At 72.7% G+C, this 55,448-nt stretch carries 58 protein-coding genes, 1 tRNA gene and 1 riboswitch (1 of these 60 running past the window's edge); of the genes, 36 read left to right on the plus strand and 23 right to left on the minus strand.

Annotated features, from left to right (window positions below; translation table 11 throughout):
- The first annotated feature begins 218 nt into the window (after positions 1-218).
- Positions 219-1,649: an HNH endonuclease signature motif containing protein gene (locus IE200_RS17970; RefSeq protein WP_191280869.1), complete on the plus strand. Its 1,431-nt coding sequence runs from the start codon at positions 219-221 to the stop codon at positions 1,647-1,649.
- A gap of 55 nt (positions 1,650-1,704) precedes the next feature.
- On the opposite strand, the gene IE200_RS17975 is transcribed toward IE200_RS17970, so the two are convergent.
- The 3 genes from IE200_RS17975 to IE200_RS17985 all read right to left on the minus strand — a co-directional run bounded on the left by IE200_RS17975 (position 1,705) and on the right by IE200_RS17985 (position 3,606).
- Positions 1,705-1,986: a hypothetical protein gene (locus IE200_RS17975; RefSeq protein ID WP_191280870.1), complete on the minus strand. Its 282-nt coding sequence runs from the start codon at positions 1,984-1,986 to the stop codon at positions 1,705-1,707.
- 76 nt (positions 1,987-2,062) lie between these two features.
- Positions 2,063-2,629 carry an NUDIX hydrolase gene (locus IE200_RS17980; protein ID WP_191280871.1) on the minus strand — a complete coding sequence of 189 codons (567 nt, stop codon included), beginning with the start codon at positions 2,627-2,629 and terminating at the stop codon, positions 2,063-2,065.
- The gene (locus IE200_RS17985; RefSeq protein WP_229856775.1) at positions 2,626-3,606 is read right to left on the minus strand and encodes an alpha/beta hydrolase; all 981 of its coding nucleotides are present in this window, start codon (positions 3,604-3,606) and stop codon (positions 2,626-2,628) included. The genes IE200_RS17980 and IE200_RS17985 overlap by 4 nt, the downstream gene beginning before the upstream one ends.
- A gap of 76 nt (positions 3,607-3,682) precedes the next feature.
- Here IE200_RS17985 and IE200_RS17990 point away from each other — a divergent pair, with 76 nt between their 5' ends.
- The gene (locus IE200_RS17990; RefSeq protein WP_191280872.1) at positions 3,683-4,834 is read left to right on the plus strand and encodes a PP2C family protein-serine/threonine phosphatase; all 1,152 of its coding nucleotides are present in this window, start codon (positions 3,683-3,685) and stop codon (positions 4,832-4,834) included.
- Positions 4,835-4,865: 31 nt separating this feature from the next.
- On the opposite strand, the gene IE200_RS17995 is transcribed toward IE200_RS17990, so the two are convergent.
- The 5 genes from IE200_RS17995 to IE200_RS18015 all read right to left on the minus strand — a co-directional run bounded on the left by IE200_RS17995 (position 4,866) and on the right by IE200_RS18015 (position 8,891).
- Entirely contained in the window at positions 4,866-5,828 is a 963-nt protein-coding gene (locus IE200_RS17995) for an ABC transporter ATP-binding protein (RefSeq protein ID WP_191280873.1), read from the minus strand.
- 1 nt (position 5,829) lies between these two features.
- Positions 5,830-6,642: an ABC transporter permease gene (locus tag IE200_RS18000; protein WP_191280874.1), complete on the minus strand. Its 813-nt coding sequence runs from the start codon at positions 6,640-6,642 to the stop codon at positions 5,830-5,832.
- The gene (locus tag IE200_RS18005; RefSeq protein ID WP_229856776.1) at positions 6,635-7,447 is read right to left on the minus strand and encodes an ABC transporter permease; all 813 of its coding nucleotides are present in this window, start codon (positions 7,445-7,447) and stop codon (positions 6,635-6,637) included. Before IE200_RS18005 ends, IE200_RS18000 begins: the two co-directional genes overlap by 8 nt.
- An 86-nt stretch (positions 7,448-7,533) precedes the next feature.
- Entirely contained in the window at positions 7,534-8,049 is a 516-nt protein-coding gene (locus tag IE200_RS18010) for a CAP domain-containing protein (RefSeq protein ID WP_191280875.1), read from the minus strand.
- Between the two features lie 320 nt (positions 8,050-8,369).
- A complete protein-coding gene (locus IE200_RS18015; protein WP_191280876.1) occupies positions 8,370-8,891 on the minus strand; it encodes a YbhB/YbcL family Raf kinase inhibitor-like protein in 522 nt (173 codons plus the stop codon).
- Between the two features lie 50 nt (positions 8,892-8,941).
- Between IE200_RS18015 and cobA the strand changes: the two genes are divergently transcribed.
- Entirely contained in the window at positions 8,942-10,192 is a 1,251-nt protein-coding gene (gene cobA / locus IE200_RS18020; RefSeq protein WP_191280877.1) for a uroporphyrinogen-III C-methyltransferase, read from the plus strand.
- Positions 10,185-11,006, plus strand: a complete 822-nt coding sequence (locus IE200_RS18025) for a TrmH family RNA methyltransferase (RefSeq protein WP_229856779.1) — start codon at positions 10,185-10,187, stop codon at positions 11,004-11,006. Before cobA ends, IE200_RS18025 begins: the two co-directional genes overlap by 8 nt.
- Positions 11,007-11,031: 25 nt before the next feature.
- Here IE200_RS18025 and IE200_RS18030 read toward each other — a convergent pair whose 3' ends face one another.
- Positions 11,032-11,826, minus strand: coding sequence for a TrmH family RNA methyltransferase (locus IE200_RS18030; RefSeq protein WP_191280878.1), 795 nt, complete (start codon positions 11,824-11,826; stop codon positions 11,032-11,034).
- Between the two features lie 3 nt (positions 11,827-11,829).
- Positions 11,830-12,432 (minus strand): peptide deformylase, encoded by a 603-nt coding sequence (gene def / locus IE200_RS18035; protein WP_191280879.1) that lies wholly within the window; start codon positions 12,430-12,432, stop codon positions 11,830-11,832.
- Positions 12,433-12,520: 88 nt separating this feature from the next.
- Here def and IE200_RS18040 point away from each other — a divergent pair, with 88 nt between their 5' ends.
- Positions 12,521-13,882 (plus strand): acyl-CoA dehydrogenase family protein, encoded by a 1,362-nt coding sequence (locus IE200_RS18040; RefSeq protein ID WP_191280880.1) that lies wholly within the window; start codon positions 12,521-12,523, stop codon positions 13,880-13,882.
- Positions 13,882-15,096, plus strand: coding sequence for an acyl-CoA dehydrogenase family protein (locus IE200_RS18045; protein ID WP_191280881.1), 1,215 nt, complete (start codon positions 13,882-13,884; stop codon positions 15,094-15,096). The genes IE200_RS18040 and IE200_RS18045 overlap by 1 nt, the downstream gene beginning before the upstream one ends.
- Before the next feature lie 5 nt (positions 15,097-15,101).
- Here the strand turns inward: IE200_RS18045 and IE200_RS18050 are convergent, their stop codons facing one another.
- On the minus strand, positions 15,102-15,389 hold the full coding sequence (locus IE200_RS18050) for a YiaA/YiaB family inner membrane protein (RefSeq protein ID WP_129454357.1): 288 nt from the start codon (positions 15,387-15,389) through the stop codon (positions 15,102-15,104).
- Between the two features lie 97 nt (positions 15,390-15,486).
- Between IE200_RS18050 and IE200_RS18055 the strand changes: the two genes are divergently transcribed.
- The 4 genes from IE200_RS18055 to IE200_RS18070 are packed head-to-tail and all read left to right on the plus strand — an operon-like array spanning position 15,487 to position 19,680.
- Positions 15,487-16,920 carry a pyridoxal phosphate-dependent decarboxylase family protein gene (locus IE200_RS18055; protein WP_229856780.1) on the plus strand — a complete coding sequence of 478 codons (1,434 nt, stop codon included), beginning with the start codon at positions 15,487-15,489 and terminating at the stop codon, positions 16,918-16,920.
- A 22-nt stretch (positions 16,921-16,942) separates the two neighbouring features.
- Positions 16,943-17,566, plus strand: a complete 624-nt coding sequence (locus tag IE200_RS18060) for a hypothetical protein (RefSeq protein ID WP_191280882.1) — start codon at positions 16,943-16,945, stop codon at positions 17,564-17,566.
- 10 nt (positions 17,567-17,576) lie between these two features.
- Positions 17,577-19,010: a GuaB1 family IMP dehydrogenase-related protein gene (locus IE200_RS18065; protein ID WP_191280883.1), complete on the plus strand. Its 1,434-nt coding sequence runs from the start codon at positions 17,577-17,579 to the stop codon at positions 19,008-19,010.
- 4 nt (positions 19,011-19,014) lie between these two features.
- Positions 19,015-19,680, plus strand: a complete 666-nt coding sequence (locus IE200_RS18070) for a sulfotransferase family protein (RefSeq protein ID WP_191280884.1) — start codon at positions 19,015-19,017, stop codon at positions 19,678-19,680.
- Between the two features lie 135 nt (positions 19,681-19,815).
- Here IE200_RS18070 and IE200_RS18075 read toward each other — a convergent pair whose 3' ends face one another.
- From IE200_RS18075 to IE200_RS18105, 7 genes are all read right to left on the minus strand, one after another.
- Complete coding sequence (locus tag IE200_RS18075) at positions 19,816-20,877, minus strand: NAD-dependent epimerase/dehydratase family protein (RefSeq protein WP_191280885.1); 1,062 nt, start codon at positions 20,875-20,877, stop codon at positions 19,816-19,818.
- Between the two features lie 96 nt (positions 20,878-20,973).
- Positions 20,974-21,555 carry a LysR substrate-binding domain-containing protein gene (locus IE200_RS18080; RefSeq protein WP_191280886.1) on the minus strand — a complete coding sequence of 194 codons (582 nt, stop codon included), beginning with the start codon at positions 21,553-21,555 and terminating at the stop codon, positions 20,974-20,976.
- A 9-nt stretch (positions 21,556-21,564) separates the two neighbouring features.
- Positions 21,565-23,277: a BCCT family transporter gene (locus tag IE200_RS18085; protein ID WP_191280887.1), complete on the minus strand. Its 1,713-nt coding sequence runs from the start codon at positions 23,275-23,277 to the stop codon at positions 21,565-21,567.
- Positions 23,278-23,360: 83 nt separating this feature from the next.
- Complete coding sequence (locus IE200_RS18090; RefSeq protein WP_191280888.1) at positions 23,361-23,879, minus strand: flavodoxin/nitric oxide synthase; 519 nt, start codon at positions 23,877-23,879, stop codon at positions 23,361-23,363.
- A complete protein-coding gene (locus IE200_RS18095) occupies positions 23,876-24,340 on the minus strand; it encodes a hypothetical protein (RefSeq protein WP_191280889.1) in 465 nt (154 codons plus the stop codon). Before IE200_RS18095 ends, IE200_RS18090 begins: the two co-directional genes overlap by 4 nt.
- Before the next feature lie 75 nt (positions 24,341-24,415).
- Positions 24,416-26,053: a bifunctional 3'-5' exonuclease/DNA polymerase gene (locus IE200_RS18100; protein ID WP_191280890.1), complete on the minus strand. Its 1,638-nt coding sequence runs from the start codon at positions 26,051-26,053 to the stop codon at positions 24,416-24,418.
- 50 nt (positions 26,054-26,103) lie between these two features.
- A complete protein-coding gene (locus IE200_RS18105; RefSeq protein WP_191280891.1) occupies positions 26,104-27,084 on the minus strand; it encodes an Acg family FMN-binding oxidoreductase in 981 nt (326 codons plus the stop codon).
- Between the two features lie 133 nt (positions 27,085-27,217).
- On the opposite strand from IE200_RS18105, the gene IE200_RS18110 reads away from it, so the two are divergent.
- Genes IE200_RS18110 through IE200_RS18125 form a run of 4 tightly spaced genes read left to right on the plus strand, consistent with a single transcriptional unit; the run spans position 27,218 to position 30,754 of the window.
- Positions 27,218-28,633, plus strand: coding sequence for an MBL fold metallo-hydrolase RNA specificity domain-containing protein (locus IE200_RS18110; RefSeq protein ID WP_191280892.1), 1,416 nt, complete (start codon positions 27,218-27,220; stop codon positions 28,631-28,633).
- Complete coding sequence (locus IE200_RS18115) at positions 28,633-29,319, plus strand: hypothetical protein (RefSeq protein WP_191280893.1); 687 nt, start codon at positions 28,633-28,635, stop codon at positions 29,317-29,319. Before IE200_RS18110 ends, IE200_RS18115 begins: the two co-directional genes overlap by 1 nt.
- A gap of 13 nt (positions 29,320-29,332) precedes the next feature.
- Positions 29,333-30,274 (plus strand): universal stress protein, encoded by a 942-nt coding sequence (locus IE200_RS18120; RefSeq protein WP_191280894.1) that lies wholly within the window; start codon positions 29,333-29,335, stop codon positions 30,272-30,274.
- Positions 30,275-30,304: 30 nt separating this feature from the next.
- On the plus strand, positions 30,305-30,754 hold the full coding sequence (locus tag IE200_RS18125) for a VanZ family protein (RefSeq protein WP_191280895.1): 450 nt from the start codon (positions 30,305-30,307) through the stop codon (positions 30,752-30,754).
- A 62-nt stretch (positions 30,755-30,816) separates the two neighbouring features.
- On the opposite strand, the gene IE200_RS18130 is transcribed toward IE200_RS18125, so the two are convergent.
- Positions 30,817-30,902, minus strand: a tRNA-Leu gene (locus tag IE200_RS18130).
- An 81-nt stretch (positions 30,903-30,983) separates the two neighbouring features.
- Here IE200_RS18130 and IE200_RS18135 point away from each other — a divergent pair.
- The 9 genes from IE200_RS18135 (at position 30,984) to IE200_RS18175 (ending at position 42,719) form a co-directional block, all read left to right on the plus strand.
- Entirely contained in the window at positions 30,984-32,315 is a 1,332-nt protein-coding gene (locus IE200_RS18135; protein ID WP_191280896.1) for a M20/M25/M40 family metallo-hydrolase, read from the plus strand.
- A 103-nt stretch (positions 32,316-32,418) separates the two neighbouring features.
- A riboswitch (FMN riboswitch) is annotated at positions 32,419-32,548 on the plus strand.
- 88 nt (positions 32,549-32,636) lie between these two features.
- Positions 32,637-33,683 carry a bifunctional diaminohydroxyphosphoribosylaminopyrimidine deaminase/5-amino-6-(5-phosphoribosylamino)uracil reductase RibD gene (ribD, locus tag IE200_RS18140; protein ID WP_229856782.1) on the plus strand — a complete coding sequence of 349 codons (1,047 nt, stop codon included), beginning with the start codon at positions 32,637-32,639 and terminating at the stop codon, positions 33,681-33,683.
- Positions 33,683-34,315 (plus strand): riboflavin synthase, encoded by a 633-nt coding sequence (locus IE200_RS18145; RefSeq protein ID WP_191280897.1) that lies wholly within the window; start codon positions 33,683-33,685, stop codon positions 34,313-34,315. The genes ribD and IE200_RS18145 overlap by 1 nt, the downstream gene beginning before the upstream one ends.
- Positions 34,312-35,001 (plus strand): nicotinamide mononucleotide transporter family protein, encoded by a 690-nt coding sequence (locus IE200_RS18150; protein ID WP_407941030.1) that lies wholly within the window; start codon positions 34,312-34,314, stop codon positions 34,999-35,001. The genes IE200_RS18145 and IE200_RS18150 overlap by 4 nt, the downstream gene beginning before the upstream one ends.
- Complete coding sequence (locus IE200_RS18155; protein WP_191280899.1) at positions 34,998-36,269, plus strand: bifunctional 3,4-dihydroxy-2-butanone-4-phosphate synthase/GTP cyclohydrolase II; 1,272 nt, start codon at positions 34,998-35,000, stop codon at positions 36,267-36,269. The genes IE200_RS18150 and IE200_RS18155 overlap by 4 nt, the downstream gene beginning before the upstream one ends.
- The gene (gene ribH, locus IE200_RS18160; RefSeq protein ID WP_191280900.1) at positions 36,266-36,742 is read left to right on the plus strand and encodes a 6,7-dimethyl-8-ribityllumazine synthase; all 477 of its coding nucleotides are present in this window, start codon (positions 36,266-36,268) and stop codon (positions 36,740-36,742) included. The genes IE200_RS18155 and ribH overlap by 4 nt, the downstream gene beginning before the upstream one ends.
- A 210-nt stretch (positions 36,743-36,952) precedes the next feature.
- Complete coding sequence (locus IE200_RS18165) at positions 36,953-37,537, plus strand: hypothetical protein (RefSeq protein ID WP_191280901.1); 585 nt, start codon at positions 36,953-36,955, stop codon at positions 37,535-37,537.
- Between the two features lie 48 nt (positions 37,538-37,585).
- Complete coding sequence (locus tag IE200_RS18170; protein ID WP_191280902.1) at positions 37,586-42,106, plus strand: nSTAND1 domain-containing NTPase; 4,521 nt, start codon at positions 37,586-37,588, stop codon at positions 42,104-42,106.
- A gap of 109 nt (positions 42,107-42,215) precedes the next feature.
- Positions 42,216-42,719 (plus strand): hypothetical protein, encoded by a 504-nt coding sequence (locus IE200_RS18175; RefSeq protein ID WP_191280903.1) that lies wholly within the window; start codon positions 42,216-42,218, stop codon positions 42,717-42,719.
- A 21-nt stretch (positions 42,720-42,740) separates the two neighbouring features.
- Here IE200_RS18175 and IE200_RS18180 read toward each other — a convergent pair whose 3' ends face one another.
- Positions 42,741-42,995: a DUF3072 domain-containing protein gene (locus tag IE200_RS18180; protein WP_191280904.1), complete on the minus strand. Its 255-nt coding sequence runs from the start codon at positions 42,993-42,995 to the stop codon at positions 42,741-42,743.
- Between the two features lie 107 nt (positions 42,996-43,102).
- Here IE200_RS18180 and IE200_RS18185 point away from each other — a divergent pair, with 107 nt between their 5' ends.
- The 4 genes from IE200_RS18185 to IE200_RS18200 all read left to right on the plus strand — a co-directional run bounded on the left by IE200_RS18185 (position 43,103) and on the right by IE200_RS18200 (position 46,055).
- Positions 43,103-43,366 (plus strand): phosphoribosyl-ATP diphosphatase, encoded by a 264-nt coding sequence (locus IE200_RS18185; protein WP_129454324.1) that lies wholly within the window; start codon positions 43,103-43,105, stop codon positions 43,364-43,366.
- Between the two features lie 31 nt (positions 43,367-43,397).
- Entirely contained in the window at positions 43,398-44,243 is an 846-nt protein-coding gene (gene hisG / locus IE200_RS18190) for an ATP phosphoribosyltransferase (RefSeq protein WP_191280905.1), read from the plus strand.
- Entirely contained in the window at positions 44,227-44,706 is a 480-nt protein-coding gene (locus IE200_RS18195; RefSeq protein WP_191280906.1) for a PH domain-containing protein, read from the plus strand. Before hisG ends, IE200_RS18195 begins: the two co-directional genes overlap by 17 nt.
- Positions 44,707-44,771: 65 nt before the next feature.
- Positions 44,772-46,055 carry an esterase-like activity of phytase family protein gene (locus IE200_RS18200; protein WP_191280907.1) on the plus strand — a complete coding sequence of 428 codons (1,284 nt, stop codon included), beginning with the start codon at positions 44,772-44,774 and terminating at the stop codon, positions 46,053-46,055.
- 27 nt (positions 46,056-46,082) lie between these two features.
- On the opposite strand, the gene IE200_RS18205 is transcribed toward IE200_RS18200, so the two are convergent.
- Genes IE200_RS18205 through IE200_RS18215 form a run of 3 tightly spaced genes read right to left on the minus strand, consistent with a single transcriptional unit; the run spans position 46,083 to position 48,315 of the window.
- Positions 46,083-46,637, minus strand: a complete 555-nt coding sequence (locus IE200_RS18205) for a uridine kinase family protein (protein ID WP_191280908.1) — start codon at positions 46,635-46,637, stop codon at positions 46,083-46,085.
- Entirely contained in the window at positions 46,637-47,854 is a 1,218-nt protein-coding gene (locus IE200_RS18210) for an amino acid deaminase/aldolase (RefSeq protein ID WP_191280909.1), read from the minus strand. The genes IE200_RS18205 and IE200_RS18210 overlap by 1 nt, the downstream gene beginning before the upstream one ends.
- Positions 47,851-48,315 carry a cellulose synthase gene (locus IE200_RS18215; RefSeq protein ID WP_191280935.1) on the minus strand — a complete coding sequence of 155 codons (465 nt, stop codon included), beginning with the start codon at positions 48,313-48,315 and terminating at the stop codon, positions 47,851-47,853. The genes IE200_RS18210 and IE200_RS18215 overlap by 4 nt, the downstream gene beginning before the upstream one ends.
- 46 nt (positions 48,316-48,361) lie before the next feature.
- On the opposite strand from IE200_RS18215, the gene IE200_RS18220 reads away from it, so the two are divergent.
- From IE200_RS18220 to IE200_RS18260, 9 genes are all read left to right on the plus strand, one after another.
- On the plus strand, positions 48,362-48,907 hold the full coding sequence (locus IE200_RS18220) for an SseB family protein (protein WP_229856784.1): 546 nt from the start codon (positions 48,362-48,364) through the stop codon (positions 48,905-48,907).
- 328 nt (positions 48,908-49,235) lie between these two features.
- Positions 49,236-49,889, plus strand: a complete 654-nt coding sequence (gene infC, locus IE200_RS18225) for a translation initiation factor IF-3 (protein ID WP_407941031.1) — start codon at positions 49,236-49,238, stop codon at positions 49,887-49,889.
- 124 nt (positions 49,890-50,013) lie between these two features.
- Positions 50,014-50,226 carry a large ribosomal subunit protein bL35 gene (locus tag IE200_RS18230; RefSeq protein WP_191280911.1) on the plus strand — a complete coding sequence of 71 codons (213 nt, stop codon included), beginning with the start codon at positions 50,014-50,016 and terminating at the stop codon, positions 50,224-50,226.
- Positions 50,227-50,300: 74 nt separating this feature from the next.
- Positions 50,301-50,687 (plus strand): 50S ribosomal protein L20, encoded by a 387-nt coding sequence (rplT, locus tag IE200_RS18235; protein ID WP_090971165.1) that lies wholly within the window; start codon positions 50,301-50,303, stop codon positions 50,685-50,687.
- 5 nt (positions 50,688-50,692) lie between these two features.
- Complete coding sequence (locus tag IE200_RS18240; RefSeq protein WP_191280912.1) at positions 50,693-51,469, plus strand: TrmH family RNA methyltransferase; 777 nt, start codon at positions 50,693-50,695, stop codon at positions 51,467-51,469.
- Positions 51,466-51,732, plus strand: coding sequence for a DUF4031 domain-containing protein (locus IE200_RS18245; RefSeq protein WP_191280913.1), 267 nt, complete (start codon positions 51,466-51,468; stop codon positions 51,730-51,732). Before IE200_RS18240 ends, IE200_RS18245 begins: the two co-directional genes overlap by 4 nt.
- A 21-nt stretch (positions 51,733-51,753) precedes the next feature.
- Entirely contained in the window at positions 51,754-52,839 is a 1,086-nt protein-coding gene (locus IE200_RS18250; protein WP_229856786.1) for a sensor histidine kinase, read from the plus strand.
- A gap of 70 nt (positions 52,840-52,909) precedes the next feature.
- Positions 52,910-53,620 carry a response regulator transcription factor gene (locus tag IE200_RS18255; RefSeq protein WP_191280914.1) on the plus strand — a complete coding sequence of 237 codons (711 nt, stop codon included), beginning with the start codon at positions 52,910-52,912 and terminating at the stop codon, positions 53,618-53,620.
- Positions 53,617-55,448, plus strand: partial view of a DUF4153 domain-containing protein gene (locus IE200_RS18260; protein WP_191280915.1) — the 5' portion only. 754 nt of this gene lie beyond the right edge of the window; 1,832 of the gene's 2,586 nt are visible here — the first part of the coding sequence; the start codon lies at positions 53,617-53,619; the stop codon falls past the right edge of the window. The genes IE200_RS18255 and IE200_RS18260 overlap by 4 nt, the downstream gene beginning before the upstream one ends.

Consider the following 55,448-nt stretch of genomic DNA (forward strand, 5'->3'; position numbering starts at 1 on the left):
GAGACAGCCCCGCGAGGCGCGTTATCGGGCCACTGCGAGATCGCAAGACGGACACGGGGATCGATGGGTTCATGGACTGCCACCGCCGCAGCCTGAGGGCAGAAGTGTCACCACCAAGACCACCAGAGGTGTCACCGATGTCCTGAGGCAGAACTGTCACCGATGTCCTGAGACATGACACATGGTCAGTGTCGGTGGGCTCGCGTAGGGTCGAACACATGATCGAAGTCGCGGCAGGGCCCGGAGCAAGTGAGACAGACGCCCTCACCGCCGCCGGCCTGCTCGCCTCGATCCGGTCCGCCCGCGACGTCGAGAACCAGGCAGCAGCAGAGCAGCTGGACCTGGCCGCGCGGTGGGCCGACCTGCACCCGCCCGAGTCCACCCACTCCGCCGCCACGTTCGCCGTACCGGGATGCGAGCACGAGGAACCCATCGCCGGCGAGGGAACTCCGCTGGTGGCGGAGTTCTGCGTCGCCGAGCTCGGCACCGTCCTCGGCATCTCCACGGTCGCGGCGAAGAAGCTCATCGGGCACGCCCTCGAGCTGCGCCACCGCCTCCCCCGGCTCTGGGACCAGGTCCACGCAGGGCGGGTGCCTGCGTGGCGGGCTCGGTCGGTCGCCGAGACCACCATCCACACCAACCCCGCCCTCACTCGTGAGGCGGCGGGGTTCGTCGACGCGCAGGTCGCCGCCGTCGCCGGCAGGATCGGGCCAGCGCAGCTCGACCGCCTCGTCGCCGAGACGATCAAGCGATACGACCTCGCGGTCGCCGACCCGACAGCCGATCCCGAGGACGGGTACCTGTCGGTGGACCCGCGGCACGTGACCGTGCATGACGACGACGTCCACTTCGCGGGGACGATGCGGATCGAGGCCGAGGTAGATCTGGCGGACGCCCTCGACTTCGACCGTGCCGTGGCCCACGGCGCCGCCACCCAGAAGGCACTCGGGTCGACCGAGTCCCTCGACGCGCGACGGGCCAAGGCCCTCGGCGACCTCGCCCGCACCCAGACCGCCCTCGACCTCCTGACAAGTGGTGATGGTTTCGAGGCTCGCTCCGCTCGCACCTCAACCACCGATGCGGACCTCCCGCCCGCGCGGGAGATGGTGATCCACGCCCACTTCGACGCCACCCTCTCCGGCGACACCACCGTGTTCGGCCCCACCGGGCGCATGGAGAACGGCCAGCGGCTCGTCCTCCTCGACCAGATCCAAGCCTGGTGCGGCAACACCCGCACCCAGGTGACCGTCAAGCCGGTCATCGACCTCAACACCCCACTCACCGCGCAGGGCTACGACATTCCGGACCGCATCCGCGAACAAGTGATCCTGCGCGACCGCACCTGCGTGTTCCCCGATTGCACCCGCCCCGCACGGGGCTGCGACATCGACCATGTCGTCCCGTGGGACGAGGACGCCGACGCCGAGGGCAGACCCCAACCCGGGCCCACCACCACGAGCAACCTCGCCGCCCTGTGTCGGTTCCACCACCGGCTCAAGACCCACTCACCCTGGCGCTACGCCATGGTCGCACCCGGCGTGTTCGAGTGGACGGCTCCCCACGGATATCGCTACCGACGCGACCGGCACGGCACCACCGAGCTCGACCCACCCGATCCACCCGGCATCCCACGACCCCGCCGACGATGACCCCGCCCCACACCCCGCCGGTCCCCACGATGGCGGGGGCACAGGCATGCGCGGGTCAATGCTCCCGACGATGTGCGTAGACGTTGCTCATGGGCGTGCGCAGGGCCTCGCCGCACACCTGGCACGTGTAGTCGTTGACGCCGACCCGTGTGACACCAGGCACGACATGGTTGGAAGGGCAGTCCATGTTCGTGCACCACTGGCTTCCAACCTCGAAATGTCCTGCAGCCGTCAGCTCGGGGTCATCGACAGCCGTGACCGGCTCGAGTCCGGCGATGACCACTCCGCCGCAGTCCTCGCACGGTCGGTCGGCCGGCTGATGGAGGGAACGGGCCACCTCTGCACCGTACCCGGCGGTGAGCCCGGCGGCGTGACGGGCAGCCAGGCGGGGCGGAGACATGTCCTGGGTCGGGCTACTGCGACTGGTGGAGGAGTCCCAGCGCGATCGCGTGCCGAAGGACGTCGGAGTGGATCGGGTCTTCGTCGCCAAGGTAGTCCGCGGCCTCCTGGGGAGGCATGGTGAGCACCTGCACGACCTGCTCGCCGTCGACCGGGTTGAGTGGCGGGCCGACGATCTGCACCCGTCCCACCGCATAGCCCCAGTAGGCACGCGGGTGCGGGAGGTGGTGTCGGTAGGGGCGATCCAGGTGGCTGTCTGCGCGGTGGGCGGAGAAGTGGACCAGCTCCCCGAGAAGCTCAGCGCCCGCCTCCTCCGCGAGCTCCCGTCGTGCCAGATCCAGGAGCGACTCACCTGGTTCCCGCGTACCGCCCGGCAGGAAACGCTCGCCTCGGGCGCTGCGACACACCACGACCTCTGCCCCCTCGGTCACGGCAACCAGGTGCAGCCGCGAGACGAGCTCGTCGGGAGGGGCTCCGCCGGAGTACGCGACTCGGGCGCCCGCATAGTCGACGTACGACTCCTCGAAGAGCCGGGGGAACCGGCGTCGCCCGTCGTCCCCATGGCTGTCCATCCGGCTCATGGCTCCTGCGGTCCCGAAGTCCCCACCCACGCCGTCAACCACTTGCCGAGCACGTCGTACGCCTGCGCCCGTACGTCGGGGCGCGAGAGGACCACGTCGTGGATGGCGCCCTCGATCGCGATCGAGGTGACGTGGCGCCCGACCGACGAGGCCCAGTGCCGGATCTGCTCCACGTCGAGCACGATGTCGTGGGTGGCGGCGGTCTCCTCGTCTGGCTCGCCGAAGTACGACCGGGCCGACGACAGCACCAGGGTGGGGCAGGTGAGGTCGAGGCCCGCGTGCAGCAGAGCGTGCCCGCGGCGTACGGCGCGCAGCCAGCCGACGTAGACCGGACGCGACTCCAGCGGCTTCCACGACAGGTCGTAGTCCCACTCGCCCCCGTGCTCGCGGTGCAGCGTGCGGCCGTAGACGGTGCTGACCTTGCGCGGGATCTCCTGGAGGGGCCGGCTGGTGCCGAGCCGCTCGATGGCAAGTCTGGTGGCGGGACTGCGCAGCCAGGCCGCACCCTGCATGTCGAACCAGGGGGAGTTGAGCACCAGGGCCGCCAGCTCGGCGGGCCGGCGCCGCTGCACCCACAGCGGCACGGTGAGGCCGCCGGTGGAGTGGGCGGAGGCGATGACCTCGCGATGGCCGTCGCGCTGGGTGATGCGCCACCAGGCCAGGTCGATCTCCGCGAAGTACTCCTCGAGGTCCGCGACGTAGTGCGGGGTCTGGTGCTCGAGCAGCGACCGTCCGTACTTGCGGAGGTCGAGCGCGTAGAAGGTGTAGCCGCGGTCGGCCCACCACCGGGCGTACTCGGTGTGGAAGAAGTAGTCGGCGAACCCGTGGACGTGGAGCACCGCCCGCCCGTTGGGTCGATGCGGCTCGAGCGTGACCAGCGTCGCGACGACCGGACCCTCGGAGTCGGGCGGGAGGGAGATCGTCTCCACCCGGTAGTCAGGCCCGAGGACGTCGGCCTGCAGGGGGACCAGCGGCATGGCAGGAGCCTACCGAGCCGCCGCGACTTTCCCGGTTCGACCTCGGACAAGCCTTGTCGAGCCCTAATCTTCGCACGTGTCGAGTGCTGTGGGCTCCGTGGTGCGCGGCCTCGCGTCGTACGTCCGGCAGCGCATCGCCGGCTGGCGCACCGGCTCGAGGGCCAGCCAGGTCTTCCTGCTCGCCGTCCTCGTGGCGATGGTCGGCCTGACCACCGTCCTCGGCGCGCTGGTCGAGGTGATCATCCCGGTCGCGATGTGGTTCCTCTTCCTGATGGTCGGCACCATGCTGCTGCGCTTCGTCCCGCTCCTCGTCCTGGCGGTCGTGCTCGGGGGCGTCGCGGTGTGGACCTCGCTGGGCAACGACTTCGCCACGGCCAGCCGCGAGTCAGCGCTGGTGATCTTCGCGCTCGCCCTGGCACTCGCGATCTACCAGTCCAGCCGGCAGCGCTCGGGCCTGCCGATGGCACTGAGCGAGGCCGTGCTGACCCAGCTGCGCGACCGACTCCAGCGCCAGGGGGTGGTGCCGCCGCTGCCCGACGGCTGGCGCACGCAGTCGGCGACGATCACGGCCAACGGTCCGAGCTATGCCGGCGACTTCCTCGTCGCCGACCTGCGCGAGGGCCGCTGGCTGGAGATGGCGCTGGTCGACGTGTGCGGCAAGGGCACCTCGGTGGGACCGCAGGCCCTGCAGTTCGCCGGGGCGCTCGGCGGTCTGATCGGTGCCCTCCCTCCCGCGGAGCTGATGGCCGCGGCCAACGCGTTCCTGCTCCGCCAGGAGTCCGAGGAGTCGCTGGCGACCGCCGTGCACATCAAGCTCGACCTCGTCACCGGTGACTACACCATCACCAGCGCCGGGCACCCGCCCGCGCTGCACTGGCACCTCGGGCACCGCGGATGGTCGATCGACAACGCGCGCGGGATGGCCCTCGGTGTGATCGAGGAGGCCGAGTTCGCCCCCAGCAGCGGACGCCTGCACCCCGGTGAGGCGCTCATGTTCTACACCGACGGGGTCATCGAGTCGGCCGACCGCGACCTCGACGAGGGGATCGACTGGTTGCGGCAGGTCGCGCTGCAGGCCGTCGACGCGCGCGGCTTCACCGGCATGCCGAAGCGCGTGCTCAAGAAGGTGCCGCGCGGCGACGACGACCGAGCGCTGCTGGTGCTGGAGCGGCTGCCTCTGACGTCGCCGGAGCGTGCCTCCGAGCGCCACCGGGGCCTGGCGGGCTGAGCCGTCGCCTCGCGGCTCGTCCGGCGACGTGTCATGCCCCGCGCGAGTAGAGCTCGCGGATGACGTCCTCGATGTCGGGCTCCTGGATGGAGAGGTCCGCGACGTCGTACGCCGCTGCGACGGCCGACACGACCGGCGCGGCGCTCGCGTCGGCGGGGAAGGACAGCCACTGGCGCGGGCCCTCGACCCGCCGCACGGTGGCGCCGGGCACCTCGATGGCCGGGGCCTCGTCGACGAGGTCGACCACCAGGGTCCGCGTCGACCCGCCCTGGGCGTGGAGACCGGCCAGCGACCCGTCGTAGACCGACGTCCCGTGGTCGATCACGATGACGCGGTCGCAGAGCGCCTCGATGTCCTGCAGGTCGTGCGTGGTGAGGAGCAGGGTCGTGCCGCGCTCGGCGTTGAGCGCTCGGAGGAACTCGCGCAGGCGGCCCTTGCTCACCACGTCGAGACCGATCGTCGGCTCGTCGAGGTAGAGCACCTCGGGATCGTGCAGCAGCGCGGCGGTGATGTCGCCGCGCATGCGCTGGCCGAGGCTGAGCTGGCGCACCGGGGTGTCGAGCTGGGCGCCGAGGTCGAGCAGGTCGACGAAGCGGTCGAGGTTCTCGCGGTAGCGCGCCGGCTCGATGCGGTACATCTTCTGCAGCAGGTCGTAGGAATCGCGCAGCGGCAGGTCCCACCACAGGGTCGAGCGCTGGCCGAAGACCACGCCGATGCGTCGTGCGAGCTCGACCCGGTCGCGGCTCGGGTCGAGCCCCGCCACCCGGACGCGGCCCGACGTGGGCACGAGGATCCCGGTGAGCATCTTGATCGTGGTCGACTTCCCGGCGCCGTTGGGACCGATGTAGCCGACCATCTCGCCACCCTCGACGGAGAAGGTCAGGTCGTGCACCGCGACCACGGACTCGCGCGAGCGGCGACGGCGGCCCTCGACCCGACGGCGCACGTCGAAGCAACGCGCGAGCTCGTGCACGTCGATGAGCGGGTAGGTCATGTCAGCTCCCGGTGGAGGTGTAGTGACGCACGCCGGTGCGCCAGACGAGGAGGGCGGCGGTCATCGTGAGGACGCCCGCCAGCGGCGAGGCGAACTGGAACGCCTCCGGCATCCCGAACGGGTCCGTGCGACCGAGCAGGAACAGGCAGGGGTACCAGTTGACGAAGGCGACCGGGACGACGAAGGTCAGCCCGACCAGCACCTCGCGCGGGAAGATGCTCAGCGGGTACTGGGTGACCGTCGCGCCGCCGTAGGTGAACGCGTTGGCGAACTCGGTGGCGTCGGTCGTCCAGAACTGCACGCAGGAGAAGCCGACGAACAGGCCGAAGAAGACCAGCGCGCCGCTGGCGAGCATCGACACCGCGACCAGCACGCGCAGGGGGCTCCAGTCGACGTACGTGCAGGCCCACCCGAAGACGGCCGCGGCCTGGGTGAGCCGGCCGAGGCGCCTCAGCGTGAACTGGTCGGCGCACACCTGCACGAGCAGCGGCACCGGCTTGGTCATCATCTGGTCGAGCCGGCCGGTGCGGATGTAGGTGCCGATCCGTTCGACGCTCCCGATGGCGGTGTCGGCGAGTGCCAGTGCCAGTGACGCGCTGCCGTAGAGCAGCGCGACCTCGTGCAGCGCGAAGCCCGCGAGGTCCTCCAGGTGGCTGAACATGATCCAGAGGCCGACGAAGTCAAGTCCCGTGATCAGCCCGTTGCCGACGGCGAGGAGGACGAAGGACGTCGGGTACTGCCAGGCGGCGCGGATCCACAGCCACGCGATCTGGGCATAGGTCCGGAGGTGCCGTGCCGGCTGCGGGCTAGCCACCCTGCACCACCACCTTGCGGGTGGCCACGCGCAGGACGCCCTGGCAGACCGCCAGCAGCACGACCGCCCACGCCACCTGGAAGCCGAGGGCGGCGAGGAGCCCGGTTCCGCTGTGCGTGCCGAGCCAGATGTCGGCGGGCACCTGCACGTACGACGCCCAGGGCAGCGCGCGGGCGAGGGTGCCGAGCCAGCCGGGGAACAGCACGAGCGGCAGCATCATCCCGCTGAAGAAGATCGCGAACGCCCCGCTCATCACCTTGACCCCCGACTGGTCGAGCAGCCAGAAGGCCGTGCTGGCGACGAGGAAGCGGATCGCGAAGCTCACCACCACGGCGAGCACCAGCGAGGCAGCGAAGGCGAGTGCGTGGACTGAGGAGCGCGGGAGCGCGATGTCGAAGACGACCAGGCCGATCAGGGTGGGACCCACGCCCCGGGTGAGCAGGTGGTACGCCGCGCGGCCGAGGTCGCTGGCGAGGTACCACCCGACGATGCCGACAGGTCGGTAGAGGTCGATCGCCACGTCGCCTGTGCGGATCCGCTCGGCGAGGTCGTCGGTGGCGCCACCGCCCCACAGTGCGATCGTCATGAGAAGGGCCTGGCCGAGCCAGACGTACGTCACCGCGTCCTGCGCGTCGTAGCCGCCTGCAGTGGGGTTGGCGTCCCACAGGGCGAGGTAGGCGAAGGAGTAGATGATCCCGAAGACCGAGTTGGTGAAGATCCCGGCCAGGGTCGCGGCGCGGTAGGTGGAGTAGCGACGGAACGCACGGGTCGCCACCGCGACGTGCAGCATCCCCGCGCCCCGCATCGCACAGCCCCCATCGACGATCCCGATCCCCGGCCCACCCACGAGGGGGCCGGGGATCGTCTCACACCGAGGGGCTCAGCCGCACGTCAGTTGGGGCGGACCAGGTTGACGACGCCGATGGTGCGGCCCTGGTCGTCGCGGGTGATGGCGACGCCGGCCCGGCGGGCACGCGGGCTCAGCAGGATCTGGCGGTGCCCGGGGGAGTCCATCCAGAGCCGGACCATCGCCTCGGGGCTCAGGCCGGCGCCTCTGACCAGCGTCTCGCCGGCCCACGACTTGTTGCACTTGCGGATGACCTCGCCCTGGTTCCGGTGCTCGAAGGCGCCGGTACGGGCGATGCGCTGGCCCCACTGCTCGGCGAGCCGGTCGGTGCACACGTCGAAGTTCCAGATCTTGGGCAGTCCGTTGCCGGCGCGCGCCTGGTTGATCCGGACCATGAGGGCGTCCTCGAGCTCGCTGTTGGTCAGCTCGGTCGGGTCGGACGAGGAGACGGCGCGCGGCACCGACCAGGTCTTGGCCTCGGCTGCCACGGGTGCGCCGCAGATGACGGCGGCGGCGACGCCGAGGGCCGCGAGGCGGGTGATGAAGCGGGGGTGCTGCACGGTCGTCCTCCAGAGCAGATCCGCAGTCGGGGGAGCAGGATCTTGACCGAATCTTGGGAGATTCGGGGTTGAAGATACGCACTCCATGTGATGCGTGTCGACATTTCGAGCCAACTGACGCGGTCATCCCCGTCGATCATCAAGTTTTCCGGGGTCGACCTTCGAAATCCGGTCGACACAGATCAAAACGGCTTGACCGTTTCTTCATGACGCGAACGACGAAAAAGGAGACCCGTGGTCTGGACCTGTCGGCCCTGACCACGAGTCTCCTGAGGTTGGTGGGACTGCTGGTGCTGGTGTGGCGGCTGGCGGCCTCCGGCTCAGTGCTGGTAGGTGCCGTGGATGATGGCGCGTCCCAGCGTCTTGAAGGCGAGGTTGAACGACACGGCGGCGTTGGAGGCGTCCGCGTCGACACCCAGCGAGTCGTCCTTCACGGCATGGACCACGAAGAAGTAGCGGTGGGGCTGGTCGCCCTCGGGCGGCGCGGCGCCCATGAAGCCGGCCTCGCCGCCGTCGTTGCGGACGTGGAACGCACGGCCGGGCAGATCGCCTGCGGCCGCACCGGCCGCGAGCGAGGTGACGTCCGCCGGGATGTCGACCAGGCACCAGTGCCAGAAGCCGCTCGGGGTCGGTGCGTCCGGGTCGAAGCAGGTGACGACGTAGGACCTGGTGCCCTCGGGTGCGCCCGACCAGCTCAGCTGGGGGGAGGTGTTGCCGAGGGCGGCCACCTGGTCGTCCTTCAGCGGGGCGCCGTCGGTGACGTCGTCGCTGGTCACCGTGAAGGACTGCGTCGGCGGCAGGTAGTCGTAGGGGTTCGGGGAGACGGGGCGTTCGATGCTCATTCCTCGAACCTAGCCAGCAGCCCGTGACGTCGGCCAGAGAGAATGGGGCAATGAGCGACACCGGTGCCGACCCCCATCCGTACCTGGCCGGCCTGGTCCTCACCGGTCGCCGGGTCGTCGTCGTCGGGGGCGGCCACGTCGCCCAGCGGCGCGTGCCGGCGCTCCTGGCCTCGGGGGCCGACGTCACCGTGGTCAGCCCCGAGGTCACCCCCGCCATCGAGGGCCTCGCCGGCGAGCTCACGCTGGTGCTGCGCGACTTCGCCGAGCCCGACCTCGACGGCGCCTGGTACGTGGTCGCCGCCACCGACGACCCGGACGTCAACGCGCGCGTCGTCGCGGCGGCCGAGCAGCGCCACACCTTCTGCGTACGCGCGGACGACGCGCTCGGCGGCACTGCCTGGACGCCCGCCGTCGGGCACCACGGCACGGTGACCGTCGGCGTGCTGGGCAATCGCGAGCCCCGGAAGTCGGCCGCGTTGCGCGACGACATCGTGACCGCGCTCCGCGACGGCCACCTCACCGCCTCGGAGGCCCTCGACCGCAGCCCGGGGGTCGTGCTCGTCGGCGGCGGCCCCGGGGAGCCGGAGCTGGTCACCGTCGCCGCCCGGCACGCACTCGCGACCGCCGACGTCGTGGTCGCCGACCGCCTCGCCCCGCGCGAGCTGCTCCACGAGCTCGGCCCGCACGTCGAGCTGATCGACGTCGCCAAGCTGCCACGCGGGCGCTCGGCCACGCAGGAGCACATCAACCACGTGATCGTCGACCGCGCCCGCGCCGGCAAGCGCGTGGTGCGCTTCAAGGGCGGCGACAACTTCGTCTTCGGCCGAGGCTTCGAGGAGCTGCTGGCATGCGCCGCCGCCGACGTGCCGGTCACCGTCGTGCCCGGGCTCAGCTCGGCGATCGCGGTGCCGGCCCGGGTCGGCATCCCGGTGACCCACCGCGGTGTGGCGCACGAGTTCACCGTCATCTCCGGTCACCTGCCACCGGGTCACCCCGAGTCGCTCGTCGTGTGGGAGGCCGTCGCCGGGCTGCGGGGCACGTTGGTGCTGCTGATGGCGGTGGACAACGCGCCGGCCATCGCCGAGGCCCTCCTCGCGGGCGGCCGGTCCGCCGACACGCCCGTGGCCGTGATCGTGGACGGCACCATGCCCACCGAGCGCACGGTCCTCACCACCCTCGGGGCGCTGGCCGCCGACCTGAGGACCCACGAGGTGGTGCCGCCCGCGATCATCGTGGTCGGCGAGGTGGTCGCCGTGGCGCGTCCGACCCACTACGCAGATCGCGGGCAGGGGCGTGGCTGACCGCTCCGCGCAGGACCGCATCGTCGAGCTGACGGACCCGGACGACCCGCGTCTCGCCGACTACCGCGACCTGCGCGACGTCGAGCTGCGCAAGCACCTCGAGGCCGAGCACGGGCTGTTCCTCGCCGAGGGCGAGAAGGTCGTGCGCCGCGCGGTGCAGGCTGGCTACGACGCGCGCTCGTTCCTGATGGCGCCCCGCTGGCTCGACGGGCTCGCCGACGTCCTCGACGCCAGCACCGGACCGGTGTACGTCCTGCCGGAGGCGCTCATCGAGCGGGTGACCGGGTTCCACGTGCACCGCGGTGCCCTGGCCTCGTTGCGCCGTCGGCCGCTGCCCGACCTCGACGAGGTGCTCGCAGGTGCCCGCTCGGTCCTCGTGCTGGAGGACCTCGTCGACCACACCAACGTCGGGGCGGTCTTCCGCTCGGGTGCGGCTCTCGGCTTCGACGCGGTGCTGCTCTCGCCGCGCTGCGCGGACCCGCTCTACCGGCGCTCGATCAAGGTCGGGATGGGGGCGGTCTTCTCCACTCCCTGGACGCGCCTGCCCGACTGGTACGACGCGCTGCCCGAGCTGTCCCGGCGCGGCTTCACCACGGTCGCCCTGACGCTGGGCGCGGACTCCGTGCCGATCGAGGACGCGGTCGCCGGCGTGGACCGGCTGGCCCTCGTCCTCGGCTCGGAGGGCCACGGGCTGTCGTCGCGCTGGGAGTCGTCGGCCGACCGTCGCGCGGTGATCCCGATGGCGGCGGGGATCGACTCGCTCAACGTGGCGGCCGCGAGCGCGGTGGCCTGCTACGCCGCAGCCCGCCGCTGACGCTGACGCGCGCGACGACTCGCCCTCAACCGCGCTGGCGCAGCGCCTCGTGCAGCACGATCGAGCCGGCGACGGCGGCGTTGAGCGACGACGCGGTGCCGACCATGGGGATGCTGGCGACATCGTCGCACGCCGCCCGCCAACCGGACGACAGCCCGGTCGTCTCGTTGCCGACCACGACCACGAGGCGGCCGCGCAGGTCCACCGACGACAGGTCGGTGCCCTGCTCGTCCGTGCCGACGATGCGGTGGCCGCGGGCATGGGCGTGCTCGATGACCGGGCCGGGGCCCGGCACCCGGAGCACGGTGAGGGCGAAGAGCGAGCCGGTGCTCGCGCGCACCGCGCGCGGGTCGTACGGGTCGGCGGCGTGGCCGGTGACGACGAGGGCGGAGGCTCCGAAGGCGTCGGCCGAGCGGGCGAGCGTCCCGATGTTGCCCGGGCTGCTCGGCCGGTCGAGGACGACGACCGGCCCGTGGGGCCGTACCGAGTCGTCGAGGCGTGCCAGTCCGTCGTCGGGCATCTCGACGACGGCGACGAGCTCGGCGCCGTCCTCCTTGCCGCTGAGCCGGGCGTGCAGGGCGGGGGAGAGGACCACCCGCTCGGCAGACGTCGAGGCCCACAGGTCTTCGGACCAGGTCGACGTGGCGTCCTCGGCGCGCAGCAGCGCGCGTACGGTCCAGCCCTCCTCGACGGCCCGCGTGATGGGCCGGACGCCCTGGACGAGGAACTCCCGGGCGCGGTGCCGCTTCGAGCGGTTGGTCAGCAGCGCCTCCCACTGCTGGAAGCGGGCGTTCTCGCGGGTGATGCGCAGGTCCGCCACGGCTCAGTCGGTCCCGGCCGGCCAGGACTGGGGGAAGTCGTCGGCGGAGGCGTCGTGCTTCTTGCCCAGCCGCTTGCGGGACTTGGCCGAGAGCCGGTCGCCGAAGACGGTGCCGAGGGTGTGGTCGGTCTCGTGCTGGAGACAGCGCGCGAGGAGCCCGCTGCCCTCGAAGGTCACCGGCTCGCCGTCGAGGCCGAACCCGTCCACGCGCGCGAAGTCGGGCCGTGGGCAGGGCTCGAAGGAGCCGGGGAACGACAGGCAGCCCTCGTCGTCGTCGTCGAGGCGGCGGTCCTTGCCCTCGGGCAGCGTCAGCACCGGGTTGCAGACGACACCGACCGTGCGCACGCCCTCGTCGTCGGGGCAGTCGAAGACGAACATCGCGACGTCCTCCCCGACCTGGCACGCCGCGAGTCCCACGCCGTCGGCGGCGTACATCGTGGCGACCATGTCGGCGGCCAGCGAGCGCAGCGCCTCGTCGTACGTCGTGACCGGTGCCTGCGGGCGGTGCATCACGGGCGTGCCCCACCGGGTGATCGCGCGGACCGTGCCACCCTCGGGAAGGAGGCCGTGGGGCGCGTGAGGCTCAGTGGTCTCGTCGTCTGGCATGCGGGCGATCCTAACGAGGAGGCGATGGGTGACCGGCAGCACGGGCGGACCTCTGGCGCGGGCTGTAACTCGGAGTTACAGTTTCCGCATGTCCCTGATGAACAACCTCCGACCCGGCGGTCGCCACGGGTTGTCCTCCCGCGAGGCCCGCGACCCGATCGGCTTCGCCGTCGCCGCGGTCAACCGGCTCGCGCAGAGCGAGCTCATCGACCGGGTCGGTCTGCGCAAGCAGACCGAGCAGGTCGTCTACTCCGCGACCCGCAACGGGTTCCGGGTGGCGACCGCGGCGGGGCGGCAGTTCGCCCGGGCGGGACGGCGCACTGCCGGCGCGCGGCCGGCCTCCGCCCGCTCGCGTGGCGTCTTCGACCTGACCCCGACCGACGACGAGGCCATGCTGCTCGAGGTCGTCCGGGAGCTCGCCGACGAGCTGCTCCGGCCCGCTGCCGCCGATGCGGACGCTGCCTGTGCGGCTCCCGAGCCAGTCCTCGCCGCGGCGCAGGAGGTCGGACTCCCCGGCCTCGGTGTGCCCGAGGAGCTGGGCGGGATCATGGAGGAGCGCTCGGCGATGGCCGGCGCCCTCGTCGCCGAGGCGCTCGCCCGCGGCGACATGGGCCTCGCCGTCGCCACGCTCGCCCCCGGTGCGGTCGCCACGGCGATCGGCCTGTGGGGGACCGAGGCCCAGCAGCAGACCTACCTCCCGGCCTTCACGGGGAGCGACGTGCCGGTCGCGGCGCTGACCCTCGCCGAGCCCACGGTGCTCTTCGACCCCTTCGCGCTGTCCACCACCGCGCGGCGTGACGGCGACGGCTTCGTGCTCGACGGCCTCAAGTCCGCCGTCGTCCGCGGCGCCGACGCCGAGCTCTTCGTCGTCGCAGCCATGCTCGAGGGCGTGCCGGCACTCTTCCTCGTCGAGTCCGGCACCGAGGGGCTGGAGGTGGAGGCCGACCCGTCGATGGGCATCCGTGCTGCCGGCCTGTCCCGCCTGCACCTCACCGGCGTACGCGTCGGTGCGGATGCCCTGCTCGGGGACACCGAGGGCACGGCGCACCGCGAGTGCGTACGACTCTCCCGGCTCGCGTGGTGCGCGCTGGCCGTGGGCACCGGCCAGGCAGTGCTCGACCACGTCACCGACTACGTCAACGGGCGGGAGGCCTTCGGCGAGCCCATCAGCCACCGCCAGTCCGTGGCGTTCATGGTCGCCGACATCGCCATCGAGCTGCAGGCCATGCGGCTGGTGACCTGGAAGGCCGCGTCGCGCGCCGCCCGCGGCGAGGACTTCGCGCGCGAGGTGGGACTGGCCCGTCAGCTCTGTGCGGAGAAGGGGATGCGCATCGGCCTCGACGGCGTCCAGCTCCTCGGCGGCCACGGGTTCGTCAAGGAACACCCGGTCGAGCGGTGGTACCGCGACCTGCGGGCCGTCGGAGTCATGGAAGGTGCGGTGCTGCTCTGATGATCAACCTCGAGACCCCCCGCAAGCACGCGGGCCTCGTCGACCAGGCCCACCAGCTGGCGATGAACATGCTGCGCCCGATCTCGCGCAAGTACGACCGCGCCGAGCACACCTATCCCAAGGAGCTCGACATGCTCGCGGCGCTGATCGACGGCGTGTCCGAGACCGGCGCGACCGGCGGGGCAGGTGCGGGCGGCGTACGACGTGAGACCTCCTCAGAGGAGCCGGGCACGGTGCGCAACGGCGCCAACCTCGCCTCCGTGCTCTCGGTGGCCGAGATGTGCTGGGGCGACACCGCCCTTCTGCTCTCGATGCCGCGCCAGGGCCTGGGCAACTCCGCCATCGCCTCGGTGGCCAACGAGGAGCAGCTCGAGCGCTACAAGGGCACCTGGGCAGCGATGGCCATCACGGAGCCCGGCACCGGGTCCGACTCCGCCAACATCACGACCACGGCCGTCAAGGACGGCGACGAGTACGTCATCAACGGGGAGAAGATCTACGTCACCTCCGGCGAGCGCGCCGACTCCGTGGTGGTGTGGGCGACCCTCGACAAGGAGCTCGGCCGGGCCGCCATCAAGTCCTTCCTGGTCCGCAAGGACAACCCGGGGCTCACGGTGGAGCGGCTCGAGCACAAGCTCGGCATCCGCGCCTCCGACACCGCGGCGATCACCTTCACCGACTGCCGGGTGCCGGCCGAGGACCTGCTCGGCTCCCCCGAGATCGACACGAAGTCGGGCTTCGCCGGTGCGATGGCGACCTTCGACAACACCCGCCCGCTCGTGGCTGCGATGGCGGTGGGGTGCGCCCGCGCCTCGCTCGACCTCACGCGCGACCTGCTCGAGCAGGCGGGGGTCGTGATCGACCACGACCGCCCGCCGCAGTCGCAGAGCGCCGCCGCGGCGACGTTCCTGCGGCTCGAGGCCGACTGGGAGGGCGCGAAGCTGCTGATGATGCAGGCCGCGTGGATGGCGGACAACCGCTTGCCCAACTCGCTCGAGGCGTCGATGGCCAAGGCGAAGGCCGGCCGGGTGGGCTCCGACGTCACGCTGTCCTGCGTGCAGCTGTGCGGCACCCTCGGCTACAGCGAGGCCGAGCTGCTGGAGAAGTGGGCGCGCGACTCCAAGATCCTCGACATCTTCGAGGGCACCCAGCAGATCCAGCAGCTGATCGTGGCCCGCCGGATCCTGGGCCTGACCAGCGCCGAGCTTCGCTGATCCGGTCAGGAGACGGACTTGAAGGGGTCGTGCTCGGCCAGGATCTTGTCCACGCGGGCCTGGTCGATCCGCGACACGACGTAGCTGTCCTCCTGTGCGTCGCGCACGCACTTGGCGAGGGTGAAGCTCGAGGTCGTGAGGAACATCGTCCCGAGGCCGAGGAAGGCGCGGATCCACGGGTCGACCGGGAGGTAGAAGATCGCGAAGATCATGGTCAGCAGCGCGACGGCGAACGAGATGCCGGCCTGCAGGAAGAAGGCGTTGGTGTTCTTGGAGGGAGTCGTGGAAGCCATGGGCCAACCCTCCTCGCGGGTCGCGCCGTGGTCAGCCGCCGGACTACCCGGACCGGACTGAGTACGCGGACTCGATCGTGCCGAGTACGTTCGGCCCATGCCGCACCAGCCACCCCACATGTCGCCCGAGGAGTTCCGTCGGCACGGCCATGCCGCCATCGACTGGATCGCCGACTACTGGGCCTCCCTCGACGACCTGCCCGTGCGCTCGCAGGCGGCACCGGGGGACGTACGGCGCCTGCTGCCGGCGTCGGCGCCAAAGGCCGGTGAGCCGTTCGACGCCCTCCTCGCCGACCTCGACCGGGTCGTCGTGCCGGGCCTCACGCACTGGCAGCACCCGCGGTTCTTCGCCTACTTCCCGGCCAACTCGTCGCCGGCCGCGATCCTCGGCGACCTGATCTCGAGCGGCATCGGGGCCCAGGGGATGATCTGGGCCACCAGCCCGGCCGTGACCGAGGTGGAGCAGGCCGTGCTGGACTGGTTCGCCGAGGCACTGGGCCTGCCCGCCGACTTCCGTAGCGACGGCCCCGGCGGCGGCGTCATCCAGGACACCGCCTCGACGGCGACCTTTTCCGCCCTGCTCGCCGCACTGCACCGAGCCAGCGGGGGAGAGGCGCGGCGCCACGGGCTCGGCGACGCCGGATGGCGGGTGTACGGCTCGTCGCAGGCGCACTCGTCGCTGGTCAAGGCCGCCATGATGGCCGGGCTCGGTGAGGACGCCGTACGGTCGATCGCGGTCGACCCGGAGACCCAGGCGATCGACCTCGCCGCCCTCGAGGCGGCCGTCGAGGCCGACGTCGAGCAGGGGCTGACGCCGGTGATGGTCCACCTCGCCGCCGGGTCCACGTCGACCGGCGCCATGGACGACCTGGTCGGCGCCGGCCGCATCGCACGCGCCCACGGCGCCTGGGTGCACGTCGACGCGGCCTGGGCCGGCGTCGCCGCCGTCTGCCCGGAGCACCGCGCCCACCTGGCGGGCGTCGAGTCGGCCGACTCCTTCGTGACCAACCCGCACAAGTGGCTGCTGACGACCTTCGACTGCAGCACCTTCTGGGTGCGCGACCGCGCCGCGCTCACCGGCGCCCTGTCGATCCTCCCCGAGTACCTCCGCAACGCCGCGACCGAGTCGGGCGAGGTCGTCGACTACCGCGACTGGCACCCGCAGCTCGGGCGACGGTTCCGTGCGATCAAGCTGTGGGCGGTGCTGCGGACCTACGGCCTCGAGGGCCTGCGCGAGCACGTACGCAGCGGGGTGGCCCTCGCCGCGCTCGTGGCTGACCTCGTCCGGGCCGACGACCGCTTCGAGCTGGTCACCGAGCCGTCCCTCTCGCTGGTGGTGTTCCGCCTGCGGTCGGGCGACGAGCAGACGATGGCCGCGATGGAGGCGGTCAACGCCTCCGGGGAGGCGTACCTGTCGCACACCACCGTCGAGGGACGAGCGGCGATCCGGCTGGCCGTCGGCAGCTGGCGCACCACCCGCGCGGACGTCGAGCGGACGTGGCGGGCGCTGCAGGCGGCGGCGGACGGGTGATCCCGGTGGCAGGGTGGGCGGCATGAAGCTCTACGCCGACGCACCCGCCCGACGCACCCGGCAGGTGCTGGCCGATCTGTTAGTCGTGGCGTGGCTGGTGCTCTGGGTCTGGATCGGGACCGCGGTGCACGACGGCACCGCCGAGCTCGCGGGCCCGGCCCGCCAGACCGACTCGTCGGCCACGGCGATGGCCGAGCAGCTGCGTGAGGCCGGGGGCCGGCTGGGCGGGGCGCCGCTGGTGGGCGACGAGCTCGCGCTGCCCTTCGACCGGGCCGCCTCCGGTGCGGACGGCATCGCCGCCGCGGGCCGCGACACGGTCGAGGCGGTCGAGCGGCTGGCGCTCCTGCTCGGCCTCTCCGTCGCGACGATCCCGATCCTCGTCGCGCTGGCGATCCACCTGCCGATCCGCTGGCGGTTCGTCCGCGAGGCGACCGCCGGGGCGAGGTTCGTCGACGCGCAGGAGGACCTCGACCTGTTCGCGCTCCGGGCGCTCGCCCACCAGCCGATGCGGGCCCTGGCGAAGGTCAGCGACGACCCCGCCGGCGCGTGGCGCAGGAGGGACCCGGAGGTCGTGCGCCGCCTCGCCGAGCTCGAGCTCGCCGACGTGGGGCTGCGACCGCCCCAGTCGTCCCCGCCGGCTGCGTAGACTCCCGCCGGTGCAGTTCCTCCACGAGAACCCCGGTCACGACCTGACCTACGACGACGTCTTCATGGTCCCGCGGCACTCCGCGGTGGCGAGCCGGTACGACGTCGACCTGGCCACCTCGGACGGCACCGGCGCGACCCTGCCGCTGGTCGTCGCCAACATGACCGCCATCGCCGGCAAGCGGATGGCCGAGACGGTGGCGCGCCGTGGGGGCATCACCGTGATCCCGCAGGACATCCCGATCCCCGTGGTCGCCGACGTGGTCGCGTGGGTCAAGCAGCGTCACCGCGTCTTCGACACACCGATCGAGCTGCGCCCCGACCAGACGGTCGCCGAGGCGCTGTCGCTGATCCCCAAGCGCGCGCACCGCGCCGCCGTGGTCGTCCGCGACGGCCGGCCGGTCGGCGTCGTGTCGGAGGCCGACTGCGCCGAGGTCGACCGCTTCGCCCAGGTCGCCACCGTGATGAACCCCGGCGTGGTCACCGTCTCGGCGAGCACCGACCCCCGCGAGGTCTACGACGCGATCGAGCGTGCCAAGGCGCCGCTGGCCGTCGCGGTCGACGAGGACGGTGGGCTGGTCGGCGTCCTGACCCGGCTCGGCGCGCTGCGCGCGACGCTCTACCGACCCGCGCTCGACGCGCGCGGCGGGCTGCGGATCGCCGCTGCCGTGGGGGTCAACGGCGAGGTTGCCGACCGCGCCGCGGAGCTGCTGGCCGCCGGTGTCGACTGCCTCGTCGTGGACACCGCCCACGGCCACCAGGACCGCATGGTGCAGGCGCTGCAGGCCGTACGGGCGCTGTCGCCCGCCGTCCCGGTCGCGGCGGGCAACGTCGTCTCGGCCGAGGGAACCCGCACCCTCATCGAGGCGGGCGCCGACATCGTCAAGGTCGGCGTCGGCCCCGGCGCCATGTGCACCACCCGGATGATGACGGGAGTCGGCCGGCCCCAGTTCTCCGCGGTGCTCGAGTGTGCCACCGCGGCCCGCGAGCTCGGCGGGCACGTGTGGGCCGACGGCGGCGTACGGCACCCGCGCGACGCCGCGCTCGCCCTGGCCGCAGGAGCCTCCTCGGTGATGATCGGCTCGTGGTTCGCCGGCACCCACGAGTCGCCCGGCGACCTGATGCACGACGCCGACGGCCGGCCGTTCAAGGTGTCCTTCGGCATGGCCTCGGCCCGGGCGGTGGCCAACCGCACCGCGGGCGAGTCGTCGTACGACCGGGCCCGCAAGGGCCTCTACGAGGAGGGCATCTCGTCGTCGCGGATGTACCTCGACCCCCAGCGCCCCGGCGTGGAGGACCTCATCGACCAGATCTGCGCCGGCGTGCGCTCCTCGTGCACCTACGCCGGGGCCGGCAACCTCGCCGAGCTCCACGAGCGCGCCCTCGTCGGCGTCCAGTCCGCTGCCGGGTTCCACGAGGGCCGCCCGCTCGACAGGTCGTGGTGACGCCGTGAGCGACCTCGACCACGTCTTCGTCATGACGTACGGCAGGTCGGGCTCGACGCTGCTGATGGGCATCCTGAACTCCATCCCCGGCTGGCTCCTGCGCGGGGAGAACCGGCACGCGATGCGGCACCTCTACGACTTCCACCGCAGCGGGATGGTCGAGAAGGCGCGCGTCGACCCGGTCCGCGCCGCGCAGCCGACGCACCCCTGGTTCGGCATCGAGTCCTTCCCCGAGGACGTCTCGCTCGCCCGCATCCGCGACCTCGCCGAGGCCACGCTGCTGCGGCCCGAGCCTGACACGCGCGTGACCGGCTACAAGGAGATCCGCTGGTACGACGAGGACCTGCCCGACTACCTCGCCTTCCTGCGCCAGGTGTTCCCGGGGGCCCGGTTCGTGCTGAACACCCGCGACCTCGCGGACGTCGCGGCCAGCAACTACTGGACGCACAAGGACGACCCGCTCGGGCAGGTCCAGGCGATCGAGGCGAAGATGCTCGCCGCCGCCGAAGGCCTGGGCGACGCGGTCTTCCGCGTCCACTACGACGACTACGTGGCTGACCCGGAGGTGCTGCGCGGGCTCTTCGACTGGCTCAGCGAGGACTACGACGCCGAGCGGGTCCGCGCGGTGATGGCGACCCCCCACTCCCGCCGGGGCAAGCACCGCGGCTGACCGGCCTGTTCGGGCCCGGGGTGGTGCCCAACCACGACCTGAGCGCCGACCTCATCCGCGCGCGAGGCATCGGCGGTGGCGCTGGGGGAGTGGCTGGACACGAACACCCGTCGTTGAGCCCCCGCCCGACCGTCCTCAGGTCGTGCGTCGTGTGCTGACCGGTCCGCGGCGGGCCGCCCGGGCCAGACCGGCGACGACCGTACGGGGGCGCAGGACCGCGGTCGCCCCCGACTCCGCGTCCTGCATGCCGGCGACCGTCTCCGCCAGCACCGACGTGGCGTCGGTGGTGGGCATCCACCCGAGCTGGGTGAGGGCCCTCGTCGTGTCGAGCAGGGGCACGGCGTACGCGAGGTCGATCCAGCCGGGGTCGAGCGGCTGCAGCCGCGCGTGCCAGGACGCGGACACGACGGCTCGTAGCGAGGCGGACGGCACGTGCACCAGCCGTGCACCGAGCGCCTCCGCGACGTGCTCGGCCGACACCGGCGGAGCTGCAGCGAGGTTGAAGGGGCCCGGTGTCCTGCTCTCCAGGACCAGCGCGACCGCCTCGGCCACGTCGTCGGCGTGCACCATCGGGACGGACAGCCCCCGGTCGAGCGGCAGCAGCGGCACGTGCCGCAGCGCGACGGACGGGACGAGGGCGGGCAGGCCGTAGCGCAGCAGACCGCTGGCCGCCCCGCGCTGCCCGACGATCCCGGGACGCATCCGGCTCACGACCACCTGCGGCTCAGCCTGCTCGAGGTCGTCGAGCAGTCGCTCGGCGGCCGACTTGTGCCGGCTGTACATCGACGACCGCACGCCCTCGGTCGGCCACGTCTCGTCCACCGGCGCGTCGTCGTGCCGGGGGGAGTAGGCGCCCACCGACGACATGTGCACGAGGTGCCGGACCCCCGACGCCACGCAGGCGTCGACCACACGGGCGGTCCCGCCGACACCGAGCGCCCGCAGGTAGGGCTCTCGGTGGGAGGGCTGGAACCCCCACGCGAGGTGCACGACCGAGTCAGCTCCCGCGAACGCACGTCCCAGCCTGCCGTCGTCGTCGCGGGACAGGTCGGCCCGGACCCACTGCACCCCGGGGAAGGTCCCGTCTGCGGGCGGTCGCCGCGCGATGCCCACGAGCTCGTGGTGGCCCGGTCCGCCGAGGCGGCGCAGCACCGCCGACCCGACGTTGCCGCTGGCTCCGGTGATGACGATGCGCACGACCTGCTCCCTCTGCCGGGGTCGGGCCCGGGCGGCCCGCCTGGGCCCCGGTACCCCGATCGGCGCGTCGCAGACCTTCTCGGCGACGGCCGTGGCTCAGCGCGAGGTGTTGGCCGTACGCCCCTTGGTCACCCCGACGAATGCCTGGGTGACCTCGTCGTCGCGCTCGACCAGCCAGACCAGGGCCACCGTGGTGGGCTCGAGGTCGGTGACGACGCGACTGACGACGTCCTTGCGCTGGTGGAGGCGAGCGACCGACATCGGAAGGATCACGACGCCGGTCCCGGCGGCGACCGTCTCGATCGCCTCCTGCTCCGTCATCGTCGGCCAGTCGAGCTGCTCGGCTGCGGGCGTCCAGCCGCTCGGGTGGGGGCGTACGAGCTGCTCGTCGACGAGGTCGTCCGTCGTGACCTCCTCGTCGGCGGCGGCCAGGACGTGGTCGCGGGAGGCGACGGCGACCTGTGCCTCGTCGTAGAGGCGGACGCAGTGCAGGCCCTCGCGGTCGACGGGCAGGCGGACGAGTGCCATGTCGAGGCTTCCATCACGCACGCCGTCCAGCTGGTCGGACTCCGTCACCGGCACGAGCTCCAGGGGCTCGCGCCGGCGAGCACGCCAGTGGCGGGCCCACTTGTCGGGGGTCGCGCCGGTGACGAAGCCGATGCGCAGGGCGGTGGTCATGGACCGACCCTAGTTGCGCGAGGCCTCCGGGTCCTTCTCCACCGAGAGCACGAAGTCGTCGCCGTGCTCGGTGACACCGGTGATGACGGCGGCCTCGACGGCCTCCATGGCGTACTGACGACGCACGACCAGCGGGTCGGTCGCGAGGTCCTTCACCAGGGCCACGGCGAGCCCGATCATGATCACGACGAACGGCAGCGCCGCGATCACCGTGATGGTCTGGAGGCCGCCCAGGGCGTCGGCGCCCCCGACGAGCAGCATCACCGCGGCCACGGCGCCGGTCGCGACGCCCCAGAAGATGACGGTGGGACGGCTCGGGTGGATGGTGCCGCGCTCGGACAGCGAGCCCATGACGATGGAGGCTGCGTCGGCGCCCGAGACGAAGAAGATGCCGACCAGGACCATCACCACGATGCTCGACACGGTGGCCAGGGGGTAGGCCTCGAGGGTGCTGAAGAGCTGGTTCTCCAGGCCACCCGCGCCGGCGATGTCGGTGCCGGACTTCTGCAGGTCGATGGCGGCGCCGCCGAAGATGCAGAACCACACGACGCTGACCAGGCTCGGGACGAGCAGCACGCCGGTGACGAACTGGCGGATGGTGCGACCGCGGGAGATCCGGGCGATGAACATGCCGACGAACGGCGTCCAGGACAGCCACCAGGCCCAGTAGAAGACGGTCCACGCGGACAGCCACTCGCTGGCCTCGGACCCCTCGGCGGCGGTGCGGGCGGCCATCATCGGCAGGTCCGCCACGTAGCTGCCGATGGACGTGGGCACGAGGTTGAGGATGAACACGGTCGGGCCGACGATGAAGACGAAGAGCGCGAGCGCGACCGCCAGCACCATGTTGATGTTGGACAGCCACTGGATGCCCTTCGCCACGCCGGACACCGCGGAGAGCACGAACGCGGCGGTGAGGACGGCGATGATGCCGACCAGGACGGCGTTGCCGGTGTCGCCGAGGCCAGCGACGATCTGTAGGCCCGACTCGATCTGCAGCGCGCCCAGGCCCAGCGAGGTGGCCGAGCCGAAGAGGGTGGCGAAGATCGCGAACATGTCGATCGCCTTGCCGCCGGCGCCGTGGGCGTGGCGACCGAGGAGCGGCTCGAAGGCGGAGCTGATGAGCTGCAGGCGGCCCTTGCGGTAGACGCCGTACGCGACGGCAAGGCCGACGACGGCGTAGATCGCCCAGGGGTGCAGGGTCCAGTGGAACATCGTGGTCGCCATCGCGTTCTGTGCCGCCTCGGCGTTGCCGGGCTCACCGGTCCCCGGCGGCGGGGTGACGAAGTGGGTGATCGGCTCGCTGACGCCGTAGAACATGAGGCCGATGCCCATGCCCGCGCTGAACATCATCGCGACCCACGAGATCGTGCGGAACTCCGGCTCCTCGTCGTCGCGGCCGAGGGGGATGTTGCCGAACTTGCCGAGAGCCAGCCAGATCACGAACACGACGAATGCGCTCGAGGTCAGAACGAAGAGCCACCCGGTCTTCTCCATCGTCCACGCCAGACCGGTCGCCGAGGCGTCGGCGAGGCTGCCGGTGCTGACGAAGCCCCAGACGAGGAACGCGAGGCTGATCAGCGCCGTGACGCCGAAGACCACCTTGTCCAGGCCTCTCTCGCGTGGCACGGTGGGCTCGATGGCGGAGTCGAGAGCGGGGTGTGGCTCCTCGACCGGGTCGGGTGTGGGCAGGTCTCGTGGATGTTCGATTCCAGTGGCCATCGCACCAACAGAGCAGGCCGGCGGCCGCGTTGGCAAACCGGGAGTACGTCTCGTCGCTCAGACAGTGAGATGACCCACAGCGTTCACTCCCGTCGCGTGGCGAGGCGTCGGCCCCACGCGCGTGCCCGGTCCAGCTCGCCCGGAGCCAGCGGGCCGGGCGAGTCCTCGACGAAGAACGACGCCGAGTCGACCAGGGTGCCGAGGTGGTGCTTCGCGACCGACCGGCCGGCTGCGCGGGCCGCCGACCCCGGAAGCCTGCGGACCTTCGTCACCCGCGTGTCGAAGGTCGCGACGTCGGGCCGCACGCCGCTGGGTGCCACGGCCGCGAGCCACTCGCGGATGCCGCGGGCCTCGTGGCCGGGCTCGGCTCCCTGCGACAGTGCGTCGTGCCGGGTCGCCGCGCGGCTCATCGAGAACGCGTGGGTGGGACCGCCGACGACCAGCAGGTCCAGGTCGTCGGGGAGCGCGTCCGGAGCCTCGGTGACGTCGACGACGACAACGCCGCCGTCGGCGCCGACTCCGTCGGTGATCCCCGCGCCGACGGCCTCGGCCACCGCCCGCGAGTTGCCGAAGTGGGACTCGTGGACGACCAGGACGCTCATGGCCGCGCCTCCTCGGACGTGGTCGCGCGGGACGGGGCGAGGGCGGGCCAGTCGGCGCGTACGGCAGGGATGAGCAGCAGCAGTGCGGGCAGGCTCCACATCCAGAAGCCGAAGCCGAAGAGCATCAGCAGCACGTGGAAGGCGATCACGCCGCTCCAGCCCACGCGTGCCGCGGGCCCGCCCCGCAGGAGAAGCACGCCCAGGACCACCTCGCCGCAGGCCAGGCCCATGATCCACGCGAACGGGTGCGCCATCACCACGCCGTCCCACGCACGGACGACGAGTGGCACGAAGGAGGTGTCGGCGAAGGTGCGGAAGACCTGCGGGTCGGCGATCACGAGACCGGCGTTGATGCCGCCCGTGACCAGGTAGAGGCAGCCCACGACATGACGGGCGGTCGTCGCGGGACCTGCGTGCTGGCCGGTCGCGCGGGGTGTGCGGGTGCGTACGGTCGTGCTCACGGCTGCCTCCTCGTTCCCACCCTGCGCCCTCCGCGCTCCGGGTGACAGAGCAGATGGTCGTGGGGGCCGGGGGACCTAGGTCCCCGGCTTGCCCGCGTCGGCGTAGGACCGCACCACCGACACGGTGAGCGGGAAGTCGAGCGTCATCTCGCGGAAGAGCAGGCGGCCCGCGGTGCTGGCTGCGGCGGTCATCTCGGCAGCCACGGCGCCGGCGAGGTGCGCCGGTGCGTGGACCACGACCTCGTCGTGCACGAAGAAGACGAGGTGAGGACGTGCTTCGACGGGACCGTCCCCCGGCAGCCGCCACAGCCTGTTGCGCAGGTCGGCGATCCAGCACAGGGCCCACTCCGCGCCCGTCCCCTGCACGACGAAGTTGCGGGTGAAGCGGCCGTGCGCACGGCGGCGACGGCCCTGGTCCGCCAGGTCGGTCGGGGGAGCGTCGGGCGTCTCGTCCCAGGAGGCGCCCGCAGGCGGGCTGCCGCGCCCGAGGAGCGTACGCACGGTCTCGCCCCGCTCCCCGGCGCGCGCCGCGGCCTCGACGAGCCCGAAGGCGTGCGGGTAGCGGCGGGTGAGGTCGGCGACCATCCGGCCGCTCTCGCCGCGCGTCGCGCCGTACATCGCGCCGAGCAGCCCGAGCTTGGCGTCCTGGCGGGTCGCGACCGCTCCGGCGTCGGCCATCCCCTGGTAGAGGTCGGTGCCCCGGGCGGCGTCGGCCAGCCCACGGTCGCCGCTCATCCCGGCGAGCACCCGCGGCTCGAGCTGTGCGACGTCGGCCACGACCAGCACCCAGCCGTCGTCGGCCACCGCGGCCGGCCGCACCTGCGCCGGGAAGGACAGCGCGCCGCCGCCGTTGGAGGACCAGCGGCCCGTGGCCGATCCCGCTGGTTGGTAGGACGGACGGAACCGGCCGTCGCGCACCCACTCGTCCATCCACGCCCACCCGTGGGTGTGGAACAGGTGGGCGAGCTTCTTGTAGCGCAGCAGCGGGGCCGCGACGGGGTGGTCGAGGCGCTGCAGCGTGGAGGCCCGGGTGTCGGTCGCCTCGAGCCCGGCGCGGCGGAGGGCTGCGAGCAGCTCCGGCTGGGAGTCCGGGTTGAGGCCGGGAGCGGCCAGGAGGCGGCGTACGTCGTCCGCGCACGCGGCGAGCCGGTGCGGCGGGGCCCCTCGTGGCGGGCGCGGTCCGAGCTGCTCCGCCAGGAGGGCCTCGTGAACTTCCGCGTTCCAGGGGACGCCGGCGTGCGTCATCTCGGCTGCTGCGAGGGCGCCCGCCGACTCGGCAGCGAGGAGCAGCGACAACCGGGGCGCGTCGGGCGAGGCGGAGAGCGCAGCGAGCTGGCGGGCGTCCTCGACGTCGGCCCGGAGGTGGTCAGCGGCGTCGCCGGCGCCGAAGAGCACGGGGTCGGTCGCGACGACGGGTCGCAGGGCGTCCCACAGCCGCGAGTCCTCGCCGTCGAGTGCGCCGGGGTCGACGGCGGGCGCCCGCCGCAGCACGCGACGGCACAGCCGCAGGTCGTGGCACCGCTCGACGCGCACCCCGGCCGCGAGCAGCGGCGGGTACCACCGGGCGGTGTCGTCCCACACCCATCGAGGCGAGGTCGCCTCCCGGCGTCTCACGAGGGCCGCGAGGTCCTCGAGCGCGACCTGCTCGACGCCGTCGTGGTCGGTGATGAGCACCTGGTCCCCGGGGAGGCGGGACAGCCGGACGCGGGTCACGAGGACACCCTCTCCCACGGCACCGACACGACGTCCGGAGGAGTGGGACGTCAGACCAGCTCGAGCACCTCCGACACCGGTCGGCGCAGGGTGCGGTCCGGGGGCGCGCCACCGGTCGGGCGCCAGCCGACCCGGACGAGGAGAAGAGGGTGGGCCAGGCTGCCGAGGACCTCGACCTGGAAGGCCTGCAGCGTCTCGGGCACCTCGATCACCTGGCTGAGCGGGACCAGGCAGAGGCCGTCGAGGGTGGCGCCCAGCCACATCGCGCTGAGCCCCTCCCCGACCCGCAGCCACGCGGCCGGGTCGTCGTGGGTGTCGAAGAAGACGATGAGGCCGTCGGTCGCCTCCACCTCGGCGCCGGGGTGGACCTCCCGGGCGGCGTCCTCGAAGCGGTGGGCGTGCCGACCCGCGCGCTCGACCTGGTCCGGCAGTGCGCCTGCGGGCACACCGTCGCCGGCGGGCCGGTGCAACCAGTGCTCCTGCTCGGCACGGATCGCCGGGTTCGCCCGCTGCTGATCGGCGGCGCGGCGGACGAGCCGCTCGGCGATGTAGCGCTCGGACTCGTCGGTGAGTGCCACGGCGCGAGCGCCCCACTGGTGGGCGATCCGCGCCAGGTGCGCCAGGCGCTCCTCCGGCACGGGCCAGGCGTTGAACCGACGGCGGTCGGTGCACCGTGCGTCCATCGCGTCGAGGCTCTCCTGGGCGGTGGGCGACGCGACCCCGGCCGAGAGCTCGATGACGGCGAGGAGGTCGGGCTCGGCGGGGTCGGGGTGGCGCGCGACGCGTGTCGACCAGCCGAGCGCGCCGGCCGCGACCTGTGCCTGGTGCAGCGCCGCGCCGCAGCTGATCGTCAGGTTGCGGCCCAGGGGGTCGGTCTCCGACAGCTGGTACCTCCGGTCGGCGAACAGCTCGAGCGTGTGCGAGCCGCCCCGCCAGAGCCAGGGCTGGGTGTTGTGGACGCTCGGGGCGCGTGTGGCGACCTCGACGATGCGGTGGAGGGTCTCGACGGGGACGAGGCGGGTGGCGGTCATGGCCGGCTCCTGGGGGTGCGGTTCCTGCTCCGAGACTGCGCCGTGCCCGCTCGAGGCGGGCAGTGCCGTTGGTCCCTCGCGGCGGGGCCGTCGGTCTCTGCCCCACAGCCCCGCCCGCTCCTAGCGTCGGAGCATGGAGAGCTCGCACGGTCGTGCCGACACGTCCCGGGTCCGGCCCGCGCTGACCTTCCTCGGCGCGGTCGACACCGTCACGGGGAACCGCTTCCTGCTCGAGCACTCCGGCCGGCGCCTCCTGGTGGACGCCGGCCTCTACCAGGGCCTGGCCGTGCACCGCCGGCGCAACTGGGAGCCGTTCCCCATCGACCCTGCCGGCATCGACGACGTCGTGCTGACGCACGCGCACCTCGATCACACCGGCTACCTCCCGCGCCTGGTCAAGGAGGGCTTCCGCGGCCGCGTGACCTGCACCCCGGAGACCGCGGAGCTCGCGGCCATCGTGCTCCGCGACAGTGCCCACCTGCAGCAGGAGGACGCGAGGTACGCGAACGCGGCCGGCTTCTCCAAGCACAGCCCGGCCCTCCCGCTGTACGACGACGGCGACGTCGAGCGCGCGCTCGCGCTCTTCGAGCCGGTCGAGCTCGAGCAGCCGGTCGAGCTCTCGGGCGCCTTCACGACCGCCCTCCGGCCGGCAGGGCACATCCTCGGCTCGGCGACGGTGACGATCGCGGGTGGTGGGCAGCGCGTGGCCTTCAGCGGGGACCTCGGCCGGCCGCACCACCCGCTGCTCCGACCGCCTCCCGACCCGCCCGAAGCCGACACGCTGGTGGTGGAGTCGACGTACGGCGACCGCCGGCACCCGCCCCCGGACCCGACGTTGCTCGCCGACGCGGTCCGGCGCACGATCGCGCGTGGCGGGTGCGTGCTCGTCCCGGCCTTCGCGGTGGACCGCACCGAGCTGGTGCTGCTCGAGCTCCGCCGCCTGGTCGACTGCGGCGAGATCCCCGACGTACCGGTGTACGTCGACAGCCCGATGGCCCTCGCGGCGCTCGAGTGCTACCGCCGAGCGGCCGAGCGGGGCGGTGTGGAGCTGCGCCCGGAGGCTCGCGAGCTCGTGCGCCACTTCGACAGCGAGCGTGTCCACGCCGTGCACGACGTCGAGGGGTCCATGCGGCTGAACCGTCCGCGCACCCCCAGCATCGTCATCTCGGCGTCCGGGATGGCGACCGGGGGACGGGTGGTGCACCACCTCGCGCACCAGTTGCCCGACCGGCGCAACTGCGTGGTCCTCACCGGCTACCAGGCCGACGGCACCCGGGGGCGCCAGCTCGCGGAGGGGGCCCGGCAGGTCAAGATCCACGGCCGCTACGTGCCGGTGCGCGCCGAGGTGGTGGTGGCGACCGACTTCTCCGTGCATGCGGACGCGAGGGAGATGCTCGACTGGCTCGCCCGAGCGCCGCGACCGCCGCGCACGGTCTACGTCGTGCACGGCGAGCCGGGATCTGCCGAGAGCCTGGCCCGCTCGATCGCCGACGAGCTCGGGTGGACGGCGGTGGTCCCGCGGTACGGCGAACGCGTGCTGGTGGACTGATGTCCACCCCGCGTCCGGCGCCGGTCTGGGTCGTGGTGGCCGACCTCGTCGCCAAGGTGCTGCTCGCGCTCGCCGTCACCATGGTGGCCATCGACCCCGCGTGGGGGAACCTCGAGGGCAAGGCACCGCTCGCGCGAGCGGTGACCTATCCCTTGCTCGCGCTGCTGGTGCCGCTGTTCCACGTCCTGCGGGTGCGGCGCGACGTGCGCTCGGGCCGCGGGGGCGACCGTCCCTATCCCTGGCTCGCCGACCTCCTGGCGACCGTGCCGGGTTTCTCCGACCTCTTCGGCAACCGCCTCGACCTGTACGACGAGGTGGTGTGGTTCGACGACGCCATGCACATGGTCAACACGGCGACCCTGAGTGCTGCCGTCCTGGTCCTCAGCGGCGCGTCCGCGGCCCGCTTGGGAACCCGGCTGGCGGTTGCGGTGGCGTCCGGGATCACGCTGTCGCTGACGTGGGAGCTGTGGGAGTACTACGCCTTCGTCACCCGCTCGGCGGAGTCGACGACCGCCTACGGCGACACGCTCGGCGACCTCGCGCTGGGCTGGGTGGGGGCTGTGCTCGCAGCAGGACTCGTACGGGTCCCGGACGGGACCTCCGACCCTGCCGGGGGCGGGGTGCGGCGCGCGATGGTGGAGGTGGCGAGAGGCAGCGGCCCCGGTCCGTACGGGCCCCCGCCGTGACGAGGAGGAGACCATGGAGGAGAGCATGGACGCCACCACTGCCGGGACCATCGTCGTCGGCGTGACGGGCAGGGGGCGGGAGACCGCGGCCCTGCGCTTCGCCGGCGAGGTCGCGCGACGCGAAGGGGCGCGCATCCTGCTGGTGCACGTCACCCGGGAGCCCCTGCCGACGGTGCCGGGCGCGCTGCTGGACGAGGTGGAGGCCGCCGAGGTCGCGGCCCGCGTGCTCGAGGACGCCGTGCACGAACTGGAGGACCTGGCGGGCGGTGACCTCGTGGTCGACGCGGTCTCGCGCAGGGGCGTGCCGGCGCGGGTGCTGGTGGGACTGAGCGGCTCGGCGCGTCTCGTGGTCGTGCAGAACCGCACGTCGGGCACCGTCGAGCGACTGCTCGTCGGGTCGACCACCAACGGGACCGCTGCGCACAGCGCCTGTCCGGTGGTGTCGGTCCCCGCGGGCTGGCGGCGCGAGCCGGGGACGGACGAGGTCGTCGTCGGCATGCACGAGGACGCCCTGCCGCGTGAGGTGCTCGAGCAGGGGTTCGCGTGGGCCGCAGCCACGGGGGCGCACCTGCGGGTCGTGCACGCGTGGCGCCTGGACGCGGCGTACGACGACATCATCACCAACCGGGTGGCTGCGGAGTGGCGTGAGGAGCAGAAGAAGCGCCTCACCTCGATCGTGGCGGAGGTCCGCGGCGCGTGGCCCCAGGTGGAGGTGGAGGTCGAGGTGCGCCACCAGTGGCCCGCCGACGTCCTGGTGGACGACTCGCGCAACGCCTCGCTCGTCGTCATCGGCCGCCGTGGTGTCCACGGCTGGGTCCCCGAGCACCTCGGCTCCCTCGCGCGCACGGTCCTGCGGGCCGCGAGGTGCCCGGTCATGGTGGTGCCCGTCCTCGAGCGCACCGAGGACACGGAGGACTGGGGGCTCGTGGCCGACGAGGTCTCACCGCAGACCTGACGGTCAGGGGCGGGCCGACATGATGGGCGCGTGCTGCACCGACATCCCTTCCTCGGCCTGCTGACGCTCGTCTACCTCGCGTTCGTCGGGCTCGTCACGCTCACCCCGGCGGAGGACCAGCCCGACTACGCCAGCCTGGCCGGCCGCATCCTGGCCCGGCTCGAGCGCTACCCCGACCTCGACCCGCTCACCAGCCGGTTGAGCATCGAGCGGATCGAGTTCCTCGCCAACATCGGCCTGTTCGTACCGCTCGGGGTGTTCCTGCTGCTCCTCGTCGGCACCCGCCTGTGGCTGGTGGCGCTGGCCGCCGGGATCGTGCTCACCTCGATGATCGAGAGCGTCCAGCGCGAGATCCCGGGCCGGGTCTCCGACCCCCGCGACGTGGCCGCCAACTCGATCGGGATGTTCGTGGGGATCGGCCTCGCCGTCCTGCTGACGCTGCCGGCGACGCTCAGGCGGCGTCGGCAGCGCGACCGGTAGTCCTCCGGAGGGAACGACGAAGCCCCAGGCCTGCTGGCCTGGGGCTCCGTCATGTCGATCTGTGTCCGAGGGGGGACTTGAACCCCCACGCCCTAATACGGGCACTAGCACCTCAAGCTAGCGCGTCTGCCAATTCCGCCACCCGGACGAGTGCGGTGGAACAGTAGCAAAGCAGTCACCCACACGGTGAATCGGGGCGCGTGCGTGCCACTGGTGCAGGATGGACGGCATGGAACAGGCGCCGAGAGACCCCTCGCAGGACCGCTCCTACGACGCCGCGGCCGAGGTCGTGCAGCTGTGCCAGGACCTGATCCGCATCGACACCTCCAACTACGGCACGGACGACGGGCCGGGGGAGCGCAAGGCCGCGGAGCACGTCGCGACGCTGCTCGACGAGGCCGGCATCGAGAGCCGGATCATCGAGGGCCGCCCCGGCCGGGCCAACGTCGTGGCGCGCTGGGGCGGAGGCGACGGCCGCGCCCCGCTGCTGCTCCACGGCCACCTCGACGTCGTGCCCGCCGAGGCCTCCGACTGGCAGGTCGACCCGTTCGGCGGCGAGGTCAGGGACGGCCAGGTCTGGGGTCGCGGCGCCGTCGACATGAAGGACTTCGACGCGATGCTGCTGAGTGTCGTACGCGCCCGCGCCGCCGCCGGAGCCGCTCCGGACCGCGAGCTGGTGCTGTGCTTCACCGCCGACGAGGAGGCCGGCGGCCACCACGGTGCAGGGATCCTGGTCGACGACCACCCCGACCTGTTCGCCGACTGCACCGAGGCCGTCGGGGAGGTCGGCGGCTTCTCGGCCACCGTGCGCGGTCGCCGGGTCTACCTCATCGAGGCAGCCGAGAAGGGCATGGCCTGGATGCGGCTCACCGCCCGCGGTCGCGCCGGGCACGGCTCGATGATCAACGACGACAACGCCGTCACCCGTCTCGCCGGCGCCGTCGCCAGGATCGGCGCCCACCGGTGGCCCGTCCGGCTCACGCCCACCATGGAGGTCCTGCTGGCCACCGTCGGCGAGATCGCCGGCATCGAGGCGACGCCCGACAACGCCGAGGCGCTCGTCGAGGAGTTCGGCGACGCCGCGCGCATGCTCGGCGCGGTCATCCGCAACACCGCGAACCCGACCATGCTCCGCGCGGGCTACAAGACCAACGTCATCCCGACCGACGCCCAGGCCACCGTCGACGGACGGTTCCTGCCCGGCTACGAGGACGAGTTCTTCGCCACCCTGCGCGAGCTGGCCGGCGACGGCATCGACATCGAGTTCGAGTCCAAGCAGGACCCGTGGGAGACGCCGTACGACGGGGACCTCGTGACCGCGATGACGCGCAGCCTCCTCGCCGAGGACCCCGACGCCGTGGTCGCCCCCTACCTGATGAGCGGCGGCACCGACGCCAAGCACTTCCGTCGGCTCGGGATGCGGTCGTACGGCTTCGCGCCGCTGCGCCTGCCCGCCGACCTCGACTTCACCGCGCTCTTCCACGGTGTCGACGAGCGGGTGCCCGTCGACGCCCTCGAGTTCGGCGCCCGCGTCTTCGACCGCTTCCTCGACCAGGTCTGAGCGCCTCGCGGCCCGGCGCCGCGTCGGATGTGTTGCGCACGTCACCCGTGGTCCCCGGTGAGGGAATGGCCGGGGCTGTGGCATGGTTACCGGCACGAAGAGCTTGCGTGCTCTGGGGGCGGTGGAACTCCGCACCGGCGGTCACAGTCCGCGACCCGACCACATCCAGTGGCCGGTTGACCAGGTGGAACTCCTGGACCGACGGTCACAGTCCGGATGAGAAGTGCACGCCGACGGCTCGCGTGCTGCGTCCCGACACAGGGGCGAGCGCGCTCCGTCTCCTGCCCCCTGAGAGTCCGCACCACCGGACCCGGAGGCGAGATGACCACCAGCGAGGCAGAGCGCAGCGCCATGCGGCGCGCCCTGGCGCTCGCGACGACCCCCGGCGTCCCGCTCGGACCCAACCCGCGCGTCGGCTGCGTGCTGCTCGCGCCGGACGGCACCGTGGTCGCGGAGGGATTCCACCGTGGAGCGGGCACGCCGCACGCGGAGGCAGCCGCCCTCGCCGAGGCCGGCGAGGCCGCCCGCGGTGCCACCGCGGTCGTCACCCTCGAGCCCTGCAACCACACCGGCCGCACCGGACCGTGCAGCGAGGCGCTGGTCGCGGCCGGGGTCGCCCGCGTGGTCTTCGCCCAGCCCGACGCCAACCCGGTCGCAGTGGGTGGCGCGGGTCGACTGCGCGAGGCCGGGATCGAGGTGGTCGGCGGCGTGATGATCGACGAGGCGCAGGCGATCAACCGGGCCTGGACCTTCGCCATCACGCGACGCCGTCCCTTCGTCACGTGGAAGTTCGCCACCACCCTCGACGGCCGCAGCGCCGCCGCCGACGGCACGAGTCGCTGGGTCTCCAGCCGCGCGGCACGTCTGGACACCCACCGTCTCCGGGCGCAGTGCGACACGATGCTCGCCGGCACGAGCACCGTCGAGGTCGACGACCCCGAGCTGACCGTCCGCGACGAGCTCGACGAGCCGGTCGCGGTCCAGCCGCTGCGCGCGGTCATGGGACTGCGCGAGCTGCCCGCCGACCGTCGCGTGCTCAACGACCGCGCCGAGACGGTGCTCCTGCGCACCCGCGACCCCGAGCAGGCGCTCGCCGAGCTGTTCGCGCGCGATCGCCAACACGTCTTCCTGGAGGGCGGACCCACCCTGGCCGCTGCGTTCCTCGGCGCCGGACTCGTCGACGAGGTCGTCACCTACGTCGCGCCGATGCTGCTGGGCGCCGGGCGCCCCGCCGTCGCCGACCTGGGCATCGGGACCATCGCCGACGCCCTGCACCTGCACGTGTCCGACGTGACGGTGCTCCAGGGCCACGACGGCGAGGACACCAACGTGCGCCTGACCATGCGTCCCCACCTGAGGAGGAAGTGATGTTCACCGGGATCGTCGAGGAGCTCGGCACGGTTGCCGAGGTCGTCGACCAGGGCGACGCCATCCGGCTCACCGTCGCCGCCGACACCGTGCTCGAGGGCACCGTGCTCGGCGACTCCATCTCCGTCAACGGCTGCTGCCTCACGGTCTCCGACCTCGGTGACGGTCGCTGGAGCGCGGACCTGATGCAGGAGACCCTCGACAAGACGTCGCTGCGCGGGGTCGCGCCGGGTGACCGGGTCAACCTCGAGCGTGCCGTGACCGTCGACAAGCGGCTCGGCGGACACATCGTGCAGGGGCACGTCGACGGCGTCGGCGAGATCGTCTCCCGCTCACCCAGCGAGCACTGGGACGTGGTGGAGATCTCCTTGCCGTCCCACCTCGGGCGCTACCTGGTCGACAAGGGCTCGATCACCGTCGACGGCGTGAGCCTCACCGTCGTCGAGGCCCGCGACGCCAGCTTCACCGTCAGCCTGATCCCCGAGACGCTCGCCCGCACCACGCTCGGCCGGCGCCAGGTCGGCGACCTGGTCAACCTCGAGGCCGACGTCATCGCCAAGCACGTGGAGAAGCTGCTCGGCGCCCACCTCCCGGCCGCCCCGGCCGCCCTCGTCGACGACGAGGAGGAGTGATGGGCCCGCTCGAGTGGCTCATCAACGGCACGATCCCGGTGCCGGGCGGCGCCCTCGGCGCCCGCGAGGTGATCGGCAACCTGTTCGGCCTGGCCAGCGCGGTCCTCGGGATGCGCCGCCTCCTCTGGGCATGGCCGGTCGGCCTGGTCGGCAACCTGCTCCTCTTCACGGTCTTCGCCACGGGCGAGTTCTCCGGGACGGTCGAGGAGCCCCTGTGGGGCCAGGCCGGCCGCCAGGTGTTCTTCGCGGCGGTGTCCGCGTACGGCTGGTGGCGCTGGTCGCAGGCACGCAGGGCCGGCGGGGCCTCTGACGGCGGTGCCATCGCGCCCCGCTGGGCGACCTGGACCGAGCGAGGACAGCTGGTGGTCCTCGGGGTCGTGGGGTACGCCGCGTCGTACGCCCTGCTCCTGCGCGTGGGATCGTGGGGGCCGAGCACCGAGGCGTGGATCCTGGCCGGGTCCATGCTCGCGACCTGGGGCATGGCCCGTGGCTGGGTCGAGTTCTGGCTGGTGTGGATGCTCGTCGACGTCGTCGGCGTGACCACGCTCGTCAACGCCGGCTACTACCCGACAGCAGGGATGTACCTCTTCTACGCCGTCTTCGTCGTCATCGGGTTCTTCATCTGGTGGCGCGACAGCAGCACGGTCGTCGAAGTGGTCGAGGAGAAGGAGACGATCGCCGCATGAGCGTGCGACTGGACAGCGTCGAGCAGGCGATCGCCGACATCGCCGCGGGCAAGGCCGTCGTCGTCGTCGACGACGAGGACCGCGAGAACGAGGGCGACATCATCTTCGCCGCCGCCAAGGCGACGCCCGAGCTGATGGCCTTCACCATCCGCCACTCCAGCGGGGTGATCTGCGTGCCGATGCCGGGCCACATGCTCGAGCGGCTCGAGATCCCGCTGATGACCCCGCACAACAAGGACCGGCTGCGCACCGCCTACACGATCTCCGTCGACGCCCGCGACGGCGTCTCGACCGGCATCAGCGCGGCGGACCGCGCCCACACCGCGCGAACGCTCGCCGACTCCGCGACCGAGCCGTGGGAGCTCACCCGTCCCGGCCACGTCTTCCCGCTGCGCTACCGCGAGGGTGGCGTGCTCGTGCGCCGCGGCCACACCGAGGCCGCCGTCGACCTGGCCCGGCTGGCCGGCCTCACCCCGGCCGGCGTCCTCGTCGAGGTGGTCAACGACGACGGCACGATGAAGCGCGCCCCCGAGCTGCGCGAGTTCGCCGACGAGCACGGTCTCGCGATGATCTCCATCGAGGACCTCGTCCGCTACCGGCGGCGCCACGAGCGGCACGTGGAGCGGGTCGCGGAGACCAGGCTGCCGACGCGCCACGGTGAGTTCACCGCGTACGGCTACCGCATCACCATCGACGACAGCGAGCACGTCGCGCTGGCGCACGGGGACGTCGCCGCCGCGGTCGCGGCCGGCGAGCCGGTCCTGACGCGTGTGCACAGCGAGTGCCTCACCGGCGACGTGTTCGGCAGCCAGCGCTGCGACTGCGGACCCCAGCTCGACGAGGCGCTGCGGGCCATCGTCGAGGAGGGCAGGGGAGTGGTCGTCTACCTCCGCGGCCACGAGGGCCGCGGCATCGGCCTGGTCGCCAAGCTGCAGGCCTACCAGCTGCAGGACGGCGGTCGCGACACCGTGGACGCCAACCTCGACCTCGGGCTGCCGGCCGACGCACGGCACTACGGGACGGCCACCCAGGTCCTGCGCGACCTCGGCATCTCGTCGGTGCGGCTGATGACCAACAACCCCGACAAGGTCTCCAGCCTGGAGGACTTCGGCATCACCGTGGCCGAGCGGGTGCCGCTGACGCCCCATCCCACGGTCCACAACCGGGCCTACCTCGAGACCAAGCGCGACCGGATGGGCCACGAGCTGCCCGGCCTGGCCGTCGACCACCAGGACGAGCACGAACCAGCAGGAGGAGAGGCACGATGAGCGGACACGGAGCCCCCACCGCCCAGCCGTACGACGCGAGCGGACTGAAGGTCGCCGTCGTCGCCGCGACCTGGCACACCCAGGTGATGGACGGCCTCGTCGCGGGCGCCGAGCGCGCCCTCGCCGCCTATGGCATCAGCGAGCCGGAGGTCATCCGGGTCCCCGGGACCTTCGAGCTGCCCGTCGTCGCCGCTGCCCTCGCCCGGGCCGGGTACGACGCGGTCGTCGCGCTGGGCGTCGTGATCCGGGGCGGCACCCCGCACTTCGACTACGTCTGCTCCGCGGCGACCGACGGTCTCACGCAGGTCAGCGTCGAGCACGCCGTCCCGGTCGGCTTCGGCGTCCTGACCTGCGACACCGAGGAGCAGGCGCTCGACCGCGCCGGGCTCGAGGGGTCGGCCGAGGACAAGGGCTGGGAGGCGACGTCGGCCGCCCTCGACACCGCGCGGGTGATTCAGCGCATCCGCGGCTGACGACCGTCGTGACCGGGTCGTGAGTGGCTTGCGACTACCGGTGCCCACCGTGGGCCCATGACTCACTCACCCTCATCCCGTTCCATCCACCTGGCTCCGGTCGTCGGTGCCCTCGCGGCCCTCCTGGCACTGTCGGGGTGCGCCGGCGCCGCACCACGTGCGACACCCGGGCCCGCCTCGCCACCGGCCACTCCTTCCGCGTCACCGTCCGTGCTCGCGTCGCCGGCCGGCTCCTCGACCGACGTCGAGCCGCCCGTGGGCGCGGTCGAGGCCCGGCGGCTGTCGCCGCGGCGTGCAGCGGTGGGCGCGGCCAGGATCGCCGTGCCGCGGGGCTGGAAGGTGGACTGGGTCGGTGTGGGCTATCTCCACACTGGGCCTGGCCACTTCCGCTACAGCGGCGGTGCCTTCGCGGTCGTCGCCAGTGCCATGGCGTCCGGCGGCCTCGAGTCGGTCGGCGGTCGGGTCCTGGCGTGGCTGAGGGCCCAGCCCGACGTCACGGTCCGCGAGCTGCGACCCGTCGTCGTGCAGGGCCGGAGCCACCCGGCAGTGCTCGTGCAGGGCTCTGCCCAGGTCTGCGGCTCCCCGGTGGACTCGCCGGAGGCCGCGCACCACTCGTGCATCAACGCCCGCGGGAGCGTGCTCGCTCTCCTGCCCGTGAAGGCGAACGGGGCGAAGGAACGCACCCTCGTGGTCAGCGTGGGCGCGCGCCCGCTCGGTCGGCGGGCGGACGAGGCGACCGTGGCGGATCGGCGCGAGCGCCTTCAACGGCTGGTGGACCTGGTGACCGTGCCCTGACGTCGGCAAACGCCCCGGAGACCCCCCATGCGTCCTTACCATCTGCCCATGCGGTTCAGCGTGCTCGGTCCCCTTGCGGTGCACGGCCCGCGCGGCTCCGTGGACGTGGTGGGCGCCAAGGAGCGCAACTTGCTGGCGCACCTCGTCGCGGCCGGTGGTCGCGTCGTGACCGTCGACGAGCTCGCGGCCTCGCTGTGGGCCGACCGCCCACCTCGCGCACCCGGCAAGGCCTTGCAGACCTACGTCCTGCGGCTGCGCAACGCGCTCGAGCCCGATCGTCGAGGCGTCCCGACGATCGTCGTGACCGAGGGGGCGGGCTACCGGCTGGCCGTGTCCGAGCACGAGGTCGACGCCGGGCGGTTCGCGCACCTGGCGGGGGTGGGGCGTGCCGCGCTGGACGCGGACCGTCCGGACGAGGCGGCCGAGGTCCTGCGCGAGGCACTCGACCTGTGGCGTGGACCGGCCTACGCGGGGTTCGAGGAGACCGGCTTCGGGCGGGCCGAGCGGCAGCGCCTCGACGAGATCCGGGTGAGCGCGCGCGAGGACCGGTGGGCTGCGGAGGTCGACCTGGGCCGGTCCGCCGCCGCGATCCCCGAGCTCGAGCAGCTCGTCTCCGAGCACCCCTGGCGCGAGCGTGCGTGGGGCGTGCTCGTGCTGGCGCTGTTCCGTGCGGGCCGCCAGGGCGAGGCCCTCGGTGCCGTGGAGCGCGCGCGGATCCGCCTCGCCGAGGACCTGGGCGTCGACCCGGGACCGGAGCTGCGCGACCTCCACGCCCGGGTGCTCGCCCAGGACCCGATCCTGGTGCGTCTTCCCGACCCGGCGGCGCTGCGGACCGTCGGCGAAGCGGACGACACGCCGACACACCACCGGTCGGCGACTCCCTCGCGGGCCGAGAGCCTGGCGGTGGTCCGCGAGGAGGTCGGGTCGGTGGCCGCCGCCGGAGATGCCCTGCGCGGCGGCCGGTCGGCACTGGTCGAGGGCATCGTGGCGTTGCAGACCGGAGCGGTGCCAGCGTCCATCCCGTCCGACGTGTGCCCCTGGCGCGGCCTGGAGACCTACGACGTCGAGGACCGCCCTTGGTTCGCCGGCCGCGAGCGCCTGGTCGCCGAGCTGCTCGCCTGCCTCTCCTCGGAGCGGTTGTTGGCCGTGGTCGGCGCGTCGGGCAGCGGCAAGTCGTCGCTCGTCCGCGCCGGAATGCTCGCTGCCCTCGCTGAGGACGCGCTGCCCGGCAGCGCCGCCTGGACCACGCTGGTGATGCGTCCCGGTGCCTCGCCCATGCGCGAGCTCGCCGCCGTCGCGCTCGGTGCGGCCCAGGCCGCACCGTCGCTGGGTGACCTGCTGCTGCGGCTCGCCGAGCAGGGCGGGCCCGATGACGTGCGGCGCACCGTGCTCGTGGTGGACCAGCTCGAAGAGGTGTGGACGGCGTGCGACGACGACCGTGAGCGTGAGTCGTTCCTCGACGCCCTCGCCGGCATCGCGCACGAGACCGACGCTCGGGTGGTGCTCGTCGTCCGTGGTGACTACTTTCCTCGCCTCGCCGACCACGCCGCGCTGGCGATGCTGGTCCGCGACGCCACCCTCCTGGTGGGGGCCCCCAGCCCGGCCGAGGTGCGACGCATGGTCGAGGTGCCCGCCCGGGCCGCCGGCCTGTCGCTCGACACCGGCCTGGCCGAGACCCTGACCGACGACGCGGGCCAGGAGCCCGGGCTGCTGCCGCTGCTGTCGACGTCCCTCCTCCAGATGTGGGAACGTCGCCGCGACCATCGGCTCACCTACGCCGACTACGTGGCGATCGGGGGCCTGGCCGGCGCGGTCGCGCACCTCGCCGAGGACGCATACGGGACCCTCCCCGAGGACGACCGCGCCACCGCGCGGGTCGTCCTGCTGAGGCTGGCCGGTCGCAGCGGCACCGGGGAGGTCGTGCGCCGCCGGGTCCCGCTCGCCGAGCTCGAGGGTCTGCCGGGCAACACCGGCGACGTGGTGGCCGTGCTCGCCGGAGCGCGGCTGCTGACGCTTGCCGGGGACTTCGTCGAGGTCGCTCACGAGTCGCTGTTCCGTGAGTGGCCCCGCCTCGCGCGCTGGCTCGCCGACGACGTGAGCACCCGGACGATCCAGCAGCGCCTGGCCGTGGCGGCCGGACAGTGGGACGAGCAGGGCCGCGACCCCGGACTCCTCTGGCGTGGTGCGGGCCTGCAGTCGGCGATCGACGTCACGGCGGCCTACCCCGACGAGACGACCGCGATCGAGCGCGAGTTCCTCGCCCGGGCGGAGGCGGCCGTGGACGAGGAGCGGCGTGCGGCTGAGCTGCGAGCCATGCAGCGCGAGCGCCAGAACAGGTCGCTGCGGCTGCTGCTGACGGTCGCGGTCGTGCTCCTCGTGACAGCAGTCGTCGCCGGTGTGCTCGCCGCCCTGTCCCGGGAAGAGGCTGCTCAGGCGCGCGACCGCCAGGCGGCGGCGGCCGTCGCCGCCGACGCGCGCCGGCTGGCCGCTGCCTCGCTCAACGAGGAACAGCTCGACCTCGCGTTGCTGCAGGCGGTCGAGGCGGTGCGCACCGAGCCCGGCCCCGAGACCCACGGGGCGTTGCTCAGCCTGCTGGCCCGCACTCCCGACCTGCTGCACCAAAGGCGCGCCGAGACGCCCTTCCTCCGCGCCGACGCCAGCCACGACGGCAGGGTGGTCGCGGTCGCCGAGTACGACCCGCGCGTGATCGGGGTCGGCGGCGACACCGGAGAGGAGCTGTGGACGCGCGAGGTCCCGAATGCCGGGCACGTCCTCACCCTCCAGGGGAGCCGGCGCGGCTTCCTCGTCACGTATTGGGACGACGCGGGCGGGACCGGGGTCGAGCTGTGGGACGACCGGACCGGGCGCACCGAGTGGTCCCTCGCCCCGAGTGACGTCGATCGGGTCGTCGGGCCGGGGGAGCCAGACCTGCTGGAAGCCGTCTGGCTGGCCGACGACCGCGTGCTGGTGCTGACGCCCACCCACCTGGTCACGGTCTCGCCACGGGGACGGGTCCGACGGGTCCATGAGCTCGCGCCCGGGCCGTACCCCGGCCTGCTTCGCGCCTGGCCGGACGGGCGGGTCAGCTACGAGGCGCCGCTCGACGTCGGCCACGTGATCGACCTCGACCGACCCGGCCGGGTGCGCACCCTCGACTTCTCCGTACCCAGTGTCTCGCCCGACGGTGGGCTGGTCCTGACCGCCGACCGGTCCCAGCCCGACCGGGTTCGGCTGCGGCTGCGCGACTCCCGGACCTTCGAGCCCCGAGGAGAAGAGATCACGGTCACGTCCTTCGACGACGGAGTCGACTGGGCGCCGGACGGGCGTACGTTCGTCATCGGCGCCGGCGAGGCGGTGCAGGTGCGCGACCGCCGGGGACGCCTCCAGCGCGAGCTCACCGGGGCGCACAGCGGTGCGGTGATGGCGCCCGTCGTCGCCGGTGAGGACCGCCGGGTGCTCTGGTCGGCGGGCCGCGACGGACTGCTGTCGGCCTGGACGCTGCGCGACACCGGCGGGTTGCTGTCCTCCATCGACCTCGGCGCCAGCCCGTTCTCCGGGCAGGCCAGCCTCGACGGCTCGCGCGCAGTCGCCCTCGACTACGTCGAGGACGACCTCAACCAGGCGTACATCCTCGATCCGACGAGCGGTGCCGCGTCCGACCCGTTGCCCATGCCGGCGGAGTGCCAGTGCCAGCCCTGGGCCGTGGCGATGGCCGGCGACGGCAGCGTGGTCGTCGGCGCGCTCCACGAGGTCGAGTCCCGCCGGCTGGTCGAGGACCGCGGCCGCGTCGCGGTCTGGGACCCGGGCTCGGGCGAGCTCCTGCGGACGATCGCGACGCCGTGGGCACCGGTCGGTGTCGGTGTCACGCCGGACGGGTCCAGGGCGGTCGTGAACGGGTTGGGCGGCGTCGCCGTCGTGGACCTGCGCGCCGGCGCGATGCTCGACCGGCCGCTCGCGCTCGAGCCGTTGGACGGGCCCGAGGGCGTCACCCGCGTCAGCGCCGACGGTCGCACCGCTGCGGTGTCCCGCAACGGCGACCTCCTGCTCCTCGACGTGGGGACCGCCAACGAGCTGGTCTCACGCCCCCTGGCCAGCCGCTCGGCGACCGCGCAGCGGGCCACCGCCCTGGGCTGGGTGGCTGGCGACCTGGTCGTCGGCGGGCTCGACGGCCGCCTGCTGTTCCTCGACGGGGCAACGCTGGCGCCCGTGGCAGCCCCGCGCGAGGTCTCGGCCGGGTTCGTCATCGACGTGGTGGAGGTCGGAGAGGTCGCCGCGAGCCTGGGCACCGACGGCGACGTACGGCTGTGGGACCCCGGCACGTGGTCGCCGATCGGCCTGCCGGTCACCGAGGAGAACGTGCCCGGCTTCCTGTCGGGGTCCGACGGGGAGCTCCGGGCCTGGTTCGAGGGCGGCAGCCTGGGCACCGCCGGTCGGGCGCGGGACCTCGCGCTGGACCCCGACGGCTGGGTCGCGCGCGCGTGCGTCCGCGCGGGTCGTCAGCTCACCGCGGACGAGTGGGACGTCATCCACCCCGACCGCGAGTGGCGGGAGACGTGTCCGGGCGCGTGACCCGCCACCGGGCCGGGACCGTGAGCGAGTCGTGACCGGCCCGCGACCGCGGTCGACTTCGCTGTGAGCGCCGGGAGACACCCGGATCCTGACCGAAGGGAACCCTCCAGTGAAGCTCTCGCACACCATCGTCGCAGTGGCCGCCGTCGGCCTCTTCGCCACCACTGCCGCCGCACCTGCCCAGGCTCGGGAATGGCTCCCGATCGAGGGGCACGACCAGCTCGTCCTGGCCACCTGCTCGGACGGCTCGCAGGTCCTCTCCGCGATGATCACCGACCTACGTCGCAACCGCTACTCCATGGACTTCGTCGTCGACCGGGACGGGAACACGACCGGCGTGGTCCTCATGCTGAAGTACGCGGGTGGGGCCACGCACTCCACGACGGGTCAGACCATCGAGGGCAGCGGAGTGGACCGGATCGTGGTCGACTTCGTCACCGGCGATCAGACGTCCGCGGGTGGCAGGTGGACGGTGAACCTCGCCGGCGAGGGGTGGGTGGTCAAGGAGGCGGGCCGGATCACGTACGACGGCGCGAGCGGCGAGGTCGACTTCTCCGGGATCGCCTCCGTGGACTGGGCCGCGCTCTGCCCCTTCTTCGGCGTGCCGGCCTGACCGTCGGGAGGGGCGCGTCGGCTAGCTCGTACGGTCGCTCGCACCCTGCAGTCGGTCGATGTGCTCGGACGCCTCCGCCTTGGTCAGGTCGGCCGGCAGCTGCTCACCCGCCTCCCGGGCCAGCGTGTCGAGGTAGCTGCGCTGCGCGCCGGTCATCGGCTCGTCGCCGGTGACCCACTCCTCGGGGTCCTTGCGGGTGGTGTCGCCCTGGGAGCCGCCGAGGAACTCGCGGCCGGGCTCGTCGGGCGTGGTCGAAGGTGTGTTCGATTCGGTCATGTCCCGACTGTAGCCCGCGGTGCCGACACCGCCACCGCCCCGTCGGGTGGTCCGCCCTCGGGACCGGGTCGCGGACGGCCGTGCGCCAGCGCCTAGTCTTGTCCCTCGTGAAGACGTTCGAGGAGCTGTGGGCCGAGCTGTCCACCAAGGCCGAGGAGCGCCCCGAGGGCTCGGGCACCGTCGCCCAGCTCGACGCCGGCGTCCATGCCATCGGCAAGAAGCTGCTGGAGGAGGCCGCCGAGTCCTGGATGGCCGCCGAGCACGAGGGCAAGGACGCGACGGCGCTGGAGATCAGCCAGCTGCTCTACCACGCGCAGGTCCTGATGCTCGCCTCCGGACTGACCCTCGACGACGTCTACGCCCACCTGTGAGAGACAGCTGGGAGAACGGGATGGACCCCGCATGACCCTCCGCATCGCCGTCCCCAACAAGGGGGCGCTGTCCCAGGCCGCGACCGACATCCTGCGGGAGTCGGGCTACCGCCAGCGCAGCGACTCCAAGGAGCTCGCGCTCGTCGACACCGAGAACGACGTCGAGTTCTTCTACCTGCGCCCGCGCGACATCGCGCTCTACGTGGGCGAGGGCACGCTCGACGTCGGCATCACCGGCCGCGACCTGCTCCTCGACTCCGGCGCCAAGGCCGACGAGGTGATGAACCTCGGCTTCGGCCGCTCGCGCTTCCACTTCGCCGGGCCAGCCGGCCGCTACTCCTCCCTCGAGGACCTCCGTGGCCTGCGGATCGCGACCTCGTACGTCGGGGTGGTGGAGGACTACCTGTTCCGCCACGGCATCGACGCGACCGTCACGCGCCTCGACGGCGCGGTCGAGACCAGCATCCAGCTCGGCGTCGCCGACGTCATCGCCGACGTGGTCGAGACCGGCTCCACGCTGCGCGCCGCCGGCCTGGCGACGTTCGGCGAGGTCATCCTCGACTCCCAGGCCGTGCTCATCACCCGAGGCGGCGAGGTTCCGGACGACTTCGAGATCTTCCGCCGCCGGCTCGAGGGCGTGCTGGTCGCCCGCAGCTACGTGATGATGGACTACGACATCGAGGAGGCCCACCTCGACGCGGCCACGACCCTCGCCCCCGGGCGCGAGGGTCCGACGATCTCGCCCCTCGGCAAGGCCGGGTGGGTGGCGGTGCGCGTCATGGTGCCCCGCGCCGGCTCGCAGCGGCTGATGGACGACCTCTACTCGATCGGTGCCCGCGCGATCCTCCTCACGGACATCCATGCCTGCCGCCTCTGACCCCGCGCGCGGGAACGAGGTCCCCACGCTGCCCCGCACGTGGCGGCCGATGGGCGTGCGGATCGCCGTGCTCGGCTTCGGCCTGATGCTGTTCGTCGTGTGCGCGGCGGCGTGGTTCGGCTTCGACGAGTCGGTCCGCGAGCGCTTCAACATCCTCCAGCGGATCACGCTCCTGGTGATGGGCGCGGGCTTCGCGGTGATCGGCTGGGCGCTCGGGCGCGCCCGGGTCACCGCCTCCGCCGACGGTCTCGTCGTGGTCAACGGCTTCCGGACCCGACACCTCGACTGGGAGCAGGTCCTCGGCATCCACCTGCCCGAGGGAGCCCCGTGGGCGACCCTCGACCTCGCCGACGGCACGACGATCTCGGCGATGGCCCTGCAGGGCTCGGACGGCCGGGTCGCCCGCGACGGCGTACGCGAGCTGCGCGCCCTGATCGACCGCGGGTCCCCGCAGAACATCTGACAGCCGTCACCTGCGCGCCGGCCGGGCGTCGCCGTGAGGTCACCTGCGAGCGGTGGGCTCGGCGCATGACCCTCGGACACCGCGCGGCCGGTCTCGCCGCGACCATCCTCGCCACTGCCGTCGCGCCCGCGACCGCGACCGTCACGCCCGACAACATCCGCCCGGACCTCGCAGGCCGACCCACGCTCGCTGCCTGGTCGGTGCTGCAGGCGACCACCTACGTCCCTGGCAGCGAGCCCAGCGGCCACTGGACCTCCGGCACCACCTCGGTCCCGGCGCCGTACCCCGGGCAGCCGGTGCAAGGCTTCTCCGGCACCCACGCGCTCGGCGACGGCTCGTTCCTGGTGCTGTCCGACAACGGGTTCGGCAGCAAGGCCAACAGCGCCGACTTCCTGCTGTCCGTGCACCGCATCACCCCGGAGACCGACGCCGCCGACGGGGACGGCGTGACGTCGCACGACCGCACCGTCGCGGTGCTCAGCGACCCCGACCGCTTGATCCCGTGGACCACCTGGCGTGACGGCGGCTGCGAGGCGGCGAGCTCCCTGCCGGCTGGCTACACCTGTCCGGCGCCCGACCGCAGGCTCACCGGGTGGGACTTCGACCCCGAGTCGCTCCAGGTGGCCCCGGACGGATCGTTCTGGATCGGGGAGGAGCTCGGCCCCTACGTGCTCCACTTCGACAGCAGCGGAAGGCTCCTGGAGGCTCCCGTGCCGACGCCCGGGGTGAGGAGTCCCTCCAACCCGACCCTTGCCGGAGCCACGCCGAACCTGCCGGACTCGAAGGGCTTCGAGGGGATGTCCATCAGCCCGGGCGGCGCGGTCCTGCGGCCGATGCTGGAGGGAGCCACCGCCGAGGACAAGGCCGCCGGCATGGCCGACGCGCTGCGGATCTACACCGTCCGCGACGGCGAGTTCGAAGACGGGTTCCTCCGCTACCGCATGGAGGACCCGGCCCACGCCCTGGGTGACTTCATCCAGGTCAACAGGCACGAGGCGCTCGTGATCGAGCGCGACAACGGGCAGGGCGCGACGGCCGTCTTCAAGCGGATCTACCTCGTCGACCTGCGTGACCGCGACCGCGACGGGTGGGTCGGCAAGCGGCTCCTCGTCGACCTGATGGACGTCGCCAACCCCGATGGCCTCTCGCCCCACGGGGACCCGTTCACCTTCCCGTTCTTCACCATCGAGGACGTCGAGGTCCTCGGTGCGCGCACCATCGCGGTGATGAACGACAACAACTTCCCGGCGTCGGGCGGCCGCTCGACGACCGAGCCGGACCACAACGAGTACGTCGAGATCACCCTCCCCGAACGGCTGCGGGTCGATCGGCGGCTGCTGCCGCGCTGACCGCCTGCCGGCGCAGGCGCCGACCCGTCAGTCCGTCGCGACGATCCGGTCGGCGCGGGCGCGCGTCCGGTGCTCGGCGAACAGCCGGTCCTCCTCGATCCGGAACCGCAGCCAGTGACCGCGCATGGCCTCACCGTCGCGCGCGATGCCGCGGGTCAGTCGCAGGCCGGACTCGGCCTCCACCCACACCAGCAGGCCGACGACGTCCGCGATGGCGGGCGACCAGGAGCCGACCCCCTCCAGCACCAGCAACCCGCCCGGTCGTACGATGTGGGTCTCCGCCCAGCCGTCCGCCAGCCAGTCCCAGCGCCGCCACTCGCCGGGGCGGCCGTCCGCGAGCGGACGCACCAGCGCCTCGACGGTGGCGGCGAGTCCGGGCAGGCCTCCCCAGCCCTCGAGGAGGTCGTCGCAGTGCACGACGTCCGCGTCGGGCACGACGTCCACGATCGCCTGCGCGAGCGTGGTCTTCCCCGAACCGGCGGGTCCGTCGACGCAGACCAGCCGGCCCGACCCGAGGGTCGGGGGAGCGGCGAGCACGCACGCGGCGACCTCACGGGCCACCTGGGCCGGGTCGGCTGCCATCAGAAGACGAGCTCGCAGCCGCGGTAGGACGGCACCACATCGACCACCCGGTCCCCGCGCACGAGGTGCACGTCGCGGACGTGCTCGAAGAGCTCCCCGGACTTCGCGTGCCTGAACCAGACCAGGTCGCCGATGCGCAGCAGCGCGGCAGGGTGGCCCGTCAGCGGGGTCTGCACCTCTCCGGCGCCCTCGAGCCCGGTGAGGTGCAGGCCCGGCGGGGCCCACGGGACGGGGGAGCGGTCCGCGCCGGTCGGACCGCTGGCGATCAGGCCCCCACCGTGGACGGTGGCGATGGTCGGCTGGGGCTTGCGGGTGACCCGCAGGCCGAAGAAGGCGGCCGGTCGCGGCTGGAAGGACGCGTAGTGGTCGAACAGCGCTGGCACGAGCAGGCCCGAGCCTGCGGCGACCTCGGTCACTGCCGGATCCGCGGCGGTCGCCTCGACCGAGCCCGAGCCGCCTCCGTTCCACAGCTCGAGGTCGACGATCGGCGCGAGGGCCTCCGAGATCTCACGACGGCGCACCGCGAGCTGTGCCGTCGAGGCCTGCTTGAGCCGACGCACGAGCAGGGACTTCGTACGCTGGCCGGGCACGTCGTCCTGGACGCCGGCGACCTGGCCCTCGTAGGTCATCACCCCGACCAGGCGGAAGCCCTCGCGCCCGGCCACCGCGCGGGCCAGGACGACGACGTCGGCCGTGTCGAGCAGCGGCGAGCGCTTGGGGCCGATGTGCTGTCCGCCGAGCCGGAGGCCCGCGTCGACGTCGAGCGCGATCCGGACCGGGACGGCGCGCGAGGCCCGGGTGGCGTCGACGGCCTCGAGGTGTGCGGTGTGGTCCACCATCAGCGTGATCGCGGCGGCCGCGGACGGGGAGGACGTCAGCCGGCGCAGCGCGGCGGTGTCGACGCTCGGGTACGCCACGAGGATGTCGTCGCTGACCCCTGTCTCGTGCAGCCACAGCGCCTCGGCGAGGCTGTAGGCGAGCACGCCCGCGAACCCGTCGTGCGCCAGCGCGCGGCGGACCAGTTCCGGCACCCGCAGGGACTTCGAGGCGACCCGGATCGGCTTGCCGCCCGCCCGTCGTACCAGGTCGTCGGCGTTGGTGTCGAAGGCGTCGAGGTCGACCACGGCGATCGGGGTCGCAGGCGGCTCAGGCAAGGCCTCCACGGCCGCGTCGAGCCTCGACCACAGCCGGTTGCGGTCGACGAGGGGGTCGCTCACTCGATGCCGCGCTTGCGGAGCAGCGCCTCGATGTCGGCGAGGTCGTCGTCGACGGGCGACCCGCCCCGCTGCCTCGAACGCGTCGACGAGGCCTCCGGCAGGCCCGTCGCGGCTGCCGTGTCCCTGGCGTCGGCCGAGCTGCCGGCGGCACGGCCGCGCGCCAGCTGGCGGTCACGGATGAAGCCGCTGACGACGAACAGGACGACCGCCAGACCGGCGAGGCCCACTCCCGTCCAGGTCAGGACGTTGAACACCAGGCTCGTGGCCCAGTCGGTGACAGAGCCTGCGATCTCGACGACCATCTCCAGCGTCCCGGTCAACCAGGCAGCGGCCGGCAACAGCGTGAAGCCCAGCGCCCGCAGTCCGTTGGCGGCTCCGCGTCGGCGAAACGCGATCCACGTCCAGATGGCACCCGCCACCGTGAGTGCTGCTGTCAGTGCGGCCCAGCTCGTCCCATCCACGACCCCAGACTCCCACAGCGCACCACGCACGCGAGAGGATGCCGCGGTGGCTCCCGACGACACCCCGCCCACCGACGACCGGCTCGAGCGCACCATCCCCGACCCCGGGTTCGCCGACGACGACGGGGCAGCCGACCCACGGCTGTCCCGGGTGCTCGAGGCGCACGCAGCGGGCACGGCCGCGTCCGGGACCGTGCTGGCGGCGCTCCAGGACGCCCGGCTGCTGGTGCCGGTCGTGGCCGTGCTCGGCGAGGTGGAGCTCGACGAGCAGGGGCTGGCGCACGACAAGTCCTCCGACATGGCGGCCGTCCTCGTGCAGGCCGCCGACGGCAGCAAGGGGCTGCTTGCCTTCACCTCGACCGCGACCATGGCGCGCTGGGACCCGGACGCACGACCGGTGCCCGTCACGACCGCCACCGCGGCCACGGCCGCGCTCCAGGACGGCGCCGAGGCGCTGCTCGTCGACCTCGCCGGGCCCGCGACGTTCGTCGTCGACGGCGACGATCTCGGCCGGCTGGCAGCCGGCTGGCGCCTGGTGGAGCTCACGGGCACACGCGGTGGCCACGGCTGGATTGGGCCGTCGGCGGAATGATCCGCTAACCTTCTGTGTTGACCGATCAGTGCCACCACGCTTCACGGTGGCGCAGATCCCGCCAAGCGGAGTCGAGCACCACCCGTCTCCCACCCGCATCGATCGCCCAGCACCACAGGTCGTCGGGTCCAGGTCCAGTGACACGGATGCCGAGAGGCACTCGTGGGCACGGTCTCCCCGCGGGGGAGATGCGTGATGACTGGCTCCCGCTTGGCAACAGCGGGAGCCATCCTTCATTTCCGGCCGAGCACGACCGGAGAGACAGGGAGTCCCACCCACCCGAACCACTGGAGGACCCATCAGCACCGAGCTGCGCATCAACGACCGGATCCGCGTACCCGAGGTCCGGCTCGTAGGACCCAACGGCGAGACCGTTGGCATCGTGCCGACCGACCAGGCACTCAAGCTGGCCGTGGAGGCTGACCTCGACCTCGTCGAGATCGCCCCCCAGGGACGCCCCCCGGTCTGCAAGCTCATGGACTACGGCAAGTTCAAGTACGAGAACGCCCAGAAGGCCCGCGAGTCGCGCCGCAACCAGACGAACGTGATCATCAAGGAGATGAAGCTTCGTCCCAAGATCGACAAGCACGACTACGAGACCAAGAAGGGTCACGTCGTGCGGTTCCTCGGTGCAGGCGACAAGGTCAAGATCACGATCATGTTCCGCGGGCGTGAGCAGCACCGCCCCGAGCTGGGCTTCCGGCTGCTGCAGAAGCTGGCCGAGGACGTGCAGGAGCTCGGCTTCGTCGAGTCCTCGCCCAAGCAGGACGGCCGCAACATGACCATGGTCCTCGGCCCGCACAAGAAGAAGGCCGACGCCAAGATCGACGCCGACGCCGCCCGCGCCTCCAAGGAGCAGGCGCGTGCCGAGCGAAAGGCCGAGGAGGACGCGGAGCGCGAGGCAGCCCACGCAGCCGGACCGGTCGCGCAGAAGAAGGAGCGACGCCGCTCCGAGAACCTCGATCCCGAGATCGAGGCCTGAGCGGAGCGAAGGCTCGATCGAGCATGCGGCGACGAAGTCGTCGCAACCCATCTCAGCAGCGGGCCCACACAGCCCTCTCAGACACACCCGAACCAAGCACGCACAAGGAAGTTGAGGCAGACACATGCCGAAGAACAAGACCCACTCGGGCGCCAAGAAGCGCTTCAAGGTGTCCGGCTCGGGCAAGATCATGCGCCTGCAGGCCGGCCGCAAGTCCGGCGCTGCGTTCGCGTCCGCGCCGACCACCGGCAGCCGCAAGAAGCACCGCCGCAACGCCGGCATGGTCGAGCTCGAGAAGGGCGACGTCTCGCGCGCCAAGAAGATGCTCGGCATCTGAGCCTCACCCACCGCACCACCCCGGTGGCTCAGCCGCCGTCCGTCTGACTTTCCCCTGCATCAAGGAGTAACCCCATGGCACGCGTGAAGCGCGCAGTGAACGCCCAGAAGAAGCGTCGTACCACCCTCGAGCGCGCGAGCGGCTACCGCGGCCAGCGCTCGCGGCTCTACCGCAAGGCCAAGGAGCAGGTCACCCACTCCCTGGTCTACAGCTACAACGACCGCCGCAAGAACAAGGGCAACTTCCGCAAGCTCTGGATCCAGCGCATCAACGCCGCGGCCCGCGCCAACGGCATGACCTACAACCGCTTCATCCAGGGCCTCGGCCTGGCGGGCATCGAGGTCGACCGCAAGATCCTCGCCGAGCTCGCCGTCAACGACGCCCCGGCGTTCGCCGCACTGGTCGAGGCCGCCAAGGCCGCGCTGCCCGAGGACGTCAACGCGCCCAAGGTCTCCGCCTGACCCACATGGAGCCCCTCACCGCCGGCAACACCCGCGTGAAGGAGGCCCGCAAGTTGAGCCGCCGCTCGGTACGCACCGAGCGGCGGCTCTTCCTTGCGGACGGTCCGAAGGCGGTCGAGGGCGCCCTCTCCGTCGAGGGCTGCGTCGTCGAGGTGTTCGTGACGCCCGCCGCGCTCGAGCAGCACGCCGGACTGCTCGCCGACGCGCCGCTGACGCTGGTCGACGACCGGGCTCTGGCGTCCCTGTCGGACGCAGTGTCGCCCGCCGGCGTCGTCGCCGTGTGTCGCCACATCGACGCACCCCTACGGCACGTGGTGAGCGTCTCGCGGCGGCTGCTGGTCATCTGCGCGGACGTGCGCGACCCCGGCAACGCCGGCACCGTGATCCGTACGGCCGACGCCGCCGGTGCCGACGCCGTGGTCCTGGCCGGCAGCTCGGTCGACGCCTACAACCCGAAGACGGTCCGCGCCACCGTCGGCAGCCTGTTCCACCTGCCGTTCGCGATCGAGCCCGACCCGGCGGCGGCGGTGCGGGCCGCCCAGGCGCGCGGGCTCACCGTGCTCGCCGCCGACGGCGCCGGCGAGGTCGACCTGTTCGAGGCCGACCTGGCGGGTCCGACCGCGTGGCTGTTCGGCAACGAGGCCTGGGGCCTGCCCGAGGAGCTCGCGGCACTGGCCGACCACCGCGTCGCGATCCCGATCCACGGGCGCGCCGAGAGCCTCAACCTCTCAACGGCCGCAGCGGTCTGCCTGTACGCCAGCGCTCGGGCCCAGCGACGATGATCCTCATCGACCCGCCGGCCGTCGCGCGGTGGGACCGGCTCTGGTCCCACCTGGCCAGCGACACGTCGTACGAGGAGGCGCACGCCTTCGCCGCGGCCAACGGGATCCCCGAGCGAGGCTGGGACCGCGACCACTACGACGTGCCGGCGGACTTCTACGACGCGATGGTGGCCGCGGGCGCCGTCCCGGTGTCCTCACGCGAGCTCGTCCTCGCGCTGCGGTCCGCGGGCTTGCGCAGGCCCAAGGCGCGGTTCGGATCCTAGACCTGGCCTAGGGTGTCGCTCGTGTCGGACGACAGCGCACCGCGCCACCGCGTGGAGAACGGCCGACCGACCCGACTCCGCACGCTGGCGGACTTCTATCCCGACGGCATCCTGGGGGCCAGCCGGGCGGGGGTCGTGACGATCCTCAACGCGCAGGGGGCGGCTCTGCTCGGCGTCGACCCCGAGGAGGCGCTCGGCCTGCCGCTGCCGGACGTCCTGCGGCTCCTCGACCAGGACGGACGCACCTGGCTCGACGTCAACCGCCCGTTCGATGCCATCTCGATCACGCGCGGCGTGCCCGAGCAGTCCTGGCTCAACGCCTCCGGCGACGAGGTGCTCACGACCGCGCGGCTCGTGCGCGAGGACGACCTGGGCGAGGTGGTCGGCATCGCCGTCGGCCTGCGCAGCGGGCGCGGGCGTGCCCGCCTGGACCGCGAGCGGTCCGACCTCGTGGCGACGGTCGCCCACGAGCTCCGCTCGCCCCTCACCGGCGTCAAGGGCTTCGTCCAGGCGCTGCTCAACCGCTGGGACAAGCTCACCGACGACCAGCGCAAGCTCATGCTGACGACCGTCAACGCCGACGCCGACCGCCTCGCGCGGCTGATCGCCGAGCTGCTCGACGTCGCCCGCATCGACACCGGGCGCCTCCAGCTGTATCCCCGCGAGTCGTCAGCGGAGGTGCTCGTCCGCCGGGTCGTCGACTCGATCGAGGCCGGCACCGCGCGCGACATCGTCCTCGACGTCGAGCCGGGGCTGCCGGACGTCTTCGCCGACCCCGACAAGTTCACCCAGGTCGTCACCAACCTCGTCGAGAACGCGGTGCGCCACGGCCTGGGCGAGGTGAGCGTGCGGCTCGCCCGGTCCGAGGAGCTCGACGGCGTGCGGATCACGGTCGACGACCAGGGCGACGGGATCCCGGTCGAGCTGCGGCGCCGGGTCTTCACCAAGTTCTGGACGACCGGCGACTCCGGCGGCAGCGGCCTCGGGATGTACATCGTCGGTGGCCTCGCCCGCGCCCACGGCGGATGGGTCACCATCGACGACGCCCCCGGCGGCGGTGCCCGGGTGATGGTCGACTGGCCCTCCGACGACCGGCGACCGGACTGACGGCGCACCTCCACACAACCTTCACGCGTCGCCCGCACCTCCCGCCCGTCGGGGCTCCTAGGGTCGACCCATGACATCCGGACCGGCTCCGCGCATCGCCCTCGTGGTCGAGGACGAGCCCGCCATCAACGATGCGCTGGCGCACCGGCTGCGTGCCGAGGGCTACGTCGTCGAGCAGGCCTTCGACGGGCCGACGGCGGTCGACCTGGCCGCCGGGATGCGTCCCGACGTCGTGCTGCTCGACGTGATGCTGCCCGGCCTCGACGGCCTCGAGGTGTGCCGGCGCATCCAGGCCGCCCGTCCGGTGCCGGTGCTCATGCTCACCGCTCGCGACGACGAGGCCGACGTCCTGGTCGGACTGGGGGTGGGCGCCGACGACTACCTCACCAAGCCGTTCTCGATGCGCGAGGTCGTGGCCAGGGTCGCGGCGCTGCTGCGGCGCGTGGAGCGAGCCGCCGCGCTGGCCGAGGAACGACCCGCCGTCATCGAGGTGGGCGGCCTGCGCATCGACCCGGGCACCAGACGTACCACCGTGGCGGAGGAGGCCGTGCACCTGACCCCGACCGAGTTCGACCTCCTGCTGTGCCTGGCCCGGCGACCCGGTCAGGTGCTGGGCCGCGAGCGCCTGCTGCGCGAGGTCTGGGACTGGGGCGACGCGTGGGGGAGCGCCAGCGCCACCCGTACGGTCGACAGCCACGTCAAGGCGTTGCGGAGCAAGGTCGGATCCGCGCGGATCCGCACGGTCCACGGCGTCGGGTATGCCCTGGAGACACTCCCGTGAGCGCCTGGTTCGACGCGGTCTCCAGTCTCAAGGTCAAGCTCGGGCTGCTCGTCGCGACCTCGGTCGTGGTGGCCGTCGTGCTGACCATGCTCGGCTCGGCGGCGCGGGTCCCGGCACTGCTGGTGCTGCCGGTCAGCGTGGCGCTCGCCCTCGGCGTCACCCAGCTCCTCGCTGCCGGGATGGTGGCGCCCCTGCGCCGGATGACCGAGGTCTCGCAGGCCATGGCGCGTGGCGACTACTCGGGCCGGGTCCGCACAACGGCCACCGACGAGGTCGGCCGGCTCGCCGGGGCCTTCAACCGGATGGCGGAGGACCTCGCCACGGTTGACCGCGAGCGACGCGAGCTCATCGCCACGGTGTCGCACGAGCTGCGCACCCCGTTGACGGCGATGACCGCGCAGCTGGAGAACCTCGCCGACGGGGTGGTGCCCGCCGATGCCGACCACCTCGCTGCCGCCCTCGGCGAGGCGGAGCGGCTCGGTCGGCTCGTCGAGGACCTGCTGCAGCTCTCGCGCCTCGAGGCGGGCGTGGTCGACCTCGACGTCCAGGACGTCGACGTGCGCGCACTGGTCGAGGACTCCCTCGCCCAGGTCCGGGCGGCCGGTCGGCCCGGCGAGGTCACCGTCCACCTCGCCGACGACCTGGTGGTCACCGCGGACCCGACCCGGTTGCGCCAGGTCCTGGTGAACGCCCTCGACAACGCCGCCCGGCACGCCCCGCCCAGCACCTCCGTGCACGTGACCGGCGCGGCGCACGCCGATGGCTGGTGGCTCGAGATCACCGACCAGGGCGGGGGAGTGGCACCGGCGGACCGCGAGCGCGTCTTCGAGCGCTTCGGGACCGACCGGGCCGGCGGCACGGGTCTCGGCCTCGCGGTCGCACGTTGGGCGGCGCAGCTCCACGGCGGGACCCTGCGCTTCCTCGACCCTGCCGAGGGCCGCGGCGCGCGGCTGCGCCTCGACGTCCCAGCCGCGCCGGCGCCTCGCGCGGCCGCACACGCCGAGGACCGTCCGACCCCGCCCTCGGCGCCGGCGGCACTCGTGGCTACGGCGCCCGACGCACCGGCGCCGCAGGGCGTCGACGCGATCTTCGGCAGGTTCTGGCCAGAGCGCGACCTCCGGTCGGGGTTCCGCACGGTCGCGGCCGCGGCGGGCGCCGGCCTCCTGGCCGGCTTCGCGCTGTCGTTCACCGCAGTCGGCGTCACCTGGACCGTCGTCGCCCTCGCCTGCGGCGTGGCTGCCCTCGCCACCGCGCGCAGGCGCCGTGAGGTTTGGACGCTCGCCTGCACAGCCCTGTCCGTGCTGCTCGTGCTACCGATGAGCCTGCTGGACGCGGCGTGGATCCAGCTGATCGGCCTCGTCGTGGCGGCCGCCGTCTTCCTCTGCGGAGTCACCGGCGCCCGAACGGTGCCGGGGATCGTGCTCACCGGCGTCGCCTGGCCGCTGGCGTCCCTGCGCGGGCTGCCGTGGTTCGGCCGTTCACTGCGACTGGCCGGCACCGTCTCCCGCGCGCCAGCCGTGGTCCGTACGGTCGCCTGGTCGCTGCTGGGCCTGGCCGTCTTCGGCACCATCTTCGCCAGCGCGAACCCCGTCCTCGGGTCCTGGGTCGACCAGCTCGTCCCCGACCTGACGTTCGACGACCTGGTCGGACGGGCTTTCCTCGCCTGCTTCGTCTTCGCCGCGACACTCGGCGCCGCCTACCTCGCGCTGAACCCCGCCGAGGTCGACCTGCTGGGCGGTCGTCGTCCCACGCCTCTGGCCAACCGCTTCGAGTGGCTGGTCCCGGTGCTCGTGGTCGACGCCGTGTTCCTGGCCTTCATCGTCGCCCA

Source organism: Nocardioides flavus (ex Wang et al. 2016) (assembly GCF_014653115.1).
GTDB classification, from domain to species: Bacteria; Actinomycetota; Actinomycetes; order Propionibacteriales; family Nocardioidaceae; genus Nocardioides; species Nocardioides flavus.

Coding starts and splice junctions, on each gene's coding strand:
- ribD (WP_229856782.1), top strand. CDS start 32,637: ATGACCACCAGCGAGGCAGAGCGCAGCGCCATGCGGCGCGCCCTGGCG.
- IE200_RS18205 (WP_191280908.1), bottom strand. CDS start 46,637: ATGGCAGCCGACCCGGCCCAGGTGGCCCGTGAGGTCGCCGCGTGCGTG.
- hisG (WP_191280905.1), top strand. CDS start 43,398: ATGACCCTCCGCATCGCCGTCCCCAACAAGGGGGCGCTGTCCCAGGCC.
- IE200_RS17970 (WP_191280869.1), top strand. CDS start 219: ATGATCGAAGTCGCGGCAGGGCCCGGAGCAAGTGAGACAGACGCCCTC.
- IE200_RS18005 (WP_229856776.1), bottom strand. CDS start 7,447: ATGCGGGGCGCGGGGATGCTGCACGTCGCGGTGGCGACCCGTGCGTTC.
- IE200_RS18255 (WP_191280914.1), top strand. CDS start 52,910: ATGACATCCGGACCGGCTCCGCGCATCGCCCTCGTGGTCGAGGACGAG.
- IE200_RS18195 (WP_191280906.1), top strand. CDS start 44,227: ATGCCTGCCGCCTCTGACCCCGCGCGCGGGAACGAGGTCCCCACGCTG.
- IE200_RS17995 (WP_191280873.1), bottom strand. CDS start 5,828: ATGACCTACCCGCTCATCGACGTGCACGAGCTCGCGCGTTGCTTCGAC.
- IE200_RS18050 (WP_129454357.1), bottom strand. CDS start 15,389: ATGGCTTCCACGACTCCCTCCAAGAACACCAACGCCTTCTTCCTGCAG.
- IE200_RS18105 (WP_191280891.1), bottom strand. CDS start 27,084: ATGACCGCCACCCGCCTCGTCCCCGTCGAGACCCTCCACCGCATCGTC.
- IE200_RS18045 (WP_191280881.1), top strand. CDS start 13,882: ATGATCAACCTCGAGACCCCCCGCAAGCACGCGGGCCTCGTCGACCAG.
- IE200_RS18155 (WP_191280899.1), top strand. CDS start 34,998: ATGAGCGTGCGACTGGACAGCGTCGAGCAGGCGATCGCCGACATCGCC.
- IE200_RS18055 (WP_229856780.1), top strand. CDS start 15,487: ATGCCGCACCAGCCACCCCACATGTCGCCCGAGGAGTTCCGTCGGCAC.
- IE200_RS18180 (WP_191280904.1), bottom strand. CDS start 42,995: ATGACCGAATCGAACACACCTTCGACCACGCCCGACGAGCCCGGCCGC.
- IE200_RS18110 (WP_191280892.1), top strand. CDS start 27,218: ATGGAGAGCTCGCACGGTCGTGCCGACACGTCCCGGGTCCGGCCCGCG.
- IE200_RS18245 (WP_191280913.1), top strand. CDS start 51,466: ATGATCCTCATCGACCCGCCGGCCGTCGCGCGGTGGGACCGGCTCTGG.
- IE200_RS18240 (WP_191280912.1), top strand. CDS start 50,693: ATGGAGCCCCTCACCGCCGGCAACACCCGCGTGAAGGAGGCCCGCAAG.
- rplT (WP_090971165.1), top strand. CDS start 50,301: ATGGCACGCGTGAAGCGCGCAGTGAACGCCCAGAAGAAGCGTCGTACC.
- IE200_RS17980 (WP_191280871.1), bottom strand. CDS start 2,629: ATGAGCCGGATGGACAGCCATGGGGACGACGGGCGACGCCGGTTCCCC.
- IE200_RS18080 (WP_191280886.1), bottom strand. CDS start 21,555: ATGACCACCGCCCTGCGCATCGGCTTCGTCACCGGCGCGACCCCCGAC.
- IE200_RS18115 (WP_191280893.1), top strand. CDS start 28,633: ATGTCCACCCCGCGTCCGGCGCCGGTCTGGGTCGTGGTGGCCGACCTC.
- IE200_RS18200 (WP_191280907.1), top strand. CDS start 44,772: ATGACCCTCGGACACCGCGCGGCCGGTCTCGCCGCGACCATCCTCGCC.
- IE200_RS18120 (WP_191280894.1), top strand. CDS start 29,333: ATGGAGGAGAGCATGGACGCCACCACTGCCGGGACCATCGTCGTCGGC.
- IE200_RS18085 (WP_191280887.1), bottom strand. CDS start 23,277: ATGGCCACTGGAATCGAACATCCACGAGACCTGCCCACACCCGACCCG.
- IE200_RS17985 (WP_229856775.1), bottom strand. CDS start 3,606: ATGCCGCTGGTCCCCCTGCAGGCCGACGTCCTCGGGCCTGACTACCGG.
- IE200_RS18090 (WP_191280888.1), bottom strand. CDS start 23,879: ATGAGCGTCCTGGTCGTCCACGAGTCCCACTTCGGCAACTCGCGGGCG.
- ribH (WP_191280900.1), top strand. CDS start 36,266: ATGAGCGGACACGGAGCCCCCACCGCCCAGCCGTACGACGCGAGCGGA.
- def (WP_191280879.1), bottom strand. CDS start 12,432: ATGCCAGACGACGAGACCACTGAGCCTCACGCGCCCCACGGCCTCCTT.
- IE200_RS18170 (WP_191280902.1), top strand. CDS start 37,586: ATGCGGTTCAGCGTGCTCGGTCCCCTTGCGGTGCACGGCCCGCGCGGC.
- IE200_RS18015 (WP_191280876.1), bottom strand. CDS start 8,891: ATGAGCATCGAACGCCCCGTCTCCCCGAACCCCTACGACTACCTGCCG.
- cobA (WP_191280877.1), top strand. CDS start 8,942: ATGAGCGACACCGGTGCCGACCCCCATCCGTACCTGGCCGGCCTGGTC.
- IE200_RS18135 (WP_191280896.1), top strand. CDS start 30,984: ATGGAACAGGCGCCGAGAGACCCCTCGCAGGACCGCTCCTACGACGCC.
- IE200_RS18230 (WP_191280911.1), top strand. CDS start 50,014: ATGCCGAAGAACAAGACCCACTCGGGCGCCAAGAAGCGCTTCAAGGTG.
- IE200_RS18060 (WP_191280882.1), top strand. CDS start 16,943: ATGAAGCTCTACGCCGACGCACCCGCCCGACGCACCCGGCAGGTGCTG.
- IE200_RS18040 (WP_191280880.1), top strand. CDS start 12,521: ATGTCCCTGATGAACAACCTCCGACCCGGCGGTCGCCACGGGTTGTCC.
- IE200_RS18145 (WP_191280897.1), top strand. CDS start 33,683: ATGTTCACCGGGATCGTCGAGGAGCTCGGCACGGTTGCCGAGGTCGTC.